Source organism: Neobacillus jeddahensis, from assembly GCF_000612625.1.
GTDB classification, from domain to species: domain Bacteria; phylum Bacillota; class Bacilli; order Bacillales; family Cytobacillaceae; genus Neobacillus; species Neobacillus jeddahensis.
Map to the genome: position 1 here is coordinate 1 of NZ_CCAS010000018.1, position 57,671 is coordinate 57,671.

Annotated in this window: 59 protein-coding genes (1 of these 59 running past the window's edge); 42 read left to right on the top strand and 17 right to left on the bottom strand. The window is 37.5% G+C overall.

What is annotated here, in order from left to right; all coding sequences use genetic code 11:
- Positions 1-85, top strand: an 85-nt coding sequence (locus TY15_RS23580) for a YjcZ family sporulation protein (protein ID WP_148336000.1), incomplete at its 5' end; no start/stop codon positions are given.
- A 99-nt stretch (positions 86-184) separates the two neighbouring features.
- On the opposite strand, the gene TY15_RS10330 is transcribed toward TY15_RS23580, so the two are convergent.
- The 3 genes from TY15_RS10330 to TY15_RS10340 form a co-directional block, all read right to left on the bottom strand.
- A complete protein-coding gene (locus TY15_RS10330) occupies positions 185-604 on the bottom strand; it encodes a YkvA family protein (protein ID WP_040204662.1) in 420 nt (139 codons plus the stop codon).
- A gap of 149 nt (positions 605-753) precedes the next feature.
- Positions 754-2,466, bottom strand: a complete 1,713-nt coding sequence (locus tag TY15_RS10335) for an AAA family ATPase (protein WP_040204663.1) — start codon at positions 2,464-2,466, stop codon at positions 754-756.
- A gap of 142 nt (positions 2,467-2,608) precedes the next feature.
- Positions 2,609-2,869 carry a hypothetical protein gene (locus TY15_RS10340; protein WP_040204664.1) on the bottom strand — a complete coding sequence of 87 codons (261 nt, stop codon included), beginning with the start codon at positions 2,867-2,869 and terminating at the stop codon, positions 2,609-2,611.
- Between the two features lie 300 nt (positions 2,870-3,169).
- Here TY15_RS10340 and TY15_RS10345 point away from each other — a divergent pair, with 300 nt between their 5' ends.
- The 6 genes from TY15_RS10345 (at position 3,170) to TY15_RS10370 (ending at position 10,476) form a co-directional block, all read left to right on the top strand.
- Positions 3,170-4,750, top strand: a complete 1,581-nt coding sequence (locus TY15_RS10345; protein WP_040204666.1) for a peptide chain release factor 3 — start codon at positions 3,170-3,172, stop codon at positions 4,748-4,750.
- A 166-nt stretch (positions 4,751-4,916) separates the two neighbouring features.
- Positions 4,917-6,014, top strand: coding sequence for an SDR family oxidoreductase (locus tag TY15_RS10350; RefSeq protein ID WP_040204667.1), 1,098 nt, complete (start codon positions 4,917-4,919; stop codon positions 6,012-6,014).
- 16 nt (positions 6,015-6,030) lie between these two features.
- The gene (locus tag TY15_RS10355; RefSeq protein ID WP_040204668.1) at positions 6,031-7,569 is read left to right on the top strand and encodes an aldehyde dehydrogenase family protein; all 1,539 of its coding nucleotides are present in this window, start codon (positions 6,031-6,033) and stop codon (positions 7,567-7,569) included.
- A 108-nt stretch (positions 7,570-7,677) separates the two neighbouring features.
- Positions 7,678-8,145 (top strand): hypothetical protein, encoded by a 468-nt coding sequence (locus TY15_RS10360; protein ID WP_040204669.1) that lies wholly within the window; start codon positions 7,678-7,680, stop codon positions 8,143-8,145.
- A gap of 358 nt (positions 8,146-8,503) precedes the next feature.
- Positions 8,504-9,250 carry an RNA polymerase sigma factor SigI gene (sigI, locus tag TY15_RS10365; RefSeq protein WP_040204670.1) on the top strand — a complete coding sequence of 249 codons (747 nt, stop codon included), beginning with the start codon at positions 8,504-8,506 and terminating at the stop codon, positions 9,248-9,250.
- Entirely contained in the window at positions 9,247-10,476 is a 1,230-nt protein-coding gene (locus TY15_RS10370; protein ID WP_040204671.1) for an anti-sigma factor domain-containing protein, read from the top strand. Before sigI ends, TY15_RS10370 begins: the two co-directional genes overlap by 4 nt.
- A gap of 46 nt (positions 10,477-10,522) precedes the next feature.
- Here the strand turns inward: TY15_RS10370 and TY15_RS10375 are convergent, their stop codons facing one another.
- From TY15_RS10375 to TY15_RS10385, 3 genes are all read right to left on the bottom strand, one after another.
- Entirely contained in the window at positions 10,523-10,726 is a 204-nt protein-coding gene (locus tag TY15_RS10375) for an alpha/beta-type small acid-soluble spore protein (RefSeq protein WP_040204672.1), read from the bottom strand.
- 196 nt (positions 10,727-10,922) lie between these two features.
- Positions 10,923-12,044 carry a CdaR family transcriptional regulator gene (locus TY15_RS10380; RefSeq protein WP_040204673.1) on the bottom strand — a complete coding sequence of 374 codons (1,122 nt, stop codon included), beginning with the start codon at positions 12,042-12,044 and terminating at the stop codon, positions 10,923-10,925.
- Positions 12,045-12,144: 100 nt separating this feature from the next.
- The gene (locus tag TY15_RS10385; protein WP_040204675.1) at positions 12,145-12,501 is read right to left on the bottom strand and encodes a DUF3905 domain-containing protein; all 357 of its coding nucleotides are present in this window, start codon (positions 12,499-12,501) and stop codon (positions 12,145-12,147) included.
- Positions 12,502-12,629: 128 nt separating this feature from the next.
- On the opposite strand from TY15_RS10385, the gene TY15_RS24645 reads away from it, so the two are divergent.
- A complete protein-coding gene (locus TY15_RS24645; RefSeq protein WP_179301724.1) occupies positions 12,630-12,794 on the top strand; it encodes a hypothetical protein in 165 nt (54 codons plus the stop codon).
- Complete coding sequence (locus tag TY15_RS25145) at positions 12,791-12,922, top strand: hypothetical protein (protein ID WP_257000225.1); 132 nt, start codon at positions 12,791-12,793, stop codon at positions 12,920-12,922. Before TY15_RS24645 ends, TY15_RS25145 begins: the two co-directional genes overlap by 4 nt.
- A gap of 61 nt (positions 12,923-12,983) precedes the next feature.
- Here TY15_RS25145 and TY15_RS10390 read toward each other — a convergent pair whose 3' ends face one another.
- Complete coding sequence (locus tag TY15_RS10390) at positions 12,984-14,729, bottom strand: B12-binding domain-containing radical SAM protein (protein ID WP_040204677.1); 1,746 nt, start codon at positions 14,727-14,729, stop codon at positions 12,984-12,986.
- 348 nt (positions 14,730-15,077) lie between these two features.
- Between TY15_RS10390 and TY15_RS10395 the strand changes: the two genes are divergently transcribed.
- From TY15_RS10395 to TY15_RS10445, 11 genes are all read left to right on the top strand, one after another.
- Positions 15,078-15,797: a (Fe-S)-binding protein gene (locus tag TY15_RS10395; protein ID WP_040204679.1), complete on the top strand. Its 720-nt coding sequence runs from the start codon at positions 15,078-15,080 to the stop codon at positions 15,795-15,797.
- 48 nt (positions 15,798-15,845) lie between these two features.
- Positions 15,846-17,270, top strand: a complete 1,425-nt coding sequence (locus TY15_RS10400) for a LutB/LldF family L-lactate oxidation iron-sulfur protein (RefSeq protein ID WP_040204681.1) — start codon at positions 15,846-15,848, stop codon at positions 17,268-17,270.
- A 2-nt stretch (positions 17,271-17,272) separates the two neighbouring features.
- A complete protein-coding gene (locus tag TY15_RS10405) occupies positions 17,273-17,992 on the top strand; it encodes a LutC/YkgG family protein (RefSeq protein WP_040204682.1) in 720 nt (239 codons plus the stop codon).
- 272 nt (positions 17,993-18,264) lie between these two features.
- Positions 18,265-19,278: a 2-oxoacid:acceptor oxidoreductase family protein gene (locus TY15_RS10410; RefSeq protein ID WP_040204683.1), complete on the top strand. Its 1,014-nt coding sequence runs from the start codon at positions 18,265-18,267 to the stop codon at positions 19,276-19,278.
- The gene (locus tag TY15_RS10415) at positions 19,278-21,572 is read left to right on the top strand and encodes a thiamine pyrophosphate-dependent enzyme (RefSeq protein ID WP_040204684.1); all 2,295 of its coding nucleotides are present in this window, start codon (positions 19,278-19,280) and stop codon (positions 21,570-21,572) included. Before TY15_RS10410 ends, TY15_RS10415 begins: the two co-directional genes overlap by 1 nt.
- Before the next feature lie 194 nt (positions 21,573-21,766).
- On the top strand, positions 21,767-22,897 hold the full coding sequence (locus TY15_RS10420; protein WP_040204685.1) for a PAS domain-containing sensor histidine kinase: 1,131 nt from the start codon (positions 21,767-21,769) through the stop codon (positions 22,895-22,897).
- A gap of 314 nt (positions 22,898-23,211) precedes the next feature.
- Complete coding sequence (locus TY15_RS10425) at positions 23,212-23,454, top strand: aspartyl-phosphate phosphatase Spo0E family protein (RefSeq protein WP_040204686.1); 243 nt, start codon at positions 23,212-23,214, stop codon at positions 23,452-23,454.
- Between the two features lie 580 nt (positions 23,455-24,034).
- Positions 24,035-24,859 carry an electron transfer flavoprotein subunit beta/FixA family protein gene (locus TY15_RS10430; RefSeq protein ID WP_040204687.1) on the top strand — a complete coding sequence of 275 codons (825 nt, stop codon included), beginning with the start codon at positions 24,035-24,037 and terminating at the stop codon, positions 24,857-24,859.
- Positions 24,860-24,894: 35 nt separating this feature from the next.
- Positions 24,895-25,926, top strand: a complete 1,032-nt coding sequence (locus tag TY15_RS10435) for an electron transfer flavoprotein subunit alpha/FixB family protein (RefSeq protein ID WP_040204688.1) — start codon at positions 24,895-24,897, stop codon at positions 25,924-25,926.
- Entirely contained in the window at positions 25,919-27,214 is a 1,296-nt protein-coding gene (locus TY15_RS10440) for an FAD-dependent oxidoreductase (protein ID WP_040204689.1), read from the top strand. The genes TY15_RS10435 and TY15_RS10440 overlap by 8 nt, the downstream gene beginning before the upstream one ends.
- Complete coding sequence (locus TY15_RS10445) at positions 27,214-27,498, top strand: ferredoxin family protein (protein WP_040204690.1); 285 nt, start codon at positions 27,214-27,216, stop codon at positions 27,496-27,498. The genes TY15_RS10440 and TY15_RS10445 overlap by 1 nt, the downstream gene beginning before the upstream one ends.
- A 258-nt stretch (positions 27,499-27,756) precedes the next feature.
- Here the strand turns inward: TY15_RS10445 and TY15_RS10450 are convergent, their stop codons facing one another.
- Positions 27,757-28,104 carry a hypothetical protein gene (locus TY15_RS10450; protein ID WP_042374405.1) on the bottom strand — a complete coding sequence of 116 codons (348 nt, stop codon included), beginning with the start codon at positions 28,102-28,104 and terminating at the stop codon, positions 27,757-27,759.
- A gap of 195 nt (positions 28,105-28,299) precedes the next feature.
- Here TY15_RS10450 and TY15_RS10455 point away from each other — a divergent pair, with 195 nt between their 5' ends.
- The gene (locus TY15_RS10455; protein ID WP_306454188.1) at positions 28,300-28,848 is read left to right on the top strand and encodes a hemerythrin domain-containing protein; all 549 of its coding nucleotides are present in this window, start codon (positions 28,300-28,302) and stop codon (positions 28,846-28,848) included.
- Between the two features lie 31 nt (positions 28,849-28,879).
- Here TY15_RS10455 and TY15_RS10460 read toward each other — a convergent pair whose 3' ends face one another.
- Entirely contained in the window at positions 28,880-30,118 is a 1,239-nt protein-coding gene (locus TY15_RS10460) for an MFS transporter (RefSeq protein ID WP_040204691.1), read from the bottom strand.
- A gap of 260 nt (positions 30,119-30,378) precedes the next feature.
- Here TY15_RS10460 and TY15_RS10465 point away from each other — a divergent pair, with 260 nt between their 5' ends.
- Positions 30,379-30,819: a MarR family winged helix-turn-helix transcriptional regulator gene (locus TY15_RS10465; RefSeq protein ID WP_040204692.1), complete on the top strand. Its 441-nt coding sequence runs from the start codon at positions 30,379-30,381 to the stop codon at positions 30,817-30,819.
- Positions 30,820-30,922: 103 nt separating this feature from the next.
- Complete coding sequence (locus tag TY15_RS10470; protein ID WP_040204693.1) at positions 30,923-32,617, top strand: M3 family oligoendopeptidase; 1,695 nt, start codon at positions 30,923-30,925, stop codon at positions 32,615-32,617.
- A 43-nt stretch (positions 32,618-32,660) separates the two neighbouring features.
- Here the strand turns inward: TY15_RS10470 and TY15_RS10475 are convergent, their stop codons facing one another.
- Positions 32,661-34,814 (bottom strand): ATP-dependent Clp protease ATP-binding subunit, encoded by a 2,154-nt coding sequence (locus TY15_RS10475; RefSeq protein WP_040204694.1) that lies wholly within the window; start codon positions 34,812-34,814, stop codon positions 32,661-32,663.
- A 199-nt stretch (positions 34,815-35,013) separates the two neighbouring features.
- Here TY15_RS10475 and TY15_RS10480 point away from each other — a divergent pair, with 199 nt between their 5' ends.
- The gene (locus TY15_RS10480) at positions 35,014-36,060 is read left to right on the top strand and encodes a YkvI family membrane protein (RefSeq protein WP_040204695.1); all 1,047 of its coding nucleotides are present in this window, start codon (positions 35,014-35,016) and stop codon (positions 36,058-36,060) included.
- A 49-nt stretch (positions 36,061-36,109) separates the two neighbouring features.
- On the opposite strand, the gene TY15_RS10485 is transcribed toward TY15_RS10480, so the two are convergent.
- Complete coding sequence (locus TY15_RS10485; protein ID WP_040204696.1) at positions 36,110-36,721, bottom strand: CPBP family intramembrane glutamic endopeptidase; 612 nt, start codon at positions 36,719-36,721, stop codon at positions 36,110-36,112.
- 145 nt (positions 36,722-36,866) lie between these two features.
- On the opposite strand from TY15_RS10485, the gene TY15_RS24915 reads away from it, so the two are divergent.
- A complete protein-coding gene (locus TY15_RS24915) occupies positions 36,867-36,986 on the top strand; it encodes a DUF6254 family protein (RefSeq protein WP_222860760.1) in 120 nt (39 codons plus the stop codon).
- Between the two features lie 119 nt (positions 36,987-37,105).
- Here the strand turns inward: TY15_RS24915 and TY15_RS10490 are convergent, their stop codons facing one another.
- On the bottom strand, positions 37,106-37,294 hold the full coding sequence (locus TY15_RS10490) for a YkvS family protein (RefSeq protein ID WP_040204697.1): 189 nt from the start codon (positions 37,292-37,294) through the stop codon (positions 37,106-37,108).
- A gap of 253 nt (positions 37,295-37,547) precedes the next feature.
- On the opposite strand from TY15_RS10490, the gene TY15_RS10495 reads away from it, so the two are divergent.
- The 9 genes from TY15_RS10495 to TY15_RS10535 all read left to right on the top strand — a co-directional run bounded on the left by TY15_RS10495 (position 37,548) and on the right by TY15_RS10535 (position 44,780).
- Entirely contained in the window at positions 37,548-37,742 is a 195-nt protein-coding gene (locus TY15_RS10495) for a hypothetical protein (protein ID WP_040204698.1), read from the top strand.
- A 1,232-nt stretch (positions 37,743-38,974) separates the two neighbouring features.
- Positions 38,975-39,241, top strand: coding sequence for a phosphocarrier protein HPr (locus tag TY15_RS10505; protein WP_040204700.1), 267 nt, complete (start codon positions 38,975-38,977; stop codon positions 39,239-39,241).
- Positions 39,241-40,953 (top strand): phosphoenolpyruvate--protein phosphotransferase, encoded by a 1,713-nt coding sequence (gene ptsP / locus TY15_RS10510; RefSeq protein WP_040204701.1) that lies wholly within the window; start codon positions 39,241-39,243, stop codon positions 40,951-40,953. The genes TY15_RS10505 and ptsP overlap by 1 nt, the downstream gene beginning before the upstream one ends.
- A gap of 115 nt (positions 40,954-41,068) precedes the next feature.
- Positions 41,069-41,218 carry a hypothetical protein gene (locus tag TY15_RS24230; RefSeq protein ID WP_157042258.1) on the top strand — a complete coding sequence of 50 codons (150 nt, stop codon included), beginning with the start codon at positions 41,069-41,071 and terminating at the stop codon, positions 41,216-41,218.
- A 108-nt stretch (positions 41,219-41,326) separates the two neighbouring features.
- The gene (locus TY15_RS10515) at positions 41,327-41,962 is read left to right on the top strand and encodes an FMN-dependent NADH-azoreductase (RefSeq protein ID WP_040204702.1); all 636 of its coding nucleotides are present in this window, start codon (positions 41,327-41,329) and stop codon (positions 41,960-41,962) included.
- 116 nt (positions 41,963-42,078) lie between these two features.
- The gene (locus TY15_RS10520) at positions 42,079-42,864 is read left to right on the top strand and encodes an SDR family oxidoreductase (protein WP_040204703.1); all 786 of its coding nucleotides are present in this window, start codon (positions 42,079-42,081) and stop codon (positions 42,862-42,864) included.
- A gap of 76 nt (positions 42,865-42,940) precedes the next feature.
- Positions 42,941-43,414, top strand: a complete 474-nt coding sequence (locus tag TY15_RS10525) for a hypothetical protein (protein WP_392391400.1) — start codon at positions 42,941-42,943, stop codon at positions 43,412-43,414.
- A gap of 222 nt (positions 43,415-43,636) precedes the next feature.
- Complete coding sequence (locus TY15_RS10530) at positions 43,637-44,515, top strand: NAD(P)-dependent oxidoreductase (protein ID WP_040204704.1); 879 nt, start codon at positions 43,637-43,639, stop codon at positions 44,513-44,515.
- Between the two features lie 85 nt (positions 44,516-44,600).
- Complete coding sequence (locus TY15_RS10535) at positions 44,601-44,780, top strand: hypothetical protein (RefSeq protein WP_040204706.1); 180 nt, start codon at positions 44,601-44,603, stop codon at positions 44,778-44,780.
- 52 nt (positions 44,781-44,832) lie between these two features.
- Here the strand turns inward: TY15_RS10535 and TY15_RS10540 are convergent, their stop codons facing one another.
- From TY15_RS10540 to TY15_RS10550, 3 genes are all read right to left on the bottom strand, one after another.
- Positions 44,833-45,981, bottom strand: coding sequence for an aminotransferase A (locus tag TY15_RS10540; protein ID WP_040204707.1), 1,149 nt, complete (start codon positions 45,979-45,981; stop codon positions 44,833-44,835).
- A 187-nt stretch (positions 45,982-46,168) separates the two neighbouring features.
- Positions 46,169-46,369, bottom strand: a complete 201-nt coding sequence (locus TY15_RS10545) for a hypothetical protein (protein WP_040204708.1) — start codon at positions 46,367-46,369, stop codon at positions 46,169-46,171.
- Between the two features lie 210 nt (positions 46,370-46,579).
- Positions 46,580-47,059, bottom strand: a complete 480-nt coding sequence (locus TY15_RS10550; protein ID WP_040204709.1) for a YkyB family protein — start codon at positions 47,057-47,059, stop codon at positions 46,580-46,582.
- Between the two features lie 276 nt (positions 47,060-47,335).
- Here TY15_RS10550 and TY15_RS10555 point away from each other — a divergent pair, with 276 nt between their 5' ends.
- Entirely contained in the window at positions 47,336-49,459 is a 2,124-nt protein-coding gene (locus tag TY15_RS10555) for an EAL domain-containing protein (RefSeq protein WP_074432800.1), read from the top strand.
- A 62-nt stretch (positions 49,460-49,521) separates the two neighbouring features.
- Here the strand turns inward: TY15_RS10555 and TY15_RS10560 are convergent, their stop codons facing one another.
- Both TY15_RS10560 and TY15_RS10565 read right to left on the bottom strand, forming a co-directional pair.
- A complete protein-coding gene (locus tag TY15_RS10560; protein ID WP_040204710.1) occupies positions 49,522-50,397 on the bottom strand; it encodes a metallophosphoesterase in 876 nt (291 codons plus the stop codon).
- A gap of 155 nt (positions 50,398-50,552) precedes the next feature.
- Positions 50,553-51,395, bottom strand: coding sequence for a C39 family peptidase (locus TY15_RS10565; RefSeq protein ID WP_040204712.1), 843 nt, complete (start codon positions 51,393-51,395; stop codon positions 50,553-50,555).
- 139 nt (positions 51,396-51,534) lie between these two features.
- On the opposite strand from TY15_RS10565, the gene TY15_RS10570 reads away from it, so the two are divergent.
- The 7 genes from TY15_RS10570 to TY15_RS10600 form a co-directional block, all read left to right on the top strand.
- A complete protein-coding gene (locus TY15_RS10570) occupies positions 51,535-52,746 on the top strand; it encodes an EAL domain-containing protein (RefSeq protein ID WP_040204714.1) in 1,212 nt (403 codons plus the stop codon).
- Positions 52,747-53,033: 287 nt separating this feature from the next.
- Positions 53,034-53,270, top strand: coding sequence for a YkuJ family protein (locus tag TY15_RS10575; RefSeq protein ID WP_040204715.1), 237 nt, complete (start codon positions 53,034-53,036; stop codon positions 53,268-53,270).
- Between the two features lie 188 nt (positions 53,271-53,458).
- Positions 53,459-53,902 carry a cyclic-di-AMP-binding protein CbpB gene (gene cbpB, locus TY15_RS10580; protein WP_040204716.1) on the top strand — a complete coding sequence of 148 codons (444 nt, stop codon included), beginning with the start codon at positions 53,459-53,461 and terminating at the stop codon, positions 53,900-53,902.
- Positions 53,903-53,961: 59 nt separating this feature from the next.
- On the top strand, positions 53,962-55,470 hold the full coding sequence (locus TY15_RS10585; RefSeq protein ID WP_042374410.1) for an MDR family MFS transporter: 1,509 nt from the start codon (positions 53,962-53,964) through the stop codon (positions 55,468-55,470).
- Positions 55,471-55,553: 83 nt separating this feature from the next.
- Positions 55,554-56,441 (top strand): LysR family transcriptional regulator, encoded by an 888-nt coding sequence (locus TY15_RS10590; RefSeq protein ID WP_040204717.1) that lies wholly within the window; start codon positions 55,554-55,556, stop codon positions 56,439-56,441.
- A gap of 76 nt (positions 56,442-56,517) precedes the next feature.
- Positions 56,518-57,219 (top strand): 2,3,4,5-tetrahydropyridine-2,6-dicarboxylate N-acetyltransferase, encoded by a 702-nt coding sequence (dapD, locus tag TY15_RS10595; RefSeq protein ID WP_040204718.1) that lies wholly within the window; start codon positions 56,518-56,520, stop codon positions 57,217-57,219.
- Positions 57,220-57,310: 91 nt separating this feature from the next.
- Positions 57,311-57,671, top strand: the 5' end (the start) of a protein-coding gene (locus TY15_RS10600; protein ID WP_040204720.1) for an N-acetyldiaminopimelate deacetylase. 770 nt of this gene lie beyond the right edge of the window; 361 of the gene's 1,131 nt are visible here — the first part of the coding sequence; the start codon lies at positions 57,311-57,313; its stop codon lies beyond the right edge, outside the window.

Sequence of the window (57,671 nt, forward strand, 5' to 3'; positions counted from 1 at the left end):
AGTTGGATTTGGGGGCGGATTTGCGCTAATCGTCGTCTTGTTTATCCTATTGATTATTGTAGGTGCAGCTTGCTTTAGCTGGTAATAAGAACATCTCTAGCCCTTAGGCGCTAGAGAGCTAGACACGAAAGAAAACAGAAATCGCTCTACAATTAATCAAATTACAATACAAAAACCCGTTTGCTTACTCAAACGGGTTTTCTAATTTACTGGAGTTAGTATTTTTCCATTGGCTAAATGCATCCAACTCACCTGATAATTTTTTTATGGTGTAACCAATGACAGCCGCGTCATCTATAATCCCAATCCCGATGATAAAGTCAGGGACTAGGTCTAGTGGTGATACGAAATATAAGAGGGCACCTATAACGGTAATAATCGTACTCTTAGTGACATCTCGATATTCACCTTTAGAATAAGCTTTTATTAACTCAACAAAGAGTTGCAGCTTATCCCATGCTTCGCCTAAGGTTCCTTTTTTTTCATTTCCTTTTTTTATTACATTATGGAGTAAGCCTTTTAACTTTTTTTGATTGTTGATTAATTCGTTCGCTTCGCCATTATACTTATTCTGTTCCTTTTCAAGACGCTCTTTACGGAACAATCCGATCACTTCCTTTAACTGGAATACAAGGTTAGTGTACCACCAAAAATGAAATTCATTAAGTATTTGAACCATAATAAATGGAAAAGACCAGGTGCCAAAGAACAGCACTTGGTCTATGTGATGCAAATAATAGATTTTTATCGAACTCAGGTTGCGTTACCTCTAATAATGGCTTCCACTTCTGAGCCCTCTAATGTTTCTTTCTTTAATAATGACTCGACTAATTGTTCATACTGAGGTTGATGGTTTTTTATTAAGGTTTCGGCCTGCACAATCCCTTTTGCAAATAGGGCTTGCATATGTTTTTCTTTATCTTGTTTATTAAATGTCAGTGTGAAGCCGTTTTGAAGCATTCCAGTATCGACCATTTGTTCGATGATTTGTTTTGCTTGCTGCACATCGCCACTGACGCCAATGCTATGTTCACCAAGGCAAATTCTTTCAGCAACCCCCCCGGCTAATATCATGGCAACACGGTCCAAAAGATCACTTGTTGTTGATAAATGCAACTCTTTTGGGATTGGTGCTACATAGCCAAGTGCTTCCCCACGCGGTATAATGGTGGCCTTTCTCACTGAACCTGGTTTAGTTAAGGAGGCAACAATCGCATGCCCGGCTTCATGAATGGCAACACGACGTTTTGTTTCAGTATCCTGTAAGGAGCGAGAAGTGCTACCCAAAATAGTTCTATCAAGGGCATAATCAAGATCATGTTTGTGAATTTGATCCTGGCCATTTCTGACGGCACGTCGACTTGCGGTTTCAAAAAGAGATTGAAGCTCAGCACCTGAAAACCCGGATGTGCTCTCAGCCAAGTCATCTAAGCTTGCAAAAACATCTTCTGATAGGGATTTTCCTTTTGCGTGAATGTCGATAATTTCTCTTCGACCCTTTGTATCTGGCAATGGAACATGGAAGGAAAAGTCGATTCTTCCTGGACGGAGGAAGGCTTCATCAAGCATGTCCTTTCTGTTTGTGGCCGCAATAAATAAAATCCCGTCATTGGAATGACCACCATCGAGCTGTACAAGAAGTTCTGTTAAGGTTTTTTCTGCCTCTTCACCACCATGAGCTTTACGTTTGCCAGCTAAAGCATCAACTTCATCGATAAATATGACAGCAGGTCCTTGTTTTCTTGCCGTTTGAAAAAGGGATCGGACACGGCTTGCACCAACCCCGATAAAAAGTTCGTTAAAAGCAGAGCCGCTTGCTGAAAAGAAAGAAGCATTTAATTCACGGGCAATTGCTTGAGCTAATAGGGTTTTACCTGTCCCAGGAGGACCGTACAAAAGAATCCCTTTTGGTGGCTTAATGCCTAGTTTACTAGCCCGTTCTGGTTCTTTTAAGGTCGACAGTGTTTGCATTATTTCTTCTTTCATTTCATCACCTAATCCACCTACATCATCCATAGTTATAGAAGGAAGAGGCCTTGATTTGGCGACGCTGTTTTTCATTGAATTATGAAGACCGAATCCACCTTTTGTTTTTTGTAGGGCAAATGCAGCAGCGGCAAGAATAAGAATTACTCCACCCATAATCCATTTTCCATATCGGCTACTACTAGAATAGGTATATTCGATATTATACTTTTCAACAAGCTTTTCAACCATTTGACTATTCGGAGGAACATGGGAAACAAATTTTGAATCGCCTGCTTTCAAATAGAGGACGCCGTTTGCCTGTTCTGTAAGTGTAACGGTTTTCCCTTTTTGTGCTTGAATTGTTTTCTCTATTGAGGCGAAAGGTATATCGCGTTCATTATTTGAAGTATGGACATACCAAGTGATTCCTGTAATGACTAAAAAGAACACTGCGAACAGTGGAATAAACTTGGAAACTACTTTTCTACTTTGATCCATTTCGTTCATCTCCTCTAATAGGGTCCTCTCTATTATAAAGAGATTCCCAGAAAAATGGATGTGGGAATCGGTGGAAGAAAGTAATCGAAAAACTTATAAAAAAACACTTTCTTACTGTATATAAGGAAGTGTTTTAAGATAGCTATGACAATAAGCGAAGATGGGGGATGATCGGCATTAGGACACTTTGAGCAAGGACACCAATGCTAATCCCAGTAGAGGAGGCTTTACTCCATTTAAAAACATGAACTTTTTCATCCTTTCCTTCATACAAAAATAATAGCTGCTCACCTTCTTCAGCAATACCAATTTTTTTAAAGGAAACTTTATTTTGCTCCAGGACTATTTCGAACGCTCTGTGTATTAATGCTAAGGTATGCGAATCAATTTTATTAATTTCCATATATCCTCCTGGGGATGCTAATTTATATCACTATATATCATCATTATATTCCTTAAGCAGGGTTGATAAAAGAAAAAATCAGTGACGTTAAATAGAAATATTGCAAAGTTTTCGTTTGCGAGATAAGATTGAAGTTATGGATAAAAGAAATTCCCCCGTTTAACGGGTAGTAAACGAATGAAGTTGAAGAAAAAAAGGCTTAGTAATAAACTGCTCATAACAGCCAATGTCAACTAACCCTCCGTGGGAAATAACCACTTAGGGAAGTTTCACTTCATTGTCAAAAGAGAGGAAGACAAGATGGGTAACAATTTTACAGAAGAAGTATTGTCACGCCGGACATTTGCAATTATTTCCCACCCGGATGCAGGTAAAACGACGCTGACAGAAAAATTATTATTATTCGGTGGAGCTATACGTGACGCTGGTACGGTAAAAGCAAAGAAAACTGGGAAATTCGCCACAAGTGACTGGATGGAAATAGAAAAACAACGTGGGATTTCTGTTACTTCCAGTGTAATGCAATTTGATTATGACGGATTTCGAGTTAATATTTTGGATACTCCGGGGCATCAGGACTTCAGTGAAGATACGTACAGAACGTTGATGGCCGTAGATAGCGCAGTTATGATTGTCGATTCAGCAAAAGGGATAGAAGAACAAACACTCAAGCTATTTAAAGTATGCCGCATGCGTGGTATTCCCATTTTCACCTTTATGAATAAGTTGGATCGTCAAGGGAAGGCACCACTTGAACTGTTAGCCGAGTTAGAAGAAGTACTTGGAATTGAATCGTATCCGATGAATTGGCCAATTGGAATGGGTAAAGAGTTCTTAGGTATTTATGATCGTTTTAACAATCGGGTCGAACAATTTCGTGTAAGTGAAGAGGAACGATTTATTCCTCTAAATGAGGATGGCGAGATTGAAGGCGACCATTCATTAAAAACCTCTGGACTCTATGATCAAACCTTAGATGAAATTATGCTGCTTAATGAAGCAGGAAATGAATTTTCGGCCCAAAAAATAGCGGACGGAGCCCTGACTCCAGTATTCTTTGGGAGTGCACTAACAAACTTTGGCGTTCAAACATTTCTAGAGTCATATTTGCAATTTGCACCACCGCCAAAGGCGCGTAATTCATCGATAGGTGAAATAGATCCATTAGCAGAACAATTCTCAGGCTTTGTCTTTAAAATTCAAGCCAATATGAATCCAGCTCATCGTGATCGTATTGCCTTTATACGTGTTTGTTCTGGAAAGTTTGAGCGGGGAATGACCGTTAATATTCCACGCTTAGGAAAACAATTAAAACTTTCGCAGTCTACATCGTTTATGGCTGAAGAACGAAATACAGTGGAAGAAGCGGTAAGTGGAGACATTATTGGTTTATATGATACAGGGACATACCAAATTGGGGATACGTTGACCTCCGGTAAGGATGACTTCCAATTTGAAAGATTACCGCAATTTACGCCTGAATTGTATGTGAAAGTTTCAGCAAAAAATGTAATGAAGCAGAAGTCCTTTTATAAAGGTATTGAGCAGCTTGTTCAAGAAGGAGCGATTCAGCTTTTTAAGACCGCGAGGATGGATGAGTATTTATTGGGTGCAGTTGGCCAATTGCAATTTGAAGTTTTTGAGCATCGAATGAGAAATGAGTATAATGCTGAGGTCCTAATGGAACGAGTGGGCTCTAAAATTGCCCGTTGGGTTGAAAATGAAACGGTGGATGAAAATCTTTCAAGTTCGAGAAGTCTTTTAGTAAAAGACCGCTATGGTCAGTATGTATTCTTATTCGAGAACGACTTCGCCTTACGGTGGTTCCAAGAAAAAAATCCTACGATTCAGCTGTTTAATCCAATGGATCAGCAAGAATAGAAGGATAAGATTACTTATATAATTCTGGTGGTTCAGTAGCAGCGGGTTCATCCCGCTGTTTTTATATGAAAATATAACTGAAAATTCAGATAAATATCTTGACGAACCTATTTGGAAGAAATTACAATGAATTAAATGTCTTATAGTATAATTAGGAGGAGATGGATTGAACAAAGGGTATTTTTTTACAGGTTTTCCTGGATTCATTTGTAATCAGTTGATTCGTGAAATATTGAAACAAAATGATTGTAATGGGACTGTCTACGTTCTGGTCCTGCCGAGTATGTTAGATAAAGCAAATATCGAACGCTTGGCCATTATTTCGGAGTTGGGACTAAGTGAAGACTCGTTCAAGCTTGTCGAGGGAGATATTACAATCCAAGGTATACTACACGGAACTGAAGAACAGGCAGAATTAAGAAAAAAAGTGACCCATGTATTTCATCTAGCTGCTATTTATGATCTTGCCGTACCGAGAGATATTGCGTATAAAGTGAATGTCTCAGGTACGAATCATGTAAACGAATGGGTTAAGACACTTGTTCATTTAGAGAGATATATTTATTTTAGTACCGCTTATGTGGTGGGAGAACGTGAAGGTACACTCTTTGAAACTGAGTTAATTAGACCAGATCACTTCAAAAACCATTATGAAGAAACAAAGTTTGAAGCAGAAGTTTTAGTTAATAGTTTGAAAAATCAACTGCCAATAACGATTATTCGTCCCGGAATAGTGAAGGGGCATTCGAACACTGGAGAAACGATTAAGTTCGATGGTCCTTATTTTATCATGAACTTTTTAGAACGGTTAAAGTTTTTGCCGATTATACCCAAATTAGGTAAAGGGGAGGCCATCGTCAATCTTGTCCCAATCGATTATATAATTCGAGCGACTACTTATTTAAGTTTTTTAGATAAAGCTGCTGGAAAAACCTATCATTTAACAGATCCAAGTCCTTATCGGGCCTCCGAGATTTACGAAGTAATGATGCAGGAGCTTTTGGGCAAAGAGCCAAAAGGAATGATTCCCATCACATTAGGAAAATGGTTTCTCTCGATTAAACCGATCAGGAAATATCTTGGAGTGGAGAAGGAAGCCTTAGATTATTTTACATGGATGGGAGAGTTTGATTGCAGCCAAGCAGTTGAGGATTTAAAGGAATCGGGGATCAGGTGTCCCGACTTTAAAGAGGGAATTAAGCCGATGGCAACTTTTTATTTGCAGCAAAAGAATAATCCTAAATACCAAATAAATATTTTATAGAGAGAGGTGGCTCCTCGTGACAGGAGTTCAAGAAAAGCTCAAAGTGATTGCCCCAGCAACGGGTGAGCAAATTGGGGAGATTGAAGAAACCCCGATAAGACAGGTTGAGCAGTTTTATCATAGGGGAAGGATGGCCTTCAATGATTGGAGTCAACTACCGTTAAAGAAGCGACTCGACTATTTACGAACGCTTAAGGAGATTATGGTTAATCAGATGGAAGCGATCGCAAAAATAATTGCCGATGATACGGGGAAAGTTTTAACAGAGGCGATAATTGCTGATATTATGCCTACACTGGATGGAATCGATCATATGTGTAAGCATGCTGAAAAAGTCCTCAAAGGTAAAAAAGTGGCTACACCTGTGTTATTAATCGGAAAAAAATCGTCGATTGAATATATGCCAAGGGGAGTCGTTCTTGTCATCTCTCCATGGAATTACCCATTCCAGCTTGCGATGATTCCTGTTATAAGTGCATTAGTAGCAGGGAATACTGTTATTTTAAAACCATCAGAGGTAACTCCGCTTGTTGGAAAATGTATTGAGGAGTTGTTTAGTCAAGCAGGCTTTCCAGAAGGGGTTATTCAAGTAGCACATGGAGGCAAAGAGGTAGGGGCTGCCTTTACAACTGGAAAACCAGATTACATTTTTTTTACCGGCTCAGTGCGTACAGGAAAAATTATTCAGCAGGTGGCAGCAAAAGATCTTATTCCAACGACACTAGAGCTTGGTGGGAAAGATCCGCTGATAGTGTTTGCCGATGCACATTTGGAAAGAGCTGCGAAAGGGGCGGTATGGGCCGCATTTACCAATAGTGGTCAAGTATGTATGAGTGCAGAAAGACTTTATGTGGAAAAGACCATCTATCCACAATTTCTTGCTTTATTGAAAAAGGAAATTTCCACATTGCGGCATGGTTCTGACCGTGATGCAGATGTGGGTTCTATGACGTTTCCAGCCCAAATTGATATTGTTAAAGAACAGTTAACAGACGCATTAAATAAAGGTGCTGTACTAGAAACGGGCTTATCACCAGAGGAATGGGAACATGGAATGTTTCTACCATTGACTGTCGTGAAGAATGTTAACCATCAAATGAAAATTGTTCAAGAGGAGTCGTTTGGACCCATCCTCCCTGTTATACCATTTGAAAGTGAGGAAGAAGTCATAGCTCTTGCGAATGATACCAAGTATGGATTAAATGCCAGTGTTTGGACGAAGGATCGACAAAAGGCTCGTCGTGTTGCCTCAAAATTAGTGAGTGGAGCGGTTGTCATTAATGATGCAATCATCTCCGTTGCTAATCACGGACTTCCGTTTGGAGGGGCAAAGCAAAGCGGGATTGGTAGGTATCATGGTGATGGTGGACTGAAAATTTTCTGTCATGAAAAATCGATTATTGAGGATAGTGGTAGAAAAAAGACAGAAATTCATTGGTACCCCTACCGCGATAAATATCCCCTCTTTTTAACCCTTTTTCAAAGTTATTTTAAAACAAACAAAAATTGGATAAAATTCTCCAAAATGTATGTGAAGCTTTTAAAAAAAGGGTAAAGGTTGGAAAATTATTTTGTATCCTCCCATTATTTTGGCATTGGATTGGATAAGCTAAATTGAGAGGTTTTTATAGACAAAATTGCCATAAAGAAGCGGGATTGTACAATGAAAAAAATGAACAGATTGGAAGCCGTCTTGTGGAATATAGCATTTCCTGGTTTTAGTCAATTGTTAATGGGACATTATATCAAGGGAGTTTTATTTGTTGTCCTCGAATTTATTATGAATGTTCAAAGTCATTTTAATCAGGCAATTATGTACAGTTTCTTAGGCGAAATCGAAAAAGCAGAGCTGGTCATAAACTATCAATGGCTTATGTTTTATCCATGTGTCTACATGTTTTCACTATGGGATGGATACCGATCAGCGATGCCTTCGGACGAAAGGTATTCCTATTTGCCATTTGTTTTTTGTGCCTACTTTGTGACAGTAGGTTTAATGATATCGCCGAAAGTAACCATATTCGAGATACATCCGGGTCCTGTTTTTTTGCCAATGCTATTTCTCATTCCAGGGATTCTGATAGGGGGATTGATTAAAACGGTTCTAAAAGTAAGATTCAAAAATCAATAATTTGTTTTACGCAAAAGGGCTTTAAATCAAGATAACTTGGTTGGAAGCTTTTTTTGTTGTGAAAAAGTTTTTAGGAACCCCCACAAACTATTTCAATAAAAACGTAACTATGTAGTGAAAAGCGGCCGCAAATAATTCTAGAGGTGAGCAATTTGAAGAAGCACACACATTAATGGGAAATACCAGAATCGAAAAAATTATCTTAGCAGTGGTAACAGAAAAATCACTGTTTAGCACTTGAACAATAAACAGGTGGAAAATAAAGCTATTCTTGGGGCTATATTTTTCAAAATGCTTAACCCCCATAAAGTCCAATACAACATGCGTATGTTATAATTGGTCGAATAGAGGTGAGCAGATGCTAAGTTTATTGTTTATGACCAAGAAGAAAAAAAGAACTCTTGAAGAGACGGTCCTTTTAATTCAACAGGGTGACCGCTCCTTACTCAATGGATTAATCGAGGCGTATAAGCCTTTTATTGCAAAAACAGTGTCTTCAGTATGTAAACGATATATATATGAAACCGATGATGAATTTAGCATTGGTCTTATCGCATTTAATGAAGCAATTGAAAAATATTCTTCAGACCGTGGAAGCTCATTATTGAGTTTTTCCGAAGTCATCATCAAAAGAAGAGTTATTGATTATATTCGTAAACAAACAAAAAACCAACATTTAAGTATCGATATAACGACAGCTTCTCAAGAAGAAGAAACCACTGGAACAGTTATTGTTAACGAACTATCCCTTGAGGAGTACAATAAAAAGAATGATGAACAATTAAGAAAAGATGAAATATTGCATTTCCAACATTTACTTACAACGTTTGATTTAAGCTTCAGTGATTTAGTAGAACATTCTCCAAAGCATGCAGATGCGAGGAAAAGTGCTGTTATCACGGCGAAAATCTTAGTCGACAATCAAGAACTGAAGAACCTATTGTTTGAAAAAAAGCGCCTACCGATTAAACAATTAGAAAAAATGGTGGATGTCAGCAGAAAGACGATTGAAAGAAATCGAAAATATATTATTGCCATTGCACTTATTTTATCGAGTGATTACGTCTACATGAAGGATTATATAAAGGGGGTGCTAGAATCATGAAAAAAGGAATTATTATGGAAATAGATGAGGTGTTTCTAACGCTCTTAACCCCCGAGGGTGAGTTTCTACGCACAAGGCGACAAGAACAGGTCTATACTATTGGCGAAGAGATTCACTTTTTTCCGAGTGAAGGCACTAATACTGCTAAAACCTCCAAGGTCCTGAACTCCATAAAGAATGTATTTAGGATAAAAACCGTTTGGACCGTTTTAGCTGCTTTATTGCTCTTTTTTGGATCATTTTTACCGTTATATGAAAGTAATAAGGCATACGCATATATGAGTATTGATGCAGATCCAAGTATTGAACTCGGTGTAAATAAAAAAATGCAAGTTGTCGAGTTAACTGGGTTTAACAATGAGGGTAAGGAAATTATTTCTAAATTAAGTAATTGGAAGAGGCAAGATGTATTAGTGCTTACGGAAACGATTCTAACTGAAATGAATAAAGCTGGGTTAAATAAAAGTAATAACCATGTCATCATTTCAACTGTTTGGACTAAAGAACCAAAAAAGAGTACAGAAAAAGAATTGCAAAAGAACATAGACAAGATTAAAACAACTGTAACCGATCAAGAGCTAGAGGTGACGGTGCTTACTGCTACTAAAAATGAACGAAAAAAGGCACTTGAACTGGGGATTTCAACAGGTAAATACCAGGAAAATAAGAATCACCCATCCCAAAAAGAGCAAGAAAAGAAAACCGAGAAAAAGAAAGATCAAAGTACGATATCCTCAGGGGATAAAAGTAAAGTTCCTGCTACAGTGCAACGAAAACAACAGGCTGAAGGAATTCCCAAAAATAATTTACCTAATTGGGAAAATAATAATGGAATTAATTGGTGGGATAAGAGTAAGTTTCCTTCTGGACAACTGAAAAGGTCGGAAGAAGAAGCGTTAAAGCAAAATCTAGGTGAAAATAACAAGCGGTCTGAACAGGGTGGAAATTCTAGCCAATCAAAAAATGGGAACCAGAATAATGGGAATCAAAATAGTTGGAAGAAAAAGGATGAACAATCAAATTCTAGTCAACCGCAGAATAAGTGGCAACAGCCAGTTCAACCAAAAAATTCAAATGAGAATCGTTCATACAAACAAGATTCTCGTCAACCCAATTCGTATAAACAAAATTCAATCAATCATAACTCGTTTAAACAAAATTCAAATAATCATAACTCGAATAAACAAAATTCTAATCAACATAACGATGATAATAGGCATCGGTAAATATAGAAGTCCGGCATAAGCCGGACTTCTTTCCATGTCTATTTAATTATTGGTTGTTAAATTGACCAGAAATTTGCGCTTGAGCTTGTTGGACAAGTCGTTTCGTAATTTCTCCACCTACGGAACCATTTGCTCTAGAAACGGTATCTGATCCTAATTGAACGCCAAATTCTTGGGCGATTTCGTATTTCACTTGATCTAAATATTGTTCAATACCAGGCACTAATAATTTGTTGCTGCTATTCGCCATTATATTCAGCTCCTTTTTTCTAACAGAGGCTGTTTCAACCTCTGTATAGTTATTATTTATTATCCGCTCAGTTTTCATAAATGGTAATGTTTTTCGGATTTGGATAAGAGCTCACAGATTCTTTTTTGAAAAGCATGTTTTTAAGAACGAATATGTATAATCGATTAAAAAACAGGCTAATGCCTGCGATTGGAAATTAAAGTTTTCTTTTTGTTTGTTCGTCCAAAAATCTGATGGCTAGGTAAATAGCGAAAAGATCGTGAATGCTATGAGGGTTCAAGTGTGTTAATTCCTCAATCTTTTTTAAACGATAATGTAGTGTGTTAATATGAATATGTAATGTGTTAGCAGCATTCTTTAATGAATGATTTTGATTGAATAATTCCTTTAAGGTTAACAGGAGATCTGCTTCGTTCAGAATGGGCCCGATGGTTCTAATAATAAACTCATTTTTTTCTTTAATAGGGATTTCTTCAAGAATCATTTCTAAGGTTAAATCTTCATCAAACACAATCGGCTCAGTTTGATTAGCTATCTTTAATGAGCGCTCTGCTTGGTAATATGAATGATTGATAGCGTGGGAGTCAAAGGCTTGACCAACTCCAGCAATGGCAAGAATCCCAAAATTTTTAGATAAAAAGAGTAAAAATTGCTGTAACCGGTTTACAATAGTTGTTCTTGTCATACCATTAGAGCAATTGATGAGGAGAACCATTCGTTCATTTCCTGATCTCGACACGACTTCTTGATTATTATTCTGAAACCGATTGAAGATACTTGACCAGGTTTCTCTTGAAAGAGGTGCGTTTAATCCTAAAAATTGAATAATTACGGTTGCTCGTTTTACGTGTAAATTAATATCTAAAAGTTTTGCTCTATTTCGAAATGAATCATCCCAATTCTTGGCTTGGACCCAATCCATTACAAAGGATTCAACTGCACGAGAATGCCAGTCAAACTGTTCTGCATAATGATTTTCATTTATCAGAAGTTCAGTCATTTTACGAATGATTTCTCCAAAAGGAGTCACTTTGTTTGGTTCACCGGTAATGCCAATTACACCAACTACTTCACTTTGGAATAAGATGGGTAAATTTATGCCTGCCTTTACACCCTTTAAGATTGATTGATCCTCTTCGGTAATAATGAGTTTCCTCTTTTTTTGTGAGGCAATCAATGCCCCTTCATGAAAGGTGCCAACTCGAATGGGATCCGTACTAGCAATAATGTATCCCTGAGTATTAACCACAATAATATCTTCACCTATTAACCTTCTTATTTCGTTAACAATCTTTTCAGCTAGCTCAGGTAATAACAATTTACGCACCTCCGATTAAATCCACACCTAATTATAGCAAGGATTCTAAGAGCAAAGTAAAAAAACCTGGGATCATCTCCCAGGAATATCGTGTTAGTATTCAATCGCTACCATGGCTAACATCCTTGGTGGGGTGCATAAATGGATATGCCTGGGGTTTCTTTTTACTCTCAAGAAGTTCGCGATTTTCAGCGGTATTCCAGCCAATATCATTGGTTGGATGGACCCATTCGTCACCTGCCATGATGGCAGGATCCGTATCTGCTGTCCAATTTTCTAGTGGTGAATTATCGGAACTATAATGACTATCACCAATAACGACTCCATGTTTATTCACAAAGGGGGGAGCTATTTTCATGCCAGTTCCCTCAAAACTAGGTGCATTTATTTGATGTGGAAAGGTTTCATCAATGTGTAATTTTTCTTCAGAAAAGTTTTTGTTTTTTTTTGCCATCATTCATCACTCCTGTTTTTTCTTATTTTCCGCGCAAAGAGTAAATTTATTTATGAAAAATAAGGAAAGGAATGTTTCCTAACTATTTGTTAAAACTAAATTTGTTAGATTAATTTTAGGGAGGACTATGAATGGCGAAACGTAAGGCTGAATTTAATGCTGTAGAGAAATACTCAAAAACACCTCATAAAAATGTACAGGAAAGTGAATTCTCAGCAGAATTTACTGATAATAATAATGCAATTAGGTTTGCAAACAGAAATTCAAAATTAGGGAAAAAGGGGAGAGATTCATGAAAAGGAGTCCTAAAACATCTTCTAGTATGGAAATTAGTGTAGAAATTGGAGATGTAAACGGGACAAAAATTTATGAAATGATGCGCCCAGCACAACAAAAAAGTAGTTCGAAAAAAGAACATAAATAAGCCGGCAATAATTGCCGGCTTTGTTTACAGAATCCCTCTAAATGGAAAAGAGCGATATTCTTTATGATTGTGGAAATGAAAACATATAGGTTTTCTCTTGGATTGGGTCGAAATAAGCTAATAAGCAAGAAGGTTGTTGTATAACCTTTCCAGTTGATTGATATTCAGCTAAATTGAAGGATAATTCTTCAAGCATCGTATGTTTATATAGATCCTTCTCGTCAAGCCCTAATGCTACAAATTCTGGTCCTAATAGAGAAGGATTACTGCTGATTTGTTTATAAAGACTGGAACGTTTTTCCTTGTCAAAGCTTGCAGCCCACCAAGGCTTTCGCGGCTTATATTTATGTTTTTTCAGATAGTCATACTTCATTAGCCCAACAATTGTATCGAGGTTTCCGGTACCATTACCTTGTAAAAAGGCATGCAATCTTCGAAATAAATCCTCAAGTTGATGGCCAATCCTGGACCAGCCCTGTTCGTCCCAATATGATCCAAATTGCTGGAAGAAATCAAAGGGTGAGGTAAATACATTAGTGATTAGAAATTCAACAGTAGTATCCATCCGATGGTCATTCCAATATTTTTCTAATACATCTTCAACTTGTTTAATTCTAACTATATCATCAAAGGATAGGACATTATTGCCTAATATTTCATATGGAGAATGGTCCATATAAATATATTCTTGCTCTTCCGCACGGAGCCGTACTCCTGTGCCACGGAGCATTTTTAAAAACCCCAATTGCAATTCTTCGGGTCTTAATTCAAAAACATCATTAAAGGTTTTTCTGAAAGATGAGTAATCCTCCTCAGGAAGACCAGCAATGAGGTCTAAATGTTGGTCAATTTTCCCGCCTTCTTTTACCATCGTTACGGTTCGGGTTAACTTAGAAAAATTCTGCTTGCGCATCACGAGCTCGTTTGTGTAATCGTTTGTGGATTGGACGCCAATTTCAAAGCGGAATAGCCCCTTTGGTGCCTCGTTATTTAAAAACTCAATAACCTCCGGCCGCATGATATCTGCAGTAATTTCAAATTGAAAAACGGTTCCTGGGAGATGCTCATCAATTAAGAAGCGAAACATCTCCATGGCGTAGCTTCTACTAATATTAAAGGTTCTGTCGACAAACTTTATCGTCTTTGCCCCATGGGACATTAAATAGCGGATATCATCTTTAATTTTTTCACGGTCGAAGTAACGCACTCCGACTTCAATAGATGAGAGGCAAAATTGACAACTAAAGGGACAACCACGGCTTGTTTCGATATAGGTGACTCTCTTGCCTAAATGAGGGATATCTTCAGGAAAGCGATAGGGTGATGGCAGTTCTTTCAGGTCTAGTTTATTCATCTGTGGTGTTATGATTACTTGACCTTGATCACGAAAAGCAATACCAGGAACATGCGTATAGTTTTGCTGTTGTTCTATTTCAACAAGTAGCTGTTTAAAGGTTTGTTCGCCTTCACCACAAACGATGAAATCAACTTCAGGAATTCTATCCATCCATTCACGCGTATCATATGTGACCTCTGGACCCCCAAGAACTATTAAAATAGATGGATCAACTTTTTTGATCATATTAACAACTTTTATCGTTTCTTCAATATTCCATATATAGCAGCTAAATCCAATTACACTAGGTTTTTGTTGGAAAAGATCTGTTACGATATTCAAGACAGGGTCTTTTATTGTGTATTCTTTGAGCTGTATCGTAAACTCTGGTGCTGCATAAGCTTTTAAATATCGAATCGCTAGGTTTGTATGGATATATTTCGCATTTAGGGTAGAACAAATAATATTCATATGCAAACTCCTTTAGAAAAATAAGAACAATATTTAATTATAGCTTAGTTTAGACTAAAAAAAAAGGTGGAGCAAACTATAGGAGAATATGTTGTTTCATTTAGAAAATGTAGAGGAAATTCTCCAAAAGTATTTTCAATTTAACAATTTTTCTTGAGAAATGGTTAGATTGAAAGTTACTACATCTTATTTTTCGAATGATAAATAGTAAAAAAATGAAGGCACTTTCATAATGGTGGGTGTTTATTGTAGTATTAAAAATATTAATAATTTTTTTATACAAGTCATCAGATGACCTGTTTTATTTTTAAATAAGTGTAAACCAAAATTTGGGAGTGGTAGTCAATCATGAAGGTAACTCTTTTTGCAACGTGTATTGTCGATCTTTTTCAAGGAAATGTAGGAAAGGCAACAGTGGAATTGCTGGAAAAGCTAGGATGTGAAATTGAATTTCCTGAATCTCAAGTTTGTTGTGGTCAACCAGCATATAACAGCGGATATGTAAAAGAATCTAAGGATGCGATGAAACGGATGATTGATACTTTTATTGATGCTGAGTACGTGGTGTCACCATCTGGTTCATGCATTACTATGTTCCACGAATATCCACACATATTTAAGGGAGATCCTGTTTGGGAATCAAAGGCGAAAACATTGGCAGAAAAGTCATTTGAATTAACCCAATTTATCGTCGATATTTTAAAGGTTGAAGATGTTGGTGCCCATTTCGAAGGAAGTGTCACATACCATACATCCTGTCATATGACTAGATTACTAGGTGTGAAAGAAGCGCCGATGATCCTTTTGAAAAATGTTCGAGGTTTAAAATTCACTGAATTACCTGGCAAGGAACAATGCTGTGGGTTTGGCGGAACTTTTTCTGTAAAGATGGCGCAAATTTCTGAGCAAATGGTGGATGAAAAAGTTAGGCACGTAGAAGAAACAGGAGCAGAGTATCTTATTGGAGCGGATGCAGCCTGCTTGATGAATATTGGAGGAAGAATAGAGCGAAAAGGAATGCCAATAAAGGTGTTGCATATAGCTGAAGTATTAAACAGTCGCGGATAATAGTTTACTAGGTAGATTGATCATAAACATGAGTGGAGGAGTCAATATATGGCGATGAAAATTAGCACGGATCAATTTAAGGAACGTGTTGATAAAGGAATTCATGACGGTTTTATGCGCGGTGCAGTAGCTAGTGCACAGGATGGGATGGGGAAAAAAAGACATATTGCTGCAGACGAACTAGGAAATTGGGAGGATTGGCGCTCGCATGGGGAAGAAATCCGTCAACACGTATTAGAGAACTTGGATTATTACCTGGAGCAGTTAAGTGAGAATGTTGCTAAACGAGGAGGACATGTATTTTTCGCGCAGACCAAAGAAGAGGCAAATCAATATATAAAAAGCATCGTTCACAAAAAAAATGCAAAGAAAATTGTTAAAGCTAAATCAATGGTGACGGAAGAGATTTCACTAAATGCCGTTTTGGAGCAGGAAGGCTGCGAAGTAATTGAAACGGATCTTGGTGAGTACATCCTACAGGTGGATGATCACGAACCACCTTCACATATTGTAGTTCCAGCTTTACATAAAAATAAAGAACAAATTCGGGATGTATTTACAGAAAAACTTGGTTATACAAAATCTTCAAAACCAGAAGAATTAGCCTGGCATGCCCGTGAAATGCTGCGGAAGGAATACCTTACTGCGGATATAGGCATCACTGGCTGTAACTTTGCCATAGCGGAAACAGGGTCAATTAGTTTAGTCACCAATGAAGGAAACGCAGATTTAGTCACTGCGTTACCCAAAACATTAATTACTGTTATGGGTATGGAAAGACTTGTCCCTACTTTCGAAGAAATGGAAGTTCTCGTTAGTTTATTAACTAGAAGCGCGGTAGGACAAAAATTAACAAGTTATATAACCGTTTTAACGGGTCCAAGGCAAGAATTAGATGTAGATGGTCCAGAAGAATTCCATCTCGTTATAGTTGATAATGGCAGGTCCAAAATTCTTGGTAGTGAATTTCAATCAGTATTACAATGTATCCGTTGTGCGGCTTGCATTAATGTTTGCCCAGTTTATCGTCATGTGGGTGGACACTCTTATGGTTCGATTTATTCAGGACCGATTGGTGCTGTCCTATCTCCTCTTCTAGGTGGATATGAGGAATATAAGGAATTACCATATGCATCAACACTTTGTGGAGCTTGTACGGAGGTATGCCCTGTAAAAATACCCTTACATAATCTTTTACATAAGCATCGTGAAGTGATTGTGGAGAGAGAAGGGAAAGCTCCAATATCGGAAAAACTGGCGATGAAGGCATTTGGGTTAGGTGCAGCATCCCCGACTTTGTATAAGTTGGGCTCAAAATTTGCTCCAGTTGCCATGAATCCTTTCACGGTTGGTGATAAGATTTCTAAAGGACCGGGGCCATTAAAGGCATGGACGGATATTCGTGAGTTTCCGGCTCCAAATAAAGAACGATTTAGAGATTGGTTTAAAAATCGTGAAAAAGGAGATAAGTGATCATGGCAGGAACAATTCAAAATCGAGATGGTTTTTTAAATCAAATAGCCAACCAGCTAAGACGCCCGCGTATTTCCTCTCCAGTTGAAAGGCCAAAATGGAAATTCAGTCCGCAATATGAAGTGTTGAAAAATGCTTCTCAGGATGAGTTGTTAGAAGTTTTGAAGGAACAATGTACAAAAATCCATACCCAGCTATATGTCACAGATAGCAAGGAATTAGCAACTACTCTTAACGATGTGGTCTCTAGCTATGGAGGTGGTCCAATTGTCACTTGGAAGGATGAGCGTTTTGTTCAATGGGGACTTGATTCATTAATGAGTGACGAGTGGCCAAGTCAAAATATAGATGTTTACAAGTGGGATCACAATAAGGGTGATGAGAACATAGGTAAAGCGGAAAAGGCTGCTATTGGCATTACGATTAGTGAAATCACGTTAGCAGAATCAGGAACAGTCGTTTTGTTCAGTGATAAAAATAAAGGGCGAACAGTTAGTTTTTTACCAACAACCTATATTGCACTAGTTCCCAAGAGTACCTTGGTACCTCGAATGACACAAGCTGCGCAAAAAATGCGTGACATCCATGCGGAAAATGGACAAGTTGCTTCTTGTATAAATTTTATCACAGGGCCAAGTAATTCAGCAGATATTGAGTTAAACCTTGTCGTTGGGGTCCATGGACCTGTTAAGGCAACCTATATAGTTATTAATGATTTGTGAAATAAGAAAAAGGTCTGTACCTCTCTTGAGAATACAGACCTTTTTCTTTGTTTGAATTGCTGTTATATTACAATGACCTTGCTGTTATATAATTAAAATTTGTTGTAAAGGTATATAAATGAAAGGTTTTGAAATAAAACTAACCTGTGTTATAGAAAAAGTTTTTGAATGTTTGACATTTGTCACAGCAAAAAAAAATCGATAGTCCTACAATAAAGTTGGGGAAGTTAAGTTTTTATGTCTTTTTTTAACGAGTTTGGGGAGGGATAGTATTGTCTATTTTACCGAAAAAAAATGAGCTAGGTTTTTTTGAAATTCGACTAGAATCAATTGGTGGTTTAGGAGCGAATCTAGCTGGAAAAATGTTGGCAGAAGCTGGCGTTTTAAGTCTTGGTTTAAGAGGTTCCAATTTTTCATCCTATGGGTCTGAAAAGAAAGGTTCTCCAGTAAAGAGTTTCATCCGGTTTTGTGAACCAGATGTTGAAATTAGAGATCATAGCCCAATTGAACAGCCACACATTGTGGGGGTTTTTCATGAAGCATTATATAGAACAGTTAATGTTGTTAGTGGTTTAGATGCTGGAGGAATCGTATTAGTCAATACGGAGAGAGAATTTGATGAAGTTAAAAAGGATTTACAGCTTGAGTACGGTACTCTTGCTATCGTTGATGCGCTTTCCATTGCTGTTGAAGAAAAAACAAAAGTAAATACAGCCATGCTTGGTGCTTTATATCGAATTTGTGATTTTCTTGATCCAGAATCAATGCGAGACGTGATTCGAAAAACCTTTACAAAAAAATACCCACATCTAGTTGAACCGAATATTCGTACTTTTGACCGCGGATATAATGAAGTTAAATTTAAAACATATGAAGTGCCTGTTGGGGCAGAAGGAAAAGCTTTCACCCGTTCATTGCCAAGGCTTGGTTATATGACACAAGAAATTGGTGGTGTCATGGTTTCCCAAGCAAATAGTATTTTTAAAGATTTAAGTGGATCTCGCCAAGGATTTCTTCCAGAGTTCCAACAAGAAAAATGTATCCATTGTGCTGCTTGTGATAATGTTTGTCCGGATTTTTGTTTTGTTTGGGAAGAGGGAGAAGATAAGCGCGGCAGAAAGCAAATGTTCCTTAAAGGTATCGATTATCAATATTGCAAAGGCTGCTTAAAATGCGTGGAATCTTGTCCCACTGATGCACTAGGCGATCTTCGTGAACTGCTAGGGTATGCAGACGAAAACCGAGTAAAACAAAACTTTCCTTATGTAGCAGGGGGGATTCAATAATGTCTATTTTAGAAGAAAAATTATCAACACAAGGCATTGCGGAGCAGATTTCAACATTTGAGTCAGGAAACGAAATGGCGGCAACCGCAGCTGCGCAAATTAATTATCATATCATGGGATATTTCCCGATAACCCCTTCCACAGAGGTAGCCCAATTTTTAGATCAAATGAAAACACGTGGCGAGCATGATATTAAACTAATTCCTGCAGATGGAGAACACGGCTCAGCGGGTATTTGCTATGGGGCAGCCGCTACTGGTGCGCGTGTCATCAATGCTACAAGTGCAAATGGTTTCTTATACATGCTTGAACAAATGCCTGTCCAATCGGGAACAAGGTTTCCAATGGTTATGAATTTAGTGACTCGTGCTGTAAGTGGACCACTAGATATTCGCGGCGATCATTCCGACCTTTATTATGCATTAAATACGGGTTGGGTTATTTTAACTGCAAAGACACCACAAGCTGTTTACGACATGAATATAATGGCATTAAAAATTGCTGAGCATTCAAAAGTCCGCTTACCAGTAATTGTTGCCTATGATGGATTCTTTACATCCCACCAAAAACGTAGAGTAGAATATTTCAAGGATCGTTCTGTTGTACAAAAATTTGTTGGTGAATGTCCAACCGATTATAACTTTGTTAGAGATTTACGGAAGCCTGTAACGGTTGGTGCCCATATGAGTGGGGATGATTTCATCAACAATCACTTCCAACAATCAGAAGCCATGTACAATGCAGGTGAGGTTTTTAAAGAAGTAGCTGAGGAATATGCAAAGCTTTCTGGAAGAGAATATCCTGTGCTAGACTTATATAAAATGGAGGATGCTGATGTAGCGTTATTCCTATTAAATTCTGCTGCAGAATCTGCTAAAGATGTAGTAGACCAGCTCCGTGAAAAAGGAGTCAAGGCTGGTGTAATCAGCCCTAACATTATCCGTCCATTCCCAGCGAAGGAAATCCGTGAAGCGCTTAAAAATGTAAAATCAGTATTAGTGGGTGAACGTGCTGATTCCTATGGTGCCCATGGACCAAACTTAACTCATGAAGTGAAATCAGCCCTTCAAGATGACAAAGATAACAAGACCATGGTATTAAGCCGAGTATTTGGTCTTGGCGGTAAGGATTTCTATGCTGATGATGCCCACGCCTTCTTTGAAATGGCAATTGATGCAATGGAGAAGGGGTATGCTGAAAAGCCTTTTGATTACTATGGTCATATTCCGGGTAATCCTGAAAATGTTTTGAAGCCTGTCATTTTGCCACAGTCTGGGGAAGTATTTAAGACTGGGTTAATTGATGTAAAAATGGATGAAGAAACAAATAAATTAAAGGTGAAGATTCCTCCGCTTCGTGCTCTGACAGGAAAGCCGAAACGAATAGCCTCAGGACATGGCGCATGCCCAGGGTGTGGGATTTTTGCTGGACTTGAATTATTCTTTAAAGGTATCGAAGGAGATATTGTAACATTATTCCAAACTGGTTGTGCCTATGTTACGACAACTGGTTACCCAAGTACCTCACATAAACAAACAATGATGCACAATCTATTCCAAAATGGCGCAGCTACATTGTCAGGTACGCTAGAAGCTTTCATGGAATTGAAACGTCGTGGTGAAATTGAAGTTTCAGATGATGCAACTTTTGTCATGATTACTGGCGATGGCGGTATGGACATTGGAATGGGTTCTGCCATTGGAACTGCCCTTCGTGGACATAAGTTAATCATGCTTGAGTATGATAATGAAGGCTATATGAATACAGGTTCACAAATGTCTTATTCTACGCCAATAGGTCATATGACTAGTACATCTGGTGTAGGGAAGGAGCAGCGCGGAAAGGCTTTCCATCATAAAGATACAGCGCAAATCATGGCTTCTACAAATATACCTTATGTATTTACGGGCTCAGAGGCTTTTCCACAAGACTTGGTAAAGAAAGGTGCAAAAGCACAGTGGTATGCGCAAAATGTTGGAACTGTTTACGGAAAACTTCTGATTACTTGCCCTCTAAATTGGAAATCTGATGATCGTTACGGTACAAAAATTGTTGAAGCAGCAGTAAATTCTTGCTTCTTCCCACTTTATGAGGTTGAACAAGGTGTTACAACGATTACGTATAACCCAGAGGAAAAGAATAAACGAATCGCACTTGCCGATTGGTTAGTATACATGGGTAAAACGAAACATCTGCTAAAAGATGAAAACAAACATATTTTAGCAGATTTCGAAGAAGAAGTTGAGAAAAGATGGCTACGATTAAAAGCGAAGCACGAAAACCCAATGCTATAAAAAATGATAAATAGGCATAAATTAGAACGCAAAGCATGTGACATGCTTTGCGTTTTCGTGTTATTCAGAGAAAGTCATAATAATAGTATTTTTCTGGGGAAATATTGTCATCATAAAAGGATTATTCGCGATTTATGTAGAATATATCAGCTATTATATTTATTTTAATTAATGATGTTCGCGAGGTGGCTTAAGTGGAGAAGCAGTTCAAGCAGGAAGTTGCTTTACCTCTTGATAATAGAAAAAAACAGATGATGGGAACCGATTTGCTGGAAAGCGAACAAAAATACAGACTCATTTTTGAACAAACTATGGACGGGTTTCTCCTTTGGGATCACGACCATTATATTATTGATGTGAATAGTGCAGGAGTGAACATGATTGGTGTGCCAAAGGAGAAATTAATTGGGTCCCGAGTCTATGATCCACATACCATTCAGGAAGAGGGCAAGCAAGAAATATTGCGACATATTGACGAGGTACTTCAAAATGGCCAAATTGGTTCTACCCTCATCTTTGAAGATAATGATGGCATAAAGAAATATTTTGATTGCTCTTCAAAACTTGATATTTGGAGTGGGGTGAATTTTACAGTCTTTAAGGATGTTACAGAGAAAGTGGAAATGCAAGAACAACTGCGAAAATCTGACACATTGACTGTAATCGGTGAGCTCGCTGCAGGGATTGCTCATGAAATTCGAAATCCTTTAACAGCATTAAAGGGATTCATCCAATTACTTGAAAGTAGCATGATGAATGAACATGCGATGTATTATCAAGTAATTACCTCTGAACTCCAACGGATTGATACGATTATTAATGAGTTTTTACTTCTTGCAAAACCACAGGCAATCAAATATCAAGAGAAGGATATCAAGCAGATTATGAAGGAAACGACTGACCTCCTTTCTGCACAGGCTGTTCTTCATAACATTCAATTTGTCACAATGTATAATAACAAACTTCCTCTTGTGTTTTGTGAACCTAATCAATTGAAAAAGGTGTTCATAAATTTAATTAAAAATGCTATCGAAGTGATGCCTAATGGCGGTAATATCACAATCACTATTAAGAAAAAGAGGAATCAGCGAATTCAGATCAGTATTAAGGATGAGGGAACTGGTATCGCGAAGGAAAAGATAAAAAAACTTGGTGAACCCTTCTATACAACAAAAGCACGTGGTACTGGACTGGGATTAATGGTCAGTTATCGAATCATTGCTGAACATCAGGGAACCATTTCGATTGAAAGCGAAGAAGGACGCGGAACTATATTTACTATTGAGTTGCCTCTATCTCCTATTAAAGATGATCAATTGCTTTAGCCCCTCTTTAGTGACCTGAGAAGGCCATTTTATTAAAGTTAAAATTCCTCCTTTTTTTTCTGCTTCCAAAGGGAACTGAGGTGATCAGATTCCCTTTGATCACCCTATTATTTTGTGAAAAAATAGATATACGGACAGTTGGCAATGTCATAAATTCATGAAAAACCGCAAAGAAATTGTCGAATATCGAAAGAAATAGAATGTTTTGTCTACTTTTGCGATTGTATTTACTTTTAAGAATTTTATTGTCATAATTCTTCAAGTAGTCTATTTTTTAATGATTTACAGTAAGAACGTAAGGTAGGAGGATAACATTGTACAAGGAAAGTAATAATCATGTAGAAATGATTGAAGAGATAAAAGCCAAAAGGGAATTAATGATTAATAGTGCATACCAACTTGGGTTTACAAGTGAAGAAACAATCAAATATAGCCAAGAACTTGATGAATTAATAAACAAGTACCAAAAAGCTTGTGAGCAAACACATAGGAAAAATGAAGAAGTGAAATTTGCTTTTAAACAAATGATCATGATTTGGCCAAAAGTTTTAGTATAATCACCAAAAGCAATCATATAAAGGCCTTCAAATTACTTATTTACGTTAAAAGATTAAACTACAAGAAGGCCTTCCGCTGTAATTTGTTATTTGATTCTGCTGCACGACAATGGTTAGAATCTTCTCTCGAACACTGTAAAGAATGGCCCATCCCCCTTTCAAATCCCTTTGAGAAATTATTTGCATCCTTCCTTTTTATAAAAATCCATTTTTTACTATTTTATAAAATTAAACATCGCTGTGATTTTTATCATTGTTTATATCTCAATATTTCATATAGTTATATTAGAAATATTTTATTGAAAACTCTCATCATGATTATCTACATAGGTTACCACAATTAGTCATACTTCAACTATTTTCGCTTTGTCGATACTACTTCTGTGAAACAGCACAATAATCAAGGTCATATCCATTATCTATATTATTTCAGTTTTATTAGGTAAAACGAAAAAACAATTTTTGTTTGGTACTATGCTTGTGTTGCGATTCATATATCGTTAATAAAGGCATTTTTTATAACCAAAGAAAGCAAACGCTTTCAATAATCATAGTTCAGTTGGGGGAGGGGAAGTTCTACATGCATATTGTCGTATGTGTCAAACAAGTACCAGATACAAAAATCATTAAAATTAATCCGAAAACTAACACACTCGACCGCAGAAGTGCTCCAGCAATCTTGAATCCTTACGATGCACATGCTGTTCAAGAGGCGGTAAAAATCAAAGAAAAAACGGGGGGCACGATTTCGGTGTTATCGATGGGCCCACCACAGGCAACAGCGGTTATTAAAAAAAGTATTGAGATAGGGGCAGATAGAGGCTATTTAATCAGCGACAGAGCGTTTGCCGGTGCAGATACCCTTGCAACAAGTTATGCACTTTCAAAGGCCTTAGAAAGAATTAACAAGGAACTTCCAGTAGATATGGTAATCTGTGGAAAACATGCAATTGATGGTGATACAGGTCAAGTTGGACCAGGTATTGCTCGTAGAATGGATATTCCACCTGTAACAAACGTAATTGAAGTAACAGAGGTTAACCAAAAAGAAAAAACCGTGCTAATTAAACGAAAATTAACAAATGGCTATGAATTAATACAATCAGAAATTCCCTGCTTGTTAACAGTCGAAAAGGAAATCAATGGTATTGAGTATTCGCCAATGCCAAACATGATTAGGGCAGCTAGATATGAACCTATTATTTGGGCAGTTAGTGATCTGGAAAAAGTTGAGCGAACACAACTGGGATTAAAAGGTTCACCGACGATTGTTGGAAAAATGTTTACACCTCCACGTCCAGAAGGTGGGAAAAGACTAGAGGGTCCAGCTGATGAGCAAGTGAAACAGCTTATGGATGTCTTAATGGAGAAAAAAGACCTATTATCGATACAATCATCTAAATAATAAAGTTTATTCAGCTGTTTGAGGGAGGGGTTTATATGAATCTAGACGATTATCGTGGAGTCTGGGTATTTATCGAACAAAACGAACGTAATATTGAAGGGGTTTCCCTAGAATTGTTAGGCGCCGGTAGAAAGCTAGCAGATAAATTAGAAGTACCATTAGCGGGATTTTTACTGGGACATGAAATTAAGTCTGTTGCCAATCAAGTGATTTCTTATGGTGCAGATGAGGTGTACTTGGTTGATCATCCTGTCTTAAAACAATACCGAACAGAGTCCTACATGCAGGGAGTTATGCTATTAGCTCGAAAATATAAACCAGAGATCATCCTGTATGGGGCAACCCCCAATGGGAAGGATTTAGCAAGTGCCGTGGCAACTGATTTATCGACAGGTTTGACCGCCGACACTACCATGCTGGATGTGGATGTAACGAATAGATTACTAGAGGCGAGTCGTCCTGCCTTTGGCGGTAATATTATGGCAACGATTCTTTGTAAGAAGCATCGCCCGCAAATGGCAACGGTTAGACCAAAGGTAATGAAAGCCTTGGATCCAGATTCAGCAAGAGTGGGAAAAATTATTGAAGAGAAAATAGATTTAAAAGAAGAAGATATGCGCACAAAAGTACTACAAATTGTGAATGACGTAACAAAAAAAGTAAGTATAGCTGATGCTCATGTGATTGTTTGCGGTGGCAAGGGAATGGGAGATCTCCAAAATTTTCAGCTTATACATGAATTAGCAGATACAATTGGGGCAAGTGTTGGTGGTACCCGTGATGTTGTTGAAGCTGGTTGGCTTCCACATGAGCAGCAAGTTGGCCAAACGGGCGAAACGGTAACGCCAAAGATTTATTTCGCAATTGGCATTTCAGGTGCGATTCAGCATGTCGTTGGCATGAAAAATTCTGAGTTTATTATTGCGATCAACAAAGACCCGAATGCACCTATATTTGATGTCGCGACCTATGGAATTGTCGGTGATGCACTGGAAATCGTACCAAAATTAATTGAGCAATTTAAGCAGCTTAGAACAGAAAAGGGCGGTGAAATGAGCTATGCCTGAAAAGTTTGATGTCATTGTTGTTGGGGCTGGCCCAGCTGGTACAGCGTGTGCACTAACTTGTGCAAAAAGTGGATTAAATGTATTGCTTATTGAAAGAGGGGAATACCCTGGAGCAAAAAACGTAATGGGTGGTGTATTGTACCGCAAGCAAATGGAAGAGCTAATCCCTGAGTTTTGGAAGGAAGCACCGCTTGAGAGACCTGTGATCGAGCAGAGATTTTGGATGATGGATAAAGAATCTGTTGTTTCTTTCGGCTATAAAGGTCTTGAATGGGCAGCAGAACCATATAATAACTTTACAGTCCTACGGGCCCAATTTGATCAATGGTTTGCAGGGAAGGCGGTAGAAGCAGGGGCTCTACTTATCAACGAAACAGTGGTACTAGAATGTATTGTTGAAAATGGGAAGGTTGTTGGAGTCCGCACTGATCGTCCGAATGGTGAGGTGTATGCGGATGTTGTTGTCCTTGCAGACGGGGTAAATTCACTCCTTTCTAAACAATTGGGGTTTCACAAGGAATTTCGTCCCGATGAAGTAGCTTTAACCGTAATGGAAGTGATTAACCTACCGAAAGAAAAAATTAATGACCGTTTTAATCTTGAAGATAACCAGGGTACGACTATAGAAATTTTCGGGGATTCTACAAAAGGAAATCTGGGAACTGCCTTTATTTATACGAATAAGGACAGTTTAAATATTGGGGTAGGAACAACCCTCTCAAGTATGATCAAAGCGAAACTAAAGCCATATGAACTATTAGATTACTTGAAAAACCACCCAATGGTGAAACCACTAATTGTTGGCGGGGAATCTGCAGAGTATCTTGCCCATCTAATACCTGAAGGTGGTTTTCGCTCTGTTCCAAAGGTAGCAGGGAATGGTGTAATCGTTGTTGGAGATGCTGCCCAATTAGTTAATGCGATTCATCGTGAAGGCTCGAACATGGCGATGCACTCAGGCTTATTAGCTGCTGAAACCGTAATCGAGGCAAAACATCGAGGCGATTTTTCAGAGGCAAGTTTAAATCTCTACAGAGAAAAGCTTTACGGCAGCTTTATTATGAAAGACTTAGAGAAATACAAAGATGCAGCTCATACGTTTGAAAAATATCCACAATACTTTAATGAGTACGTACCAATGATGAACCAGGCAATGAGCAAATTCTTTACAGTAGATGGAACACCAAAACGAGATAAACAAAAACAGATCATGAAGAAGGTAACACAAGAAAGAGGAACGATTCGGGTAATACAAGATATTTATCGTGCTTGGAAGGCGGTGAAATAATGTCAACGAAGAATATCGAGGAAAAACAGTATCTGCTGAGGTTTAAGTGTGATACAAAGTCACATTTAACCGTGCTTGATCACGATGTTTGTATGACTCAATGTCCAGATAAAATTTGTACAGTATTTTGCCCAGCTGAGGTTTATAAATGGGAAGGAACAAGGATGCAGGTAGGCTATGAAGGCTGTCATGAATGTGGCAGTTGCCGCATCGGCTGTCCATATCAAAATATTAAATGGGAATATCCAAAAGGCGGACATGGAATTGTGTTCCGACTAGCTTAATTTTATTCACGAAAAGCTCCGGGCGCTGGACAATTCTCAAAGTCGAAACATACAAATTTTGTTTCTAAAAAAAGTGCTGCTGGCTGGACCAGCAGCACTTTTTACGATGGATGTTAAGCATAATATACAGCTTTCTGTTATGTTCCATTCTAAATCATTTTTTCTTCTCATTATGTAAGGATATAAAATCACTATATGTAGATTTTTTCACAAGTGAGGATAAAAAGAAGGTGAAACAGAAGATAAGTATTTGGGGGGTTAGCTTATTTTCTCTAATAGGGTTGTTGAGGTAAGTTCATCCTTTTGGCTCGATGAAACGATTGTGGAAGCTAGGGAGATGGCTTCATCAATTAATTTCATGTTGGTTGAACAATAAAATGGTTTCTTCCAATTAAAATCACCTTCAGCATTCGCCGGATATATACTTACCTTCCACTGGTAGTAAATCTTTGGCTGTGGAAGTTGGACCCCTTCTACTGCAATGAGCCAATGGGTTTGCTCTAAACGCGAGGTGTAGGCATCGGATTCTTGTAGTGACCTCATGTCGTTTAAGCCAATGGGGATTAATGCCTTTTCATAAAAGTCATGATAATTTGGAGTTTTCATTTTCAATTCCTCCCTTAAAGTTCTATCTATATTATATGTGATAGTGCCTCCATTTTTGTGTGATAATTGTTAAAATAATTCGTAAAAATTAATTATTTTTACAAAATAGATAAAACCTAGCTATCTATAAACAATTTTAATAACAGTGACCTCCGTCACTACAATAAAGATTGGATGCTTTTATACTTGAGGCAAATGAAATTGATAGAGGTGGAAATGATGAGTGGCTGTATGAGTGGTTTTGGGGGAATGCCCCCAGCTGTACTAAGTGAAGGACTTAAACAATTAAAAAGTGAGCACCCGCCATTATTAGAACAGTTAGAAGGAATGTTCGTTTTAACACAGCAAATAATGCAAGAAATTGACGTGGAAAATCACTTTAGTGAATTAATCATAAAGGTGAAGGAATTTAAGAATGCTCTTGATCCACACTCAGAAAGAGAAGAAGGTGTTCTTTTTCCGATGATGGGTGTCTATATTGGGACAACTTCAGGACCGATTGCAGTAATGGAATATGAACATGACCAAGCAAAGGAAAAAATTGCTGCTTTCCTCTCTAGGGTAGAAAGCGGACATTCAGTAAATGATGAAAAGAAGAAATTAGCCGAATTAATTCAAAATGCTTACTTTATTTTAACCGAACATTTCGCGAAAGAGGAAAATGTCTTATTTCCTATGGCTGAAAGAATGCTAACAGATAATGAAAAGAAAGAGCTATTGCAAAGAATACAAGAAATCAAATAAAATAACGGGATGGGCATGAGTGCCCTTCCCGTTATTTTATTTGATTCCACTCCCACACTTTTTGATCGCTTGGAAGAAGAAATGCGATTATACCTAGCAATGGTAATACGCCGAGCCATGTGATCATTGACTGCAAACCAATCCAGTCGGCAATCGAACCTAGCCCCACTGAACCAATTGCCCCCATCCCAAATGCAAGACCGACCGTTAAACCAGACATTGTACCAATCTTCCCCGGAACTAATTCCTGTGCATACACCACTGTAACAGAAAAACTAGTCATCAATATAAATCCCGTTATTACGAGAAAGACAAACGCAATAGTAGGTGGGACATATGGAATTAGTATTGAAAAGGGAACGGTTGCCAGCATGGAAAAAGAAATGATGGTTTTCTTTCCAAATCGGTCTGACAACGGTCCTCCAAAGAATGTACCGATGGCACCGGATACTAGAAATGCGAATAAAAAGAATTGGGATTGTTTAATGGTAAGAGCATATTCTTTAATCGCATAGAATGTATAGAAATTGGTCATTCCAGAGGTATACCACGTTCTAGCAAAGATTAAAAGTAGAATCAATAGTAAGCTATTTCTAACCTCTTTCGATATCCCTTTTTGCTTCCCCTTGTTCGTTTTCTTTTTCTGTGCAGGCTTTGGCGCAGTGATCAACCGATGATGATACCAATTAGCAATATAAAATAATAACAAAACTGCAAGTGCCGCGACGATAGTAAACCAGGATGCGCCGATTTGTCCGAGTGGAACCAAAATGAGAGCAGTTATGACGGGTGCCAATGCCTGACCAGTATTACCCCCGACTTGATAAATGGATTGGGCAAGTCCTCGCCGATTTCCGGCAGCCATGTAGGCAACTCTTGAGCCTTCTGGATGAAATACTGCTGAACCAAGACCGATGAATAAAACGGAAAGAACGATCATCGTAAAACTGGATGCAAACCCTAGTCCAAGAATACCGAACAATGTGAAGGTGAGCCCGATAGGGAGGGCGTAGGGCATTGGTTTTTTATCCGTTACATATCCAACGACTGGCTGCATAACAGATGATACCATATTTAAGGAGAAGGCAATGATTCCGAGTTGGGTAAAGCTTAATCCCATTGATTTTTCGAGAATTGGAAACATAGCCGGCACAACCGCTTGAATGGCATCATTCAATAAATGGCATAACCCAATGATAAACAAAATTTTATACATGGTTGATTCGGAGGCGTTCGGGGCCTTCGTAGGTAAAACTGCTTGTTGACTCATTCTATCCCTTCTTTTTTCATACTAGTCTATTTCTCTCCTATCTTACTACTGAATACCAAGAATAAGAAAGGATTTATTTTTAATTTCGGAATTTTTAAACTTTTCTTCAGCTTTTACGGAGGATAGAATAAATTGACAGGTAGAAAATTGACAGCACTGAAAAAGTTTTTTATAATAAACTTTGAAATCGAGATAATTTAGTACGCTGGCTACTAAAGCTGTAGACTATATTATAACTAACATAAAAGGATGAGTTTTTGATGGAAAATGATTCAGTCGCAAAGTCATTAAAGCTATTTATTGTCCTTTCCCGAGCATATAAAGCAATTAATGAACACGTAAATAAAGTCATTCAAACCAATGGGTTAAATCCAACCGAATTTGCCGTGTTAGAACTCCTGTATCATAAAGGAGACCAGCCTATGCAACAAATTGGTGGGAAAATTTTGCTCGCGAGTGGCAGTATCACCTATGTGGTTGATAAGCTTGAACAAAAAGGCATGCTGAGAAGAACGGCCTGCCCAAAAGACCGACGGGTAACATATGCTCAAATTACAGAAGAGGGGAAAAAGTTTATTCAAGACATTTTTCCAGAACATGCGAAGCAAATTGATTCGCTTATGTCGAGTCTATCTGATTCCGAAAAAAAGGAAGCTATTGACTTGTTAAAAAAATTGGGTTTACCTGCAGGTAAATTTTAATACGGCCAACTGGTCGTATTTTTTTTATAGTGAGGAATAGTATAGATAGTGTATAATTGAATGGGTTAGAAAATTGAAAATATTGTAAAAAGGGGAGAATCGAATGAGCTTTGAAAGTTATACATATGAACGACCAAACCTTACAAACATAACAACTAAGTTTACTGCTGCGTTAGACGATTTTAATCACGCGGGCACAATAGAGGAACAAATTAAGGCTATGTATAAGGTAAATGAGCTGAGAAATGATCTTGGAACCATGTTTAACCTTTGCTATATACGTCATTCAATTGATACAAACGACGAATTTTATAAAGAAGAACAAGATTATATGGATGAAATTCAGCCTGAAGTGGAGGGCTTAGTATCGAAATACTATCAAGCCTTGGTGGATTCCAAGTTTCGACCTGAACTAGAAGATAAGTTTGGTAAACAGCTTTTCGCCCTAGCTGAAGGGCAGTTGAAAACATTTAAGCAGGAAATCGTTCCATTACTGCAAAAGGAAAATCGTCTATCAACTGAATATACTAAACTCCTGGCTTCGGCAAAAATCAATTTTGAAGGCGAAGAGAGGACACTAGCTCAGTTAGAGCCATTTACACAGTCAACGAACCGCGATGTGAGAAAGCAGGCGAACGAAGCAAAATTTGGCTTCTTAGCAGCCCATGAGCAAGAGCTGGACCGAATTTATGATGACCTTGTCAAGGTAAGGACAGAAATAGCCCAGGAACTTGGTTATAAGAACTTCGTTGAACTTGGTTATTACCGCATGATGAGAACTGATTATAACGCGGAAATGGTGGCAAACTTTCGCGGTCAGGTAAAGGACTTTATTGTGCCGATAGCCACTAAATTAAAAGCGCGCCAACAGGAACGGCTTGGACTAGAGCAATTAAACTATTATGATGAAAGCTTTATTTATCAGACAGGAAATGCGACTCCAAAGGGTCGTCCCGAATGGATTATCGAAAATGGGCAAAAAATGTATGATCAACTCTCCAAAGAAACAGGCGAATTTTTCAGCTTTATGCAAGATAATAAACTGATGGATCTCGTTGCTAAAAAGGGAAAAGCTGGCGGAGGCTACTGCACATATATTGAAAACTATAAGGCACCATTTATTTTTTCAAATTTCAACGGAACTTCAGGTGATATTGATGTATTGACACATGAAGCAGGTCATGCCTTCCAGGTATATTCCAGCCGTCATTTTGAAATTCCAGAGTATTATTGGCCGACTTATGAGGCTTGTGAAATACATTCGATGAGTATGGAATTTTTCACATGGCCATGGATGGAATTATTCTTTAAGGAGGATACCGATAAATACAAGTTTTCACATCTAAGTGATGCTTTATTATTCTTGCCATACGGAGTTTCCGTTGATGAATTTCAGCATTGGGTATATGAAAATCCGACTGCGACACCAAAAGAAAGAAAACTTCAATGGCGGGAAATTGAGAAAAAGTATTTACCGCATAAAAAGTATGATGGGAATGAATATTTAGAAAATGGCGGTTTTTGGCAACGCCAAGGTCATATTTTTAACTCGCCATTTTATTATATTGATTATACGCTTGCACAAATATGCGCCTTCCAATTCTGGAAGCGGTCAAGAGAGAATCAAGAAGAGGCTTGGGCTGATTATGTCAAGCTATGTAAGCTTGGTGGGAGCTTGTCCTTTACCAAGCTTGTTGAAGCAGCTAATTTAATTTCTCCTTTTGAGGATGGCTGTGTGGAATCTGTCGTTGGAGTTATCGAAAATTGGCTCAATTCAGTAGAAGATAAAAATTTATAAGTAAAAAAGCGAAGCCTTTTGCAATCTGGCTTCGCTTTTTTGCTTAGTGTACGGAGACTGTTTCGGAAACAACCATAAGTTCATTATCCTTCATTACGGTAATTAACTTCTTGGCATCTGGTTGTTCTAAAATAAAATCAGCAATTTTATCTTCCAGTTGTTCTTGAATTACTCTACGAAGTGGACGTGCTCCAAAAGCTGGATGGTAACCAAGCTCAGCTAATTTTTCTTTTGCTTCCATAGTAATCATAAATTCAATATTTTGCTCTGTTAATGTTTCTTGTAGTTCCTTCACCAATAGATCAACGATCACCAAAATATGCTCTTGTTCAAGGGCATTAAATTCAATGATACTATCAAAGCGATTTAAGAATTCTGGTTTAAAGAAGCTACCTAGGGAGTCAAGAATACTAGCTTCTTCCATGGCTTCACTTGTTCCAAAGCCTACATGGATGGTTTTGTGATTAACGCCAGCATTACTTGTCATAATGATAACAGTGTACTTAAAGCTGACAACCCGCCCTTGACTGTCGGTGAGTCGACCGTCTTCAAGAATTTGCAAAAACATATGTTGAACGTCTGGATGTGCCTTTTCAATTTCATCCAATAAAATAATGCTGTAAGGATTTCGACGAACTTTTTCTGTAAGCTGACCTGCTTCATCATGTCCAATATATCCAGGAGGGGAACCAATTAATTTTGAAACACTGTGCTTTTCCATATATTCACTCATATCGAGACGAATCATTGAATCCTTTGTGCCGAAGAGCTCCTCTGCCAGTGTTTTCGTTAATTCCGTTTTCCCTACTCCAGTTGGACCGACAAAGAGGAAGGAACCGATTGGACGTTGTTTTGATTTTAAACCAGCACGACTTCGTCTAATCGCTTTTGCAACTTTTTTCACCGCTTTTTCCTGACCAATCACCTTTTTATTCAGGCTTTCTTCAAGAATTTTCATTTTCAACTGTTCATCCTGCTGAAGTTTCCCGACAGGAATTCCTGTTTTTTGCTCAATTATTTTTTGAATATGGGATTCAGTCACAATTGGGCGTTCTGATGTAAATCCAATATTTATTTGCTTTTCCAGTTTTACCTCTTCATCGCGGAGGAGAGCAGCCTTCTCATATTGTTCATTTTTCAAGGATTCATCCTTTTCTTTAGAAATCTCTTTTAAACGTGCTTCAATTTGCTCATTGTTTTTGAAGTCGGATAATAGGTTCAATTGGGAACCAGCTTCATCAAGCAAATCAATGGCTTTGTCAGGGAGGAAACGGTCTTGAATATAGCGCTGAGATAATTGTACACATGCATCAATAGCTTCCTCAGAATAAGTTACTTCATGATAATCTTCATATTTTTTTTGGATCCCTTTGAGAATCGCTTTAGCTGCTTCTAAAGTTGGCTCAAGGACATGAACCGGCTGGAAGCGGCGTTCCAACGCGGAATCCTTCTCAATCTGGCGATATTCATTTAAGGTTGTAGCCCCAACAACCTGTAATTCCCCACGGGCAAGTGCTGGTTTTAATATATTCCCTGCGTCCATAGAACCTTCAGCAGACCCGGCACCAACTAATAAATGGATCTCATCAATGAAGAGAATGATATTTTTTCGTTGTTTTAATTCGGAAATTAATTGTTTCATTCTTTCCTCAAATTGACCTCGAATCCCTGTATTGGCTACAAGGGATGCGACATCTAATAAATAAACCTCTTTATTACGCAATTTGCCTGGGACATCACCAGTTGATATTTTTAAGGCTAGACCTTCCGCTATCGCTGTTTTCCCGACACCAGGCTCCCCAATTAAGACAGGATTATTTTTGTTTCGTCTGTTTAATATTTCAATGACTCTTTTTATTTCATTTTCCCTGCCAATGACCGGATCAATTAACCCTGCTTTCGCCATGGTGGTTAAGTTTTGGCCAAATTGGTCAATAAAACCTTGTTGGGTTTGATTCTTTTTATTATGAAGTGAATGTCCACCTAGCTCTTGACCTTGTGGAATTCCACCTGCCATAAATAGATTATCAAATGGAAAGTTTGTGAATGAACTCATATTTGGACTAAATCTGGCACCAAGTGATTGTTTTTCCTTTACATAGCAATTGTGGCAGAGTTTAATTTCCTTATGTTGTCCGTTAATGTTTAGATTTAAATGAATGCTCGCTTGGTTTTGTTGGCATTGTTGACAAAGCATAAGTAAATGACCTCCTATGATATAATACATTTTTTTAATTCGACTTTGACTTTGACTATATTTGACCTTACGAGAATAGTATACTCTGACCTTTTTTGACTTTCAAGTAGTTTGATTATAGAAATGCTTACCAATTATAGAAAAAGCTCGTCTTTGTTTGTCCTTTAAGTCATATAGTGATGAGGAGGGGGGAAATGAGTTGAAAAAGAATTGGGCTCAAGCTTTTCAAATTGCGGCAGTCTATGTAGGAACTGTGGTTGGAGCTGGATTTGCCACAGGAAAAGAAATCGTTGAGTTTTTTTCAAGATTTGGTTTCTTTGGCTTTATAAGTATTTTAATGAGCGGTTATCTCTTTATCATATTGGGTTCGAAACTAATGAGAATGGCGGCATATATAGATGCAAAATCATATCAAGAGTTTAATGAGTATTTGTTTGGAAAATGGCCTAGTCGTGTCATCAACATTTTTATGCTTTTTATGCTGCTAGGAGTTAGTGCAGTGATGCTTTCTGGAGCTGGGGCAGTGTTTGAGGAACAGTTGGGAATACCAAAAAATGTGGGTGTTTTTTTGACTATTTTCCTCTCATTTATTGTCATGCTCATCGGTACAAAGGGATTATTCGCTGTCAATACATTTGTAGTTCCGTTGATGATTAGCTTCAGTGTCATCCTTATGTTTTTTTCGATTCAAATGCCGCATTTTTTAGATCAATTAGTGTTTATTCCTCATGCTGAAGATGGCTGGAAAAGTGTAGTAGCACCTTTTTCGTATGTTGCTTTAAATCTTGGTTTGGCTCAAGCAGTATTAGTACCGATTGCATCGGATGTAAAGGATGATTGGACGATTAAATGGGGCGGAATCCTTGGAGGAGTGACCTTAACAATAATATTAATTTCAAGTCATTTTACCTTAATCATGCTTCCGAATCTTGAATTATATGAAATCCCCATGGCAATTATTATGAAGAGAATCGCTCCATTTTTTTACTGGATTTTTGTTCTCGTCATATATGGGGAAATTTTCACTTCAGTGATTGGAAATATTTTTGGACTAGATCGACAGTTAAAACAATATATACCTGTTTCAACTATGATTTCCGTTACTCTGATATTTGCCGTGTCCTACCTGATTAGTCTTGTTCATTATGGCACTCTTTTAGCCTATTTATATCCATTGTTTGGTTATATTTGCATGTCCTTTTTTATTTTATTATGGATGAAACCATTCCCATTTGAGCGGAAATAAGGAAAGCAGCTGTCCACTAGGGAGCAGCTGCTTTCTAATTGGGCCAAGCTTAGTTCAATGGCAGAATAATAAAAATCATGATATCAAAGATGATGTGTGAAACGATCACAAGCGGCATACTTTTTTTCCAAAAATATAAGCTTCCCCAGATAGCCCCTGAAATAAAGGCAGCCAAGACTAACAAAAAGGAATCTGCGTAAATATGGACAGAGGCATATAATGCTGCTCCAAGTAATATAGCCCATATTGGTTTCAAATACTGTAATAATTTTTTTTGCATAAATCCTCGCCAGAAGAGTTCTTCCCCAGGTGCTGCAACTAAAATTAACGCAATAAAATGCCAAAAGGCGTGCGGTGCGTACCAGCGATAAAGCTTCTTAATGGCTTTATCAAAAGAAAAAGGAAGAGTCTCGAGCGCATGTACTCCTATCCAAAATAGGAAATATAACAAGAATCCACTCAGAACGCCAAGGAAAATATAGTGAATAAAGGAAACCTCATCGTCAACATCGCCTTGGAACATGGCATAAGCAATTAACACAAGCAGTGATCCAGAAAAAATATACCAAAATATTGTCTTATCATGGAAGGAAAAGTAAATAAGGGCATGCGCAATTATGAATCCGAATATTAGGCGGAAATCTAGGAAGCGTTTTTTCATCAGGTCAAGCTCCTTTATAAATCAATAAAATTCATTTTAGCAAATAATTTTTTTAAAAGGAAATGATTTCATTAAACATTTTATCCAATTCCTATCATAAGAACTACTATTAAAGAAAAAAATACACTAGAAAGGAGTGATCAGGATGAGTAAATCTAAAAGTGAACAAGAAAGAGAATGGACCGTAAGGAAGCAAGATCAAAATCCTCACGGCAAAATAAAATCGTTAAAGCAGATATCGAAGGAAACCGGCAAAGGACAATAAGGACCCTTCTCCAAGCAAAAAAGGCAGCCAATGACTGCCTTTTCTTTAGACAATGAACCAGTATATCTAGACATTCTAAATATCATGTATTTTTACTTAATAGTGTTTGCACTTGTCAATTAATAAGCGCTTTCTTTTACTACCTTATAATTTTTGTGATTAACAACTGTACGTTGATCTAATTCTAAATCACGGTAATTATCCATATATGTTAGGTCGACTATTACAGAATTTTCATTTACCTTTTCAACAATTCCTTGCAAACCACCACGGAATTCTATGATATTTCCTACTTCTGCTATTTTCATTAGTCTCTCTCCTTTACCTTAACACCCATAATTAAAATCCAGTTAAATAACAGTTTGCACTACTTTCCTCCTTTCGTAAAGACTTTTGTTTGACAATTATGTTAATTATTCATGAATACTTATAGTTTATGAGAAAGTTGGTGTAGTAGATTAGAAGGCGCTTTCAAGATTAGGATATGCTAATTGTGAAAACTTGACTTTGTCGTTGGAGGATAGGATAAAATAAATATTGAATAAAGGTGGTGCAAATTTTATGACTGAAGAAATGGTATCAGACATATTGAATCGGTTAATGTCTGGTGAGCTTTCTGAGTATTATGTTAAAAATGAGGATTTTATGGAATTCCGGAAGGTTTTAGTGAAACGAAAAGATTTCAAGCATTTCCGCGGCATTGGTCAGCGTGGTGGTGATGTATTATATCAATATCTAAAGGAACCAAGAAGTTAAATATCTGTACACAAGGAGAATCCAGCAATTTGAGGGTTATTCCTTGTGTGTTAAGTTTTAAGAAAATTTTTGTTTTCTGGCACTTGCTATCCAATTGATCCGGTTAAAGCTATCAGAAGGAACATAGTCTCTCGTTCTTTCTGGACCAAGTAACTCTACATAAACGGAAACCGGAACAAGACTCCCATCTGGTAATGTGGACAGGCGCTCTTTTAAGCCCTTTACTGGAATGGATTCAGTGTAAACTATTGTCAGAAAAATCCTGTGTCCTAGGTCATAAGGTGTTAGCATTTTCAAAAAAGCAGTAGTAATGTATCGATAAATAGTCGGAATTTTTCCGTCTGTTTAAGCGGATTTTCAGTGGCATTCCCAAATAAGGGAATTTCTCCGCTTATTTATCAAACTCGCTTTAGCATTAAATCAAATAAACTTGTACTAAAGGCTTAGAGATATTTGCCTCTCTAAACCTTTGGATTGTGAAGTTTATGTGCTTTGCAATTTATTTCGGTCTGCGATTTACCGTTTGATCGCTTAGGGTGGGATTAACAGTTTCTGATGTTTCAATTGGAATATATAATAAAGGTTGCTATGGCGATTTGCCTGCTATAATAGAAGAATATTTAATGAAGAACTTCCTCATTTGAAAAAGCTATTAAAAGAAATCCGGAATTCATTTGCATACAAAAACACACGGAAGGTTAAAGAGCGGGGAGCGATTCCACAGTCTGAATTATTTGGGCAGGCTTGTTTTGAAAGGGGTATGGCAAAGAAAATATATGGGACTTGCTGCTGTATGTTAATGAATAATGGTGAAAAGGCAGTTCGCTCAGACCATGGATGTTAAAGGATACCTAGAGAAAGATCCCATATGTGTTGTTTTTGATGAATAAGGTGATTTGATTTGTAAAGGTTTCCATTAATGAAATTTTTGTGAACGATTGAATAATGTGAGTTTAATAGTTGTTTGAATGAGTTGAAAATGCTATTCTATCAGTTGTATCAAAAATAAACATCTTCAAAAAGATGAAAATGCATGCATTTTTGTTTTCTGTTTTGGAACAATAAGCGGAAATGAAATAAATTTCATCTCTTTTACCTACTCAATAAGACATAGGTAAAGAAGGTTGTTCTTTAGTCGATTACTGATTTAGTTGACTAAATGAAGAGAAATGTTTATTTTTAATAAAGCAAGTTTATTTTTTACTATATATATTAAAGGAGTTTGATTTAGCATGGCAGAAAAGCAATTTAAAGTAATCGCAGAAACAGGTATTCATGCAAGACCAGCAACATTATTAGTACAAACAGCTAGCAGATTTGATTCTGAAATTACTTTAGAATATAAAGGTAAAACAGTTAATTTAAAATCGATCATGGGTGTTATGTCTTTAGGAGTAGGTCAAGGAGCTGATATTAAGATTGCAGCAGCTGGCAACGATGCTGATGATGCATTAAATGCATTAGAAGAAACATTGAAAAAAGAAGGTTTGGCAGAATAATGACTTTTTTACAGGGGATTGCAGCATCAAATGGTATTGCAATCGCGAAGGCATACCGTCTTGTTGAACCAAATTTATCTTTTGAGAAAGCGACAATCGATGATGCCGCTGCAGAAGTTGCTCGTTTTCGTCAAGCAATGGAGAAGTCAAAGTCAGAACTAGAAGCGATTCGTGATCGAGCAAAAGTTGATCTAGGCGCAGACAAGGCAGCAATCTTTGAAGCACATCTTCTCGTACTCAGTGACCCAGAATTAAATGCACCAATTGAAGATAAAATTCAGTCTGAGAAAATTAATGCAGAATTTGCTTTGAAAGAAACAGCAGACATGTTTGTTATGATGTTTGAACAAATGGACAATGACTATATGAAAGAGCGTGCAGCTGATATTCGCGATGTAACAAAGCGAGTGCTAGCTCATTTATTAGGAGTTCAACTTGTAAACCCAAGCATGATTGCAGAAGAAGTCATTATTATTGCTGAGGATTTAACTCCATCTGATACCGCACAATTAAATCGTCAATTTGTTAAAGGGTTCACTACGAATATTGGTGGACGAACCTCGCATTCAGCTATTATGGCTCGTTCTATGGAAATACCTGCAGTTGTTGGAACAAAATCAGCAACTAATGATATCAACAATGGTGATTTAGTTATCGTTGACGGACTAAAAGGCGAGGTACATATCAATCCAACGCCTGAACTTGTAAGTGAGTACCGCAAAGTCCATGAAGACTATGAGAAACAAAAGGCTGAATGGGCTAAGCTCGTTAATGAAAAGACTTTATCAGCTGATAATCACCATGTTGAATTAGCTGCTAACATTGGGACTCCAAAGGATTTAAAAGGGGTTGTTGAAAATGGCGGCGAAGGTGTTGGTCTTTATAGAACTGAGTTCCTATACATGGGAAGAGATCAGCTTCCAACAGAGGATGAACAATTTGAATCATATAAGGCTGTTCTAGAAGGAATGTCTGGTAAGCCCGTTGTTGTTCGTACTTTAGATATTGGTGGCGATAAAGAGCTCCCATACTTGGATTTACCAAAAGAAATGAATCCATTCTTAGGCTTCAGAGCTATTCGCTTATGTTTAGAAGAGCAAGGCATCTTCCGTACACAGCTTCGTGCCCTTTTACGTGCAAGCATTTATGGCAACTTGAAGATCATGTTCCCAATGATTGCTACGCTAGATGAGTTCCGTGCAGCTAAAGCAATTCTTGAGGAAGAAAAGCAAAAACTTCTTTCAGAAGGACAAAAAGTGGCAGATCAGATTCAATTAGGAATTATGGTAGAAATTCCGTCAACTGCTATTCTTGCCGATCAATTTGCCAAAGAAGTTGATTTCTTTAGTATTGGTACAAATGACCTTATTCAATATACGATGGCTGCAGACCGTATGAACCAACGTGTATCCTATTTGTATCAGCCATATAGCCCATCCATCTTAAGACTTGTTAAAATGGTCATTGATGCATCACATGCAGAAGGCAAATGGACAGGCATGTGTGGAGAGATGGCTGGTGACGAAACGGCGATTCCAGTTCTTTTAGGTCTTGGTTTAGACGAATTTTCGATGAGTGCTACTTCTATCCTAAAAGCTCGTTCTCAAATTAAGAATTTGAAAAAAGCTGATATGGAAAAGCTTGCCTCAGAGGTTTTAAATATGCAAACAACCGATCAGGTTATTGCCGCAGTAAACGCTGCAACAATGTAATAGAATAGTTTTCTCTAAAAGGCCGACTGTGAACAGTCGGTCTTTTTCGATTTTACACAAGTAAGTAAACGGAAAAATGCACAAGATAAGGTGTAGTTAGGTGGAGGTGAAGGAATTGATGGAGCAAAAACCAATGCATTTTGATGGAAGTGGCCAAATAAAGCTACCAACAAATGAGGCATTAAGCTATGAGACATTCGAAATGACAGATGAAATGAGAATCAATATCGGCAGAAATCTATATTCTCCAGGACAAAATGAATAAAAAGGAATGAATGTGATTTTTTCATCACATAAATCCATTTTTGATTAGTTTTCTTCTTTTTGACTTATACTAAAATGTCCTATATCTCAATAAGAAAGGTGAATGTTCATGGCGGAAGTATTGTATATTACAGCCCACCCTCATAATGAAACACAGTCATATAGTATGGCTGTTGCCAAAGCGTTTATTGATCAATATAAACAGGTGAATCCCAATGATGAGATTGTCCATTTAGACTTGTATAAAGAAAATATTCCTCATATTGATGCGGATGTTTTTAGTGGCTGGGGGAAACTTCGTTCAGGTCAGAATATGGAAAACTTGTCTGCTGATGAAAAGGACAAGGTTGTGCGCTTAAATGAATTAAGTGAACAGTTCATTGGAGCAGATAAATATGTTTTTGTTACGCCTTTATGGAACTTTTCATTCCCACCGATTATGAAAGCCTATCTTGATTCAGTTGCAGTTGCCGGCAAATCCTTTAAATACACAGAACAGGGACCGGTTGGACTCTTAACAGATAAAAAAGCCTTGCATATTCAGGCACGCGGTGGGATTTATTCAGAAGGCCCAGCAGCACAAATGGAAATGGGACACCGATATATCAGTGTAATGATGAGTTTTTTTGGGGTACCAACTCTTGAGGGCTTATTTGTTGAAGGTCACAATGCTATGCCTGAAAAAGCAGCAGAAATAAAGGAGAATGCGATTGCACGGGCTAAGGATCTTGCCCATACATTTTAATGGTAACACGGAATGAGGCGGAGAAATCTGTCTCATTTTTCTGTTTGTATGCAATCGGTTATGGCCCCTATTCATGTATAATAAACATATATATATTGAGGGAGGATGAGTAGAAAATGGAATTAAACTTATTGGGAAAGACAGCTCTGATTGCTGCTTCAAGTCAAGGGTTAGGCTATGCGATCGCGGAAAGTCTTGTGAGAGAGGGCGCAAACGTGATGATTTCTGGCCGTGACGATGAGAAGTTGAAACAGAAGGCTAGTGCACTTGAATCGATTGGAATGGGGAAGGTTGCCTATCAAAGAGCTGACTTGACTAAGGCAACTGACATTCAACAGCTAGTCGCTGTTACGGCTGAAACCTTTGGTGGAATCCAACTGCTTGTAAATAATGCTGGAGGGCCAAGAGCAGGGGCCTTTGAAGAGTTAACGGACGAAGACTGGCAAGCCTCATTTGACCTGAATTTATTATCATATGTCCGGTTGATACGGGAGTCATTACCCTATTTAAAGATGCAGGGAGGAAAAATAGTGAATATTGCCTCTTCCTCAATAAAGGAGCCGATTCCTGGTTTAATTCTATCCAATACATTTCGGACAGGCATTATTGGACTCTCGAAAACACTGGCATCTGAATTGGCTCCATTTAATATTCTTGTTAATACGATCGCACCAGGTAGGATTGCCACTGACCGTGTCAAGCATTTGGATCAAGTAAATGCCGACAAGTTAGGAGTAGCACGCGAATCTGTTGAATCACAAGTCAAAGCAGGAATCCCGTTAAAGCGGTATGGTACTCCAGAAGAATTTGCAAAAGTGGCTACATTTTTACTCTCAGAAGCTAATTCCTATATGACAGGTAGTGCCTTCCTTGTAGATGGAGGCATGATTAAAGCAATCTGATAGAAAATTATTCCCGAATTACCCTTTCTTGACGTTTATTACCAAAGAGTTTTGGCGAAGGTAAAATGCATAAGGGGTGTTAAAATTGACCAAAAAATGGAGTATGGTACTTTTCTTTGTTCTCGGGATAGTTTTCTTAAATGGCTGTGGATTGTTATTTTCAAATGAGTTAATTGTAAATCGCTATGCGGATGCTTTGCTGACAAAAAATAACGAGCTTCAATTTCGATTTCGTATTAATAATGAAATTTTAGAAGCCCACCAACTATATAAGGTAAAGGTCACCATTCACGATGATAAGTTAGCTGCAGCCGTCGGAAAGAGGGAAATTGTTTATGGTGAGGATCAAGTTCGAGATGGTGATTATTTAGAAGTAAAAGGAAAAAGTGAAAAATATATTTTTATGGATCCGCTTCCCTTACAGAAGGATTTACATATTCAAGAGCTTAAGAACATGATTGAGAGGGATCAAGCTGTGTCGATAGAAGTATTTAATGATGAGGAAGTATTTGGTCGAACATATTTAACAAATTTTTCTTCAGAGTTATAGGATGTTTATTTTTTAGTGGTATGGGCAACATTAGTATGTGCATAAATTTGGAGATGGAGCTCTGAGACCGGACGGCTGGACGTCTGGTCTTATTTTCTGTATGTAGGAAGACATAAAATGTAACTTCGCACTAGAGGCTTGCGTTTTTCTTTTGTCAAATTACCAATCCAACTGTTATAAATGGTAAAATATAATGAAAAAAGAATGAGGGGATGGAGTATTTTGCTAACTTCAGATAATACTGTGATTGGTTTTATTGGGACAGGTGTAATGGGCAAAAGCATGGCTGCACATTTATTAAAAGCAGGGTTCAAAATGGTCGTTTATTCGAGAACAAAGGAAAAAGCTTCTGAATTAGTAGAGCGTGGTGCCCAATGGGCAAGTACACCCAAAGATGTAGCGGAAATAGCTAATGTTATTTTTACCATGGTTGGTTATCCAAAGGATGTAGAAGAAATCTTTTTCGGAAAAGATGGTCTGCTTGAAAATGGGAGACCTGGGAGCTATTTTATTGATATGACAACCTCCGCGCCATCTCTTGCGGTTAAAATATATGAAGAGGCAAAAAAGAAGGGGATTCATGCCATCGATGCCCCAGTTTCAGGCGGCGATGTGGGAGCTAAGGAGGCAAAACTATCGATTATGGTAGGTGGTGAAAAGGAAGCCTTTGAGGAAGTTCTACCGTTATTCGAATGTCTAGGGACAAATATCGTTTACCAAGGAAAGCCAGGTGCAGGACAGCATACGAAAATGTCGAATCAGATTGCGATAGCCTCTAATATGATCGGTGTTTGTGAGGCGATTATTTATGCTGAAAAAGCAGGATTAAACCCTGAAAATATTTTGAAAAGTATTACGACTGGTGCGGCTGGCAGTTGGTCATTAACTAATCTAGCTCCAAGAATGTTGAGCGGGAATTTTGAACCAGGTTTTTACATAAAGCATTTTATTAAGGATATGAAAATTGCACTAGACGAAGCTGAGCAAATGGAAATGGCTGTGCCAGGTTTGGCATTAGCAAAGTCATTATATGAACAGTTAGTAGAAATGGGAGAAGAAAATAGCGGTACACAGGCACTTTATAAATATTGGAAAAACTAGTTTTCTTATCACCACAATCTGGTAAGCATAAATTCATTCTGACTTCAAGAAACTATGATAGAAAATCTTGTTGGGAGGAATTTTTATGGCGAAACGGACAAAAAAGAATGATGCAAAACAAAAAAACAAAAAGGGATTTGATTCTGCAGTATTAAATGAAGAATTTGCCCATGAAATGGGTTCTGCTGCCGCCAATCAGATTCATAAAGACAAAGCTAAAAAAGAAAAGGCTCCTAAAAATAATGGAAAGTATAAAGGACAATAGTCTTCATAAAGAGAAGCCCTCACTTTAATGAGGGCTTCTCTTTCAATGAATGTTATTTTGCTAAAAATTGTGCCATTCGATCAAGACCATGTTCTAATTTTTCCATCGAACAAGCAAATGATAATCGAAAGTAATTTTCTCCATATTGCGAAAATGCACTGCCCGGAACAACTGCAACCTTTGTTTCTTGTACAAGCGTAAGTGCGAAGTCAAAACTATTCATATCAAAAGTGTCGGGGATTTTGACAAAAAAGTAAAAGGCTCCATCGGGCTTCACTACATCCAACCCCATTGAGGTTAATCGTGAATACACATAATCCCTTCTCTTAGCATATTCTTTTTTCATCACATGTGCATCATCTATACCGTTTGTTAAGGCCTCTAGGGCAGCTTCTTGGGCAATGGAATTAGCACATGAAACATTATATTGGTGAACCTTCAAAATGTGCTTGAGGATGTTTTCTGGCGCGAATAAAAAGCCAATTCTCCAGCCTGTCATCGAGTGTGATTTGGATAGTCCATTGATGACGATGGTTTGTTCTTTTAGGAAACTTGCAATGGAAGTATGTTTATATTCAAAAGTAAGTTCACTATATATTTCATCAGCAAGAATAAAAATATCTTTCCCCTTTAAAAAGTCAGCAATTTCCCTCAGTTCATTATATGTAAGACTTACTCCCGTTGGATTTGATGGATATGGTAGGACAATACAGCGAGTTTTGTCCGTGATATGTGGTTTTATCATCTCTAATGTAAACCGAAAGTGATTTTCACGAATATCGATATGGATCGGGTTTGCCCCCATCATTCGGATAATCGGTTCATAGCCAGGATAAATGGGTCCTGGTAATAGGACTTCCGAATCTTCATTTAATATCGTTCGAAAAGCAATATCAATCGCTTCACTCGCCCCCATTGTGACAATCACTTCAGATTCAGGGCTGTAGTTCAAGTCATATTTTTGTTCAACAAAATGACATGCTGCTTTTCGTAATTCAATCGTGCCTGCATTGTGTGTATAGGTAGTCATGTTATTTTTAATTGCCTCGATACCAGCAAATTTAACATGTTCTGGGGTAGGGAAATCGGGTTGTCCAATCGTAAAAGAAATCAGGTCATCCATTTGAGCTACCAGATTAGAAAATTTTCTAATCCCAGAGATTTCAATATTTTTTACTTGTTGATTTATTAAATGCTCCAATAGGGCACATCCTTTCCTAAGGATTAATATGACGATTGAATATTATGATTATAGACTATTTCTGTTACTAGTTGCTACTTTGGATGATTATTTATGGTATTTTGTTTGCCAAATAAAAAACGGTTTGAGTTAACTCAAAACCGTTTTTTAGGGGAATGGGGGTATATATCAAATGAAAGAGTAATTATTAGTATCCGTAATCCCAATCAATTTCATCTTCGTGCCAGAAGACAGGTGAAACAGAGCCTAATTCCACGATCTTTTCATCGAGCTTGCAGCTACATTGTTCGCAACCGCATTGTTCCCTGATTCTTTCGTAAAAGGAATGTTCAACATTTTCAATAAACATAATATTCTGCTCTTGATAAAGAATGGCAGTTCCTTTCATCAGTAAAGCACCTCTTTTAAAGTTTGTTCTTTGAATTAGTAATCCTTATGCATGTATTGTATTTCTGATTTAAAAGAGAGTCTATCCCTATGTGCTGTTGTTCACAGAATTCTCAAGAAGATGTTGCAAAAATAAGACTTCAATTAAAATGGATTGATTGTTTGTGGAAGGAAAAAAGTCAGGAAGGTTCTCCTGACTTTTGTCTACTTATTAATTGTAGCGTTCGCCTAATTTCTTGAAAATCGGTTTCTGATAGGTTCTTTGATTTTTTCGAGGATTAGAAGATGGATATTCGTGTTCAGATATTCCTGTATAAGACTGCAACAATGATTTTGCTAATTTAAGTGATAGTACTGCTTTTGGATTTCTTATGCTTTCATCTAGTTTTCCAAGATGAGGGAGAACATGAAAGTCTGATTTTGATGGGGGAATATGAAATGTGTATCTTCCACACTCAACAAGTACATCCGATTGCTGTTGACTATTTCGCGGATTACTGGAAAAATGAAGCCCAATCTTTCTGGCTTTACCTTCGTCAATCAATTTTTTTAAGGACTCCTGTTTTAATTTGTACAAAAATTTGGGGTTTGTTGCTGTTTTTGCATGGCGATTCACGATAAAGACAGCTTGTGCGAGGTTATCTATGGTTAGACTAAGATTTGTTGGGGAATTTTTCTGATCGTGATTCAAAATTTGTTCTCCTTTCATTTGGTTAGACCAACTATATTATACCTTTTCTTGATGAAAATAGGAATAAACTTTATACTTTTTCTTCTCTTACATCATTTTAGTCAAAGGAATTTATGAATAAAAGCTGAGCCATTTCAAAATAGTATATAAAATTTTTGTGAAATAATCATTACTTTCTATAAATTAGTTTCTTTCAGTTAATTTAATTGTAAAATAGAAATACTAGAATGTAAAAGTATTATTGTGAATCAAGAATGAAGACTGAAGGATGATTTAATGGATCATTTAAATAATATATTTTCGAATGAATTGGAATCTAGCAAGGTCAGTGGGAAAATACAGAAAATCATTTTTGATATTATTTTTCAACATATCCAGGATCTGGTTTTTGTAATGAAAGTAGAAAAAGGTCCTCATTTTCGTTATTTATTTATTAATGAATCAGGAATGAAAAAGGCGAATCTTAGGGCTGAATCAATTGGAAAAACACTTCAAGAAGTTCTTCCTGCTGAATTTGCAAAGTCGCTCCAACAAAAGTATGGGAAAATTTTAAAGAAAAAGGAAATTTTAATATTTGATGATCATTTCTATTTTAAAGATGGAAAAAAAATATATGGTGAAACCATTTTAACTCCCATATTTAATGAGAAAAATTCAATCAGTTATGTCGTAGCAGTGACGAGGGATGTGACAGAATGGTCGCTCGAGAAAAATAAAATTATTGAAAGTGAACAAAGATACCACTCCATTATTGAGAATAATATGGATGCGATTATGATGATTAGTCCGGAGGGGAAAATAGTAGAAGCTAATCCAGCTGCTGCTACTCTAATCGGATGCTCTGAAAAACAGTTGGTCAATCGGTCCATTTATGATGTAATCAATGATCATGATTTAGAAAACTTTAAAACACTTTTAGAGAAAACATGTTCAGGTTACGCTCAAGAATCATTGGATTGTAAATTAATTCATTCAAAAGGACATTTGTTAATCGTTCATTTAAAAACTGTCCCAATCTTGATTAATGGAAATATTAATGGACTCTATGTGATCTGTAAGGATTTATCGGAGCAGTCGAAAAATATGGAAATGATTAACTTTATGGCTTTTCATGATCAATTAACAGGTCTTTTCAATAGACGTGCATTGCTTGAACATTTAAATCAACATATTGATTCTCCTTCCCCAAAAAAGCAGGAGTTCGCTTTGATCTCGATTGATTTGGACCGCTTTAAATATTTAAACGATACACTAGGACATTTGGCAGGGGACGAAATATTAAAAAGAGTGGCAGAGCGTTTATGGCAATTTCAAAATGAACAATGCTTTATTTATCGTTTAGGTGGGGATGAGTTCAATATATTACTCATTACATCTGATCGAAAAACAACAAGCAATTTTGTAAAAAAGGTGTTTTTGGCCTTCTCACAATCGTTTTATTTCAATTCACAAGAATATTTTATTTCACCAAGTATCGGGATCAGTATGTACCCATATGATGGGAAAGACGCTGATATGTTGATAAAGAATGCTGATGAGGCACTTTTTCGTGTAAAGGAAAGAGGCAAAGGGCATTTTCAATTTTATCGGACAGATATGAATGCAGTCTTTTCCAATGTCGTGACATTGGAGACACACTTAAGAAAAGCCATTGATAAGAATGAACTGTCTTTATTTTATCAGCCACAAATAGATGTGACCACTGGCGAGGCGAAAAGCTATGAAGCACTACTTCGTTGGAATGATCGGGACTTAGGGGCCATTTCTCCTGCCGTTTTTATTCCGCTAGCCGAGGATACAGGGTTAATTATCTCGATTGGATATTGGGTAATAGAAAAAGCTTGTCAACAAATCCGTGTATGGAATGAAAAAGGATATAACGACCTTGTTGTGGCTATAAATATCTCTCCTTTGCAATTCCAACATCCCAATCTTGTACCGTTTATTCAGACCATGATTGAAAAATATAAAATTCAGGCATCCTCATTGGAAATTGAAATCACGGAAGGGACGATGAGTGATACGATAGAAACTATTCCTATTTTAAGGAAAGTGAAGGAAATAGGTATTTCTATATCTGTAGACGATTTTGGGACAGGATACTCATCATTAAATTATATAAAGCAATTTCCAATCGATGTTTTAAAGATTGATCAATCCTTTATCCGGGATATTCTAATAGATAAAAAAGATGCAGCGATTACATCGACGATCATTCATTTGGGAAGAAGTCTTGGATTAGAAGTGATCGCAGAAGGTGTGGAAAATATACAACAAGTAGAGTTCCTCACCAAGGCTGGCTGCCATAAAATTCAGGGATACTATTATTCAAGACCCATACCAGTTGAACAGCTTGAGCAGGAATACTTAGAAAGAAATCTTAATAAAAAATCCAATTAAAACAGAAGTATAGGTGCTGTCCAAAAGTAGAAAACAGACTTTTTAGACAGCGTCTTTCTTATTTATCCTTTATCTGATTGCAATTTGAAGATGGTCAACTCAGGTTTTGTCATAAATCGAAACGGAAGTCGAGTAGTCCCTATTCCTCTGTTGACATAAAGTGTTAACTGGTTCTGCGCTCCAATCGTATACAGCCCTTCTGGATACTTATGGGCGAAAGGAGGAATAACGAGTGCTCCGAAAAATGGTAATTTAACTTGTCCACCATGGCTATGCCCACTGATTTGCCAATGAATGGGATATTGAGCTGCAGTATCTGCAAGATCAGGGGCATGGGATAATAGCAGATTAAAACGGTTATGGGGTACATTTTTAAGGGCTAACGGCAAATCGGGATGTCCTAGCATGGCATCATCAATACCTAGGAAATAAATACTGCTGCCATCTTTGGCATAAATAGGTGTAGATTCATTCAACAGGACTTTAAAATTAGTTGTCTCCATCATATTTCGATAAATTTCTGACCCATATCCACCATGATCATGGTTTCCGAAAATGCAGTATTTCCCTAGTGGGGCATATAATCTATCTAAAATGGGGACTAATTTATTCAATTCGGTAAATTTATTGGGCTCATCCATTAAATCGCCCGTAAATAAAATAATGTCAGGCCGAAGATTGTTTATTTTGTTTACTAATTTTTGGAATTGGCTTAGATTATATTGAAAACCAAGATGGGTATCGCTAAATTGGATGATTTTTATGCCATCAAAGCCTTTTGGAATTAAGGGATGTTTGATTTGCAGTTCTTGAATATCGAGTAGTGAGGGCTCAATTCGATGGGCATACAGATAGCCCCCCGAACTCAACCCGAGAACGGTAAGAAATGAACCGAATATACGTTTTAGAAACGTTCTCCTCGTTTGTTTGCTAGTCATTTTTTATCAACCTATCTTCTATTTGTCTTCAACAAAATGATGGTCCATTTGTATTTTCTTTAAAATTTACCTTTATTGCAAGTAAAAAAGCTACTATTAAGTGTTTATTCAAAAAAATAAAAAAGATTCTAAAAAAAGCAGTCAGATGACTGCTTTTACTTATAACTAACAGCTCGAGATTGCAAGGCTTTCCATGACGAAATAAATTGTTCTTTTCCTACTCGTACCTGCTTCCTTCCTGACAACGGATCATTTAGGTAAACAAAGTTTGTATCATAGCCTACCAAGACGACAGCATGTAAATCCAGTGGAGTTTTGATGTACTGATTTCCATGATACCACCCTTCCCACCGATCTGGGAGGCGATAATCACCCGTGGTCCAGACTACTACTGGATAACCAGCAGAAACATGTTCTAAAAGACGATCAAACGGAAGATTTGTTAAGTTTACAGCTCTTCCTGGAAGCTTCTGATTAATCAAGGAAATCATTGGTAAATCAAACACCGCATAACCAGCTTTCCTTCCTGTCATATCACCCACAAAACCATCAGCAGGATTTCCCCAGCGTAAAATATCTCCTCTTGGTGATTTAACGAGGGGATCAGTATCCTTTTTAATCAACTGGAACAGGTCCATTTTATCGGTTTGAACACCTGCGTATTGTAGCATCATTGCAAGACTAGTTACTTCACATCCATATCTAAGTTCCGGATTTTGTTTGATAAGGACCACATTTAGCATTGTCGATTCCTTTTTTGGAGGAATGACTACTTCCTTGCTCTTGATATCGGAATTTTCAACTTTTGTCATTTGCTGATCCAGATCTTCTATTGAATAGGACTTTCTTTTTATGTGAATGGGCGATGGATCGTTGATCTTCGTCCCTTCTGTCAGCGAAGTCTTAATTACTTGCTTTTCACTTTTATTTGAGTCAGCATGAAGTTGACTACATCCGAGCAATGGTAGGATGGAAACAAATAAATAAAGAATTTTCAAAACATACCCTCCTTCTTGGGTGCATGGATATAGGATATGATTGTTTCAATTCGACTATAATGGTATCCTTTTGGAAAAGAACGAGTGGCGGTCAAGAAGCGTATGGTATAGTGAAAAATAAAATTTTGGAGGAACCTGGATGGATGCATTGGAAATCCTATCGGATCTAGAAAATGTTTTTCCATATTTTCAACCGATATTTAGTGCTGATGAGCAGCGTGTCATCGCCTATGAAGTGCTTGGGAGATACCAATCAGATGGGGATGTCATCAGCTTAGGACCCTTTTTTCATGATGATCAAATTCCTGATGAATATAAGTATGAAGTGGATGTATTGTTGGTTAAGAAAGCACTAGAGCGGGCGATGGACCTTGATGAAGATGTCCTGGTATTTTTAAACCGAAATGCGGACCTATTAATGTATGGACATGGGGAGCCTTTTTTACAGGAGCTTTTAACATTTGAAAGAGGAGGGCTTAGTTTAAAGCGAATTGTCCTTGAAATTTCTGATCGGAACTATCAAGGAGATTTAGACCAATTTGATCACCTCATACAATACTATCGAACGTATGGGATTAAAATTGCCATTGCCAGCATTGGTAGTGAAAGTCATTATTTTGAACGAATAGGGGAACTTGAACCGGATATTATTAAGATTAATCTGCAAGCATTAAAATCAACAGCAACCGGACTGAATTTTAATGACGTCTTATTTTCCCTGTCCCTTTTGGCAAGGAAAATAGGGGCAACACTATTGTTTGAGAATATTGAAATGAGTTATCAACTTCAGTTTGCCTGGAAAAATGGTGGACATTACTATCAAGGCTTTTATTTACATTCTCCAGCTGCTGAATTTATTGATCGGGATTTATTAAATTTCCGCCTAAAAGAAAAATTTCACGATTTTATTACTTATGAAAAGAAAAAATTAGAAGCTGTTTTAACAACAGCAGAATATTTTCAAGCAACGGTTCAGGAAATAGTGGTTAGAAATAAAAAGGTAGGTTATGAAACGCTTTTTGAATCATTAATTAAAGAAATGGATAAAATCGCCTTTAGAATGTATGTTTGTGATGAAGATGGATTTCAAAAATCTGCGAATATCTTCAAAGGAGAAAATGGTTGGAATATACAATCTGATTATATAAATAAAAATTGGAGCTGGCGCCCGTATTTTTTGGAAAATATCATTAAAATGCGTCATGATCAAAGGGGAAGATTATCGGATTTATATTGTGATATTGAAACCGGTGAAACCATACGAACATATTCATTCCCAATGAATGGAAATGAATATTTGTTTATTGATATAGCCTATCAATACCTATTTGAACATGACCAATTACTGTAAGGATGCACCAGTAGAATCTTTTTTGCTTTGCTCCTGTTTATTATTCTGTTCATAAAAATTACCTTTTTAAAATAGGTCTCATTGAGGCCTATTTTAGTATTAATAAAAAAAATTAACATTTATTTTAATTTTACTTGGACAAATCGTGTCTATTATTTTATTCTTTTAATATTGGCATAAAAAAATGGACTGTAAAATTTTGAAAAAAATCGATCAGGATAGAAAAATGCCAACTGAGAAACATAACTGTAGACAGTTTGTTTTGTGTTTGAAAGGAGGATGAGCGTATGTCACAGCTTCAAGGAATATTAACAAGGTTAAAAAACCTTCAGGAACAATCTAATAGTGGTGAGCCTGCACAACGCTATTTCGAGGTAAATGGTGAAAGAAAATGTCAGGTAACATTCCATCCAAAAACAGAAACATTTGAATTGGAAATATATAACGAGAAGGAAAAGCCAAAAAGATATCAATTCGATAATATTGATATGATCACAATTGAAATTTTTGACTTGATACAATAGGGACCTCTAGGGGTTCCTTTTTTTAGTGTCTTCGATCATAATACTCGCCAATCGGCGAGTTTTCTTTATGTCAAAAAGGGGAGGGAAACTTGTGGATTTTCTGTGGAAAACGGTTTAAATTAACGAGTCACTCGAAAACTATGATAGAATAAGTCTGTAGAAAAACAAACATTGAGGAGTTTTCGGCGATGATCAGTCTTCCCAGTGGGGAATTTTTAGAGTTAACCATTAAACAATTAATGATACCATCTGAGAGGGTTGCCCATGTCCAAATTGGAAACAATCTCGAACATGCACTATTGGTACTAACGAAGAGTGGATATACGGCCATACCAGTCCTAGACCCACATTATAAGCTGCATGGATTAATCAGTACCCCGATTATAATGGATTCGATACTTGGGCTTGAACGAATTGAATTTGAATCACTTGAAAACAAACGGGTAGAAGAAGTAATGAAAAGCTCCATTCCGAGAGTGAAACTTTCTGCATCCATTATTGATTCTTTAGATTTACTCGTTAATCATCCATTCCTTTGTATCGAAAATGAGGATGGGTTTTTTGAAGGGATTTTACCAAGAAGTACGGTATTGAATCATTTAAACAAAGCAGTAAAGGGATTCAAAAAATAATCTGGATACATAATGCTCCCAAATGGGAGCTATATTTTTTTTTGATTTGAGGTGTAGGAATGAGAATAGAGAGTGATCAAGCCAAAATGAATGGCCCACAAAGAAAAATAACCAAAAAATCACTTGTATTAGTGTCTGTTATGTTAGCGATGTTTATGGGGGCGATTGAAGCAACCATTGTTTCCACGGCAATGCCAGCCATTGTTGCAGATTTGGGTGGATTTCGCCTTTATAGCTGGGTTTTTTCCGCGTACCTTTTAATGAATGCTGTTACCGTCCTTATTTATGGGAAATTATCTGATTTGTTTGGTCGAAAACCTATTCTTACCCTTGGTATCATCATCTTCTTATTTGGCTCTATTCTTTGTGGGTTTGCGACATCGATGAAAACCCTTATCATATTTCGTTTAATTCAAGGTTTTGGAGCAGGGGCAGTAACCCCCATTGCCACGACCATTGTAGGTGATATTTACACAACTGAAGAAAGGGCAAAAATTCAGGGGTATCTTTCTAGTGTGTGGGGAATATCAGCGATAACAGGTCCTGCAGTCGGTGGCTTACTGGTCCAGTATGTCAGTTGGCATTACGTTTTCTGGATTAACATTCCTTTAGGGATTCTTGCATTGGTCGGCCTATGGCTATTTTTACATGAGGATGTTTCTAAGAAAAAACATTCAATAGACTACTATGGTGCTCTTCTATTAACCATCACTATATCTGCATTTATGTTCGTCCTTGTAGAAGGAGGTAGCCGCTGGTCATGGGCCTCTTGGCAAGTGATCAGTTTAATTATTTTTGCTGTTCTTGGTTTGATTGCATTTATTTTTCAAGAAGGAAGAGCTTCCGAACCAGTTATGCCATTTTCAATTTGGAAAGAACGATCGATTTCTATTGCAAATATTACCTCGTTAACATCTGGCATCATATTGATCGGAATATCGAGCTTTTTACCTACCTTTGTACAAGGAGTTATGGAGAAACCACCAATTATTGCAGGATTCACGCTTGCTGCAATGTCGATTGGTTGGCCAATTGCCTCGACACTTTCTGGACGAATGTTAGTGACAATGGGATATCGGAAAACCTCTATTATTGGGGGAGTTTTTTTAATCATTGGAAGTATCGCATTCGTCAACATGTCTGCGGCTGCTGGTCCGTTCTTGGCAGCTGCTGGTTCCTTTTTTGTTGGCGTGGGTATGGGACTAACCTCGACTGCTTTTATTGTCTCGATTCAGAGCTCAGTCGCCTGGCAGCAAAGAGGAATTGCAACAGCAACAAATATGTTTATGAGAAACCTAGGTAATACCATTGGTGCTGCATTGTTGGGGGGGATTCTTAATAACCGTATTACTCATTATTTAAGTCAACGTGATAAGTCGTTAACCGTTGATGATGCAAATCTTCTCTTAAATGCAAGTGATCGAGAAAAGCTGGTGGAATCTACTCGTGATATTCTCCAGGATGGACTGACAAGTTCTTTGCATACTGTTTATTATGTCGTTCTCACCTTCGCATGTATAAGTTTGTTATTATTATTGATTCCAAAAAAGACTAAACGCTCTGTTTAATGCAAATGATTTAATAATCTGAATGGACCGTTGAAAATAGATGAACCATGTAACATGAAAATAAAAATAAAGAGGGATTGCCTTTGACCTCCATATCAGAATTTCAATTATTATCTGTTTTAGCACAGGAAATGAATATGCGCAAAGCCTCTGAGCGGCTATTTGTCTCTCAACCCGCCCTTTCACAACGGTTACAAACCATTGAAAAAGAGTGGGAAACGAAATTATTTATTCGCTCTCAAAAGGGACTATCGCTAACCCCTGCTGGGGAGCATGTGATTCAATTTGTGAATGACGTTTTATTAAAACAGGAAAAAGTTCGGGAAACGATTCATTCCCTTCAGTCAGGAGTTTCTGGAACATTAAAGATTGCTGTTGCTTCTATAGTAGGTCAAAATTGGCTTCCACAAGTATTAAAGAAGTTCATTGATAAATATCCTCAAGTGAGGATTTCATTGGTAACAGGCTGGAGCAGTGAGATCTTAAAATGCTTGTATGACGATCAGGTTCATATCGGGATCATCCGTGGAACTCCAGATTGGAAAGGGGTGAAAGTCCATCTCTTTCATGACCCGCTTTATTTAGTTGATCGAGAACTAACGAAGCCAGAACAAGTATTAGAGACGGAACGCCCGTTCATTCAATTTAAAAGTGATTCTAATTATTACCAAGAGATCCAAGATTGGTGGATGAGGAATTATAAGACATCCCCAAAAAGAACGGTTGTAGTAGACCAAATTGAAACATGTAAGCAAATGGCTTTTAATGGAATCGGTTATGCCATTTTGCCATCGATTACCTTACAAAAAGCAGGACCTGACATTTTTAAGATTCCCTTGATTGGGGAAAACAATCAGCCGTTAAAACGAGATACGTGGCTGTTAGGATACGAGTCGGCCTTCCAATTAAAGCAAGTCCAGGCTTTTGTTGACTTAATCAAGGATCACATCGCTGAATCTTCTGAAGAATAAAGGTGTTTCGCTTGTTTTCAGCGCTTTTGTTTGTTAAAGTATTTTCTAGTAAACCAAATAGGGGGCAAGTTTTAAAATGAATGCAAATGAAATCATCGCTTTTATTGCAAATAGTAAAAAATCAACACCTGTAAAGGTGTATTTGAAAGGTAATCTAGAGGGAATCGATTTTGGCAGCGAATCAAAAACGTTCATCAATGGAAATACAGGTATTGTGTTTGGTGAATGGTCCGAAATAAATACTGCTTTGGAAGCAAATTCAGCAAAAATTGAGGACTTTGTTGTTGAAAACGATCGTCGCAATTCTGCCATTCCATTATTAGATACGAAACATATTAATGCGCGAATTGAACCAGGGGTGATTATTCGTGACCAAGTAGAAATTGGTGATAATGCTGTTATTATGATGGGTGCCGTCATTAATATTGGGGCTGTAATCGGCGAAAAAACTATGATTGATATGGGGGTTGTTCTTGGTGGAAGAGCAACTGTCGGGAAAAATTGTCACATTGGTGCGGGTACGGTCCTAGCTGGGGTAATTGAACCGCCTTCTGCAAAGCCTGTTGTAATCGAAGATGATGTACTCATTGGTGCCAACGCCGTTGTCCTTGAAGGGGTAACCGTTGGGACAGGCTCCGTTGTTGCTGCTGGTGCCGTTGTAACAAAGGACGTACCTCCTTTTACTGTTGTGGCAGGAACACCTGCAAAGAAAATCAAAGATATTGATGAAAAAACAAAATCAAAAACAGAAATAATGCAAGAACTTCGTCAATTATAAGAAGGGCGGAAGGCGCCCGCCTCCGGCTAGAAAACGAGTGTAAGCGTGGAACTCTTCCACGCTTCTTTTATAGGGAAGAGAGGTCCTTTAAATGAATCCATTAATGAAAATCCGTCGCGATCTTCATCAAATTCCTGAACTTGGCTTCCAAGAGTTTAAAACACAAACCTATTTGTTAGCTTACATAAAATCATTGCCTCAGAAACGCATTTCTATCAAGAAGTGGAAGACAGGGCTTTTTGTAAAGGTGCAGGGGATAAATCCAACCAAAATAATCGGTTATAGAACAGACATTGATGGTTTACCAATTAATGAAGAAACAGAATTACCCTTTTCGTCGACACATGAAGCAAGAATGCACGCCTGCGGCCATGATTTCCATATGACGATTGCGCTCGGCGTTTTGACATATTTTATCGAAAATCCAATTAATGACGATCTTTTGTTTGTGT

What these genes read in the sequence shown, in the direction of transcription:
- TY15_RS24645 (WP_179301724.1), top strand. Translation starts at nt 12,630, where the DNA reads ATGGCGAAACGTAAGGCTGAATTTAATGCTGTAGAGAAATACTCAAAA.
- TY15_RS10515 (WP_040204702.1), top strand. Translation starts at nt 41,327, where the DNA reads ATGGCGGAAGTATTGTATATTACAGCCCACCCTCATAATGAAACACAG.
- TY15_RS10555 (WP_074432800.1), top strand. Translation starts at nt 47,336, where the DNA reads ATGGATCATTTAAATAATATATTTTCGAATGAATTGGAATCTAGCAAG.
- TY15_RS10450 (WP_042374405.1), bottom strand. Translation starts at nt 28,104, where the DNA reads ATGAAAACTCCAAATTATCATGACTTTTATGAAAAGGCATTAATCCCC.
- TY15_RS10340 (WP_040204664.1), bottom strand. Translation starts at nt 2,869, where the DNA reads ATGGAAATTAATAAAATTGATTCGCATACCTTAGCATTAATACACAGA.
- TY15_RS10385 (WP_040204675.1), bottom strand. Translation starts at nt 12,501, where the DNA reads ATGATGGCAAAAAAAAACAAAAACTTTTCTGAAGAAAAATTACACATT.
- TY15_RS10395 (WP_040204679.1), top strand. Translation starts at nt 15,078, where the DNA reads ATGAAGGTAACTCTTTTTGCAACGTGTATTGTCGATCTTTTTCAAGGA.
- TY15_RS10415 (WP_040204684.1), top strand. Translation starts at nt 19,278, where the DNA reads ATGTCTATTTTAGAAGAAAAATTATCAACACAAGGCATTGCGGAGCAG.
- TY15_RS10585 (WP_042374410.1), top strand. Translation starts at nt 53,962, where the DNA reads ATGAGAATAGAGAGTGATCAAGCCAAAATGAATGGCCCACAAAGAAAA.
- TY15_RS25145 (WP_257000225.1), top strand. Translation starts at nt 12,791, where the DNA reads ATGAAAAGGAGTCCTAAAACATCTTCTAGTATGGAAATTAGTGTAGAA.
- TY15_RS10460 (WP_040204691.1), bottom strand. Translation starts at nt 30,118, where the DNA reads ATGAGTCAACAAGCAGTTTTACCTACGAAGGCCCCGAACGCCTCCGAA.
- TY15_RS10435 (WP_040204688.1), top strand. Translation starts at nt 24,895, where the DNA reads ATGAATCTAGACGATTATCGTGGAGTCTGGGTATTTATCGAACAAAAC.
- TY15_RS10465 (WP_040204692.1), top strand. Translation starts at nt 30,379, where the DNA reads ATGGAAAATGATTCAGTCGCAAAGTCATTAAAGCTATTTATTGTCCTT.
- ptsP (WP_040204701.1), top strand. Translation starts at nt 39,241, where the DNA reads ATGACTTTTTTACAGGGGATTGCAGCATCAAATGGTATTGCAATCGCG.
- TY15_RS10375 (WP_040204672.1), bottom strand. Translation starts at nt 10,726, where the DNA reads ATGGCGAATAGCAGCAACAAATTATTAGTGCCTGGTATTGAACAATAT.
- TY15_RS10390 (WP_040204677.1), bottom strand. Translation starts at nt 14,729, where the DNA reads ATGAATATTATTTGTTCTACCCTAAATGCGAAATATATCCATACAAAC.
- TY15_RS10370 (WP_040204671.1), top strand. Translation starts at nt 9,247, where the DNA reads ATGAAAAAAGGAATTATTATGGAAATAGATGAGGTGTTTCTAACGCTC.
- TY15_RS10575 (WP_040204715.1), top strand. Translation starts at nt 53,034, where the DNA reads ATGTCACAGCTTCAAGGAATATTAACAAGGTTAAAAAACCTTCAGGAA.
- TY15_RS10430 (WP_040204687.1), top strand. Translation starts at nt 24,035, where the DNA reads ATGCATATTGTCGTATGTGTCAAACAAGTACCAGATACAAAAATCATT.
- TY15_RS10470 (WP_040204693.1), top strand. Translation starts at nt 30,923, where the DNA reads ATGAGCTTTGAAAGTTATACATATGAACGACCAAACCTTACAAACATA.
- TY15_RS10475 (WP_040204694.1), bottom strand. Translation starts at nt 34,814, where the DNA reads ATGCTTTGTCAACAATGCCAACAAAACCAAGCGAGCATTCATTTAAAT.
- TY15_RS10490 (WP_040204697.1), bottom strand. Translation starts at nt 37,294, where the DNA reads ATGAAAATAGCAGAAGTAGGAAATATCATAGAATTCCGTGGTGGTTTG.
- TY15_RS10485 (WP_040204696.1), bottom strand. Translation starts at nt 36,721, where the DNA reads ATGAAAAAACGCTTCCTAGATTTCCGCCTAATATTCGGATTCATAATT.
- TY15_RS10560 (WP_040204710.1), bottom strand. Translation starts at nt 50,397, where the DNA reads ATGACTAGCAAACAAACGAGGAGAACGTTTCTAAAACGTATATTCGGT.
- TY15_RS24915 (WP_222860760.1), top strand. Translation starts at nt 36,867, where the DNA reads ATGAGTAAATCTAAAAGTGAACAAGAAAGAGAATGGACCGTAAGGAAG.
- dapD (WP_040204718.1), top strand. Translation starts at nt 56,518, where the DNA reads ATGAATGCAAATGAAATCATCGCTTTTATTGCAAATAGTAAAAAATCA.
- sigI (WP_040204670.1), top strand. Translation starts at nt 8,504, where the DNA reads ATGCTAAGTTTATTGTTTATGACCAAGAAGAAAAAAAGAACTCTTGAA.
- TY15_RS10520 (WP_040204703.1), top strand. Translation starts at nt 42,079, where the DNA reads ATGGAATTAAACTTATTGGGAAAGACAGCTCTGATTGCTGCTTCAAGT.
- TY15_RS10505 (WP_040204700.1), top strand. Translation starts at nt 38,975, where the DNA reads ATGGCAGAAAAGCAATTTAAAGTAATCGCAGAAACAGGTATTCATGCA.
- TY15_RS10535 (WP_040204706.1), top strand. Translation starts at nt 44,601, where the DNA reads ATGGCGAAACGGACAAAAAAGAATGATGCAAAACAAAAAAACAAAAAG.
- TY15_RS10335 (WP_040204663.1), bottom strand. Translation starts at nt 2,466, where the DNA reads ATGGATCAAAGTAGAAAAGTAGTTTCCAAGTTTATTCCACTGTTCGCA.
- TY15_RS10440 (WP_040204689.1), top strand. Translation starts at nt 25,919, where the DNA reads ATGCCTGAAAAGTTTGATGTCATTGTTGTTGGGGCTGGCCCAGCTGGT.
- TY15_RS10360 (WP_040204669.1), top strand. Translation starts at nt 7,678, where the DNA reads ATGAAAAAAATGAACAGATTGGAAGCCGTCTTGTGGAATATAGCATTT.
- TY15_RS10570 (WP_040204714.1), top strand. Translation starts at nt 51,535, where the DNA reads ATGGATGCATTGGAAATCCTATCGGATCTAGAAAATGTTTTTCCATAT.
- TY15_RS10345 (WP_040204666.1), top strand. Translation starts at nt 3,170, where the DNA reads ATGGGTAACAATTTTACAGAAGAAGTATTGTCACGCCGGACATTTGCA.
- TY15_RS10445 (WP_040204690.1), top strand. Translation starts at nt 27,214, where the DNA reads ATGTCAACGAAGAATATCGAGGAAAAACAGTATCTGCTGAGGTTTAAG.
- TY15_RS10545 (WP_040204708.1), bottom strand. Translation starts at nt 46,369, where the DNA reads ATGAAAGGAACTGCCATTCTTTATCAAGAGCAGAATATTATGTTTATT.
- TY15_RS10405 (WP_040204682.1), top strand. Translation starts at nt 17,273, where the DNA reads ATGGCAGGAACAATTCAAAATCGAGATGGTTTTTTAAATCAAATAGCC.
- cbpB (WP_040204716.1), top strand. Translation starts at nt 53,459, where the DNA reads ATGATCAGTCTTCCCAGTGGGGAATTTTTAGAGTTAACCATTAAACAA.
- TY15_RS10400 (WP_040204681.1), top strand. Translation starts at nt 15,846, where the DNA reads ATGGCGATGAAAATTAGCACGGATCAATTTAAGGAACGTGTTGATAAA.
- TY15_RS10455 (WP_306454188.1), top strand. Translation starts at nt 28,300, where the DNA reads ATGAAATTGATAGAGGTGGAAATGATGAGTGGCTGTATGAGTGGTTTT.
- TY15_RS10495 (WP_040204698.1), top strand. Translation starts at nt 37,548, where the DNA reads ATGACTGAAGAAATGGTATCAGACATATTGAATCGGTTAATGTCTGGT.